Annotated in this window: 51 protein-coding genes and 1 pseudogene (2 of these 52 only partly in view); 20 read left to right on the forward strand and 32 right to left on the reverse strand. The window is 70.1% G+C overall.

The genetic code is table 11. The annotated features are described in order from the left end of the window. The 3 genes from cimA to ACGFMK_RS12240 all read right to left on the reverse strand — a co-directional run. A protein-coding gene (gene cimA, locus ACGFMK_RS12230) for a citramalate synthase (protein WP_392761126.1) crosses the window boundary here: on the reverse strand, window positions 1-895 show its 5' portion. It extends 710 nt beyond the left edge of the window; only the first 895 of its 1,605 coding nucleotides appear in the window; its start codon is at window positions 893-895; its stop codon lies beyond the left edge, outside the window. Between the two features lie 950 nt (window positions 896-1,845). Beyond that, entirely contained in the window at window positions 1,846-2,883 is a 1,038-nt protein-coding gene (locus ACGFMK_RS12235; RefSeq protein ID WP_323331923.1) for a 3-isopropylmalate dehydrogenase, read from the reverse strand. 228 nt (window positions 2,884-3,111) lie between these two features. Next, window positions 3,112-6,474 carry a S8 family serine peptidase gene (locus tag ACGFMK_RS12240; RefSeq protein WP_392761130.1) on the reverse strand — a complete coding sequence of 1,121 codons (3,363 nt, stop codon included), beginning with the start codon at window positions 6,472-6,474 and terminating at the stop codon, window positions 3,112-3,114. A gap of 200 nt (window positions 6,475-6,674) precedes the next feature. Here ACGFMK_RS12240 and ACGFMK_RS12245 point away from each other — a divergent pair, with 200 nt between their 5' ends. Beyond that, window positions 6,675-7,205 carry a barstar family protein gene (locus ACGFMK_RS12245; protein ID WP_392761133.1) on the forward strand — a complete coding sequence of 177 codons (531 nt, stop codon included), beginning with the start codon at window positions 6,675-6,677 and terminating at the stop codon, window positions 7,203-7,205. A gap of 47 nt (window positions 7,206-7,252) precedes the next feature. On the opposite strand, the gene serA is transcribed toward ACGFMK_RS12245, so the two are convergent. Next, a complete protein-coding gene (gene serA / locus ACGFMK_RS12250; protein WP_392761136.1) occupies window positions 7,253-8,851 on the reverse strand; it encodes a phosphoglycerate dehydrogenase in 1,599 nt (532 codons plus the stop codon). A 125-nt stretch (window positions 8,852-8,976) separates the two neighbouring features. Further along, the gene (locus tag ACGFMK_RS12255; protein ID WP_392761139.1) at window positions 8,977-9,540 is read right to left on the reverse strand and encodes a TetR/AcrR family transcriptional regulator; all 564 of its coding nucleotides are present in this window, start codon (window positions 9,538-9,540) and stop codon (window positions 8,977-8,979) included. Window positions 9,541-9,627: 87 nt separating this feature from the next. On the opposite strand from ACGFMK_RS12255, the gene ACGFMK_RS12260 reads away from it, so the two are divergent. The 4 genes from ACGFMK_RS12260 (at window position 9,628) to ACGFMK_RS12275 (ending at window position 13,849) form a co-directional block, all read left to right on the forward strand. Beyond that, complete coding sequence (locus tag ACGFMK_RS12260; RefSeq protein WP_392761142.1) at window positions 9,628-10,527, forward strand: TIGR03620 family F420-dependent LLM class oxidoreductase; 900 nt, start codon at window positions 9,628-9,630, stop codon at window positions 10,525-10,527. Continuing rightward, window positions 10,524-11,336 carry a TIGR03620 family F420-dependent LLM class oxidoreductase gene (locus ACGFMK_RS12265; RefSeq protein ID WP_392761145.1) on the forward strand — a complete coding sequence of 271 codons (813 nt, stop codon included), beginning with the start codon at window positions 10,524-10,526 and terminating at the stop codon, window positions 11,334-11,336. Before ACGFMK_RS12260 ends, ACGFMK_RS12265 begins: the two co-directional genes overlap by 4 nt. Window positions 11,337-11,573: 237 nt before the next feature. After that, on the forward strand, window positions 11,574-12,911 hold the full coding sequence (locus ACGFMK_RS12270) for an ankyrin repeat domain-containing protein (protein ID WP_392761148.1): 1,338 nt from the start codon (window positions 11,574-11,576) through the stop codon (window positions 12,909-12,911). A gap of 68 nt (window positions 12,912-12,979) precedes the next feature. Then, on the forward strand, window positions 12,980-13,849 hold the full coding sequence (locus tag ACGFMK_RS12275; protein ID WP_392761150.1) for a nuclear transport factor 2 family protein: 870 nt from the start codon (window positions 12,980-12,982) through the stop codon (window positions 13,847-13,849). Here the strand turns inward: ACGFMK_RS12275 and ACGFMK_RS12280 are convergent. The 4 genes from ACGFMK_RS12280 to ACGFMK_RS12295 all read right to left on the reverse strand — a co-directional run bounded on the left by ACGFMK_RS12280 (window position 13,846) and on the right by ACGFMK_RS12295 (window position 17,541). Further along, window positions 13,846-14,112: a DUF397 domain-containing protein gene (locus ACGFMK_RS12280; RefSeq protein ID WP_392761153.1), complete on the reverse strand. Its 267-nt coding sequence runs from the start codon at window positions 14,110-14,112 to the stop codon at window positions 13,846-13,848. The genes ACGFMK_RS12275 and ACGFMK_RS12280 overlap by 4 nt on opposite strands. 78 nt (window positions 14,113-14,190) lie before the next feature. After that, complete coding sequence (gene ilvC, locus ACGFMK_RS12285; protein WP_013223583.1) at window positions 14,191-15,204, reverse strand: ketol-acid reductoisomerase; 1,014 nt, start codon at window positions 15,202-15,204, stop codon at window positions 14,191-14,193. Window positions 15,205-15,236: 32 nt separating this feature from the next. Then, window positions 15,237-15,743, reverse strand: coding sequence for an acetolactate synthase small subunit (gene ilvN / locus ACGFMK_RS12290; protein WP_003080760.1), 507 nt, complete (start codon window positions 15,741-15,743; stop codon window positions 15,237-15,239). A 1-nt stretch (window position 15,744) separates the two neighbouring features. Further along, window positions 15,745-17,541, reverse strand: coding sequence for an acetolactate synthase large subunit (locus ACGFMK_RS12295; RefSeq protein ID WP_392761159.1), 1,797 nt, complete (start codon window positions 17,539-17,541; stop codon window positions 15,745-15,747). A 425-nt stretch (window positions 17,542-17,966) separates the two neighbouring features. Between ACGFMK_RS12295 and ACGFMK_RS12300 the strand changes: the two genes are divergently transcribed. Both ACGFMK_RS12300 and ilvD read left to right on the forward strand, forming a co-directional pair. Continuing rightward, window positions 17,967-18,416 (forward strand): PH domain-containing protein, encoded by a 450-nt coding sequence (locus ACGFMK_RS12300; protein WP_392761162.1) that lies wholly within the window; start codon window positions 17,967-17,969, stop codon window positions 18,414-18,416. A 104-nt stretch (window positions 18,417-18,520) separates the two neighbouring features. Then, a complete protein-coding gene (gene ilvD, locus ACGFMK_RS12305; protein WP_392761165.1) occupies window positions 18,521-20,365 on the forward strand; it encodes a dihydroxy-acid dehydratase in 1,845 nt (614 codons plus the stop codon). A 393-nt stretch (window positions 20,366-20,758) separates the two neighbouring features. Here the strand turns inward: ilvD and ACGFMK_RS12310 are convergent, their stop codons facing one another. Both ACGFMK_RS12310 and ACGFMK_RS12315 read right to left on the reverse strand, forming a co-directional pair. Further along, window positions 20,759-21,337 (reverse strand): DoxX family membrane protein, encoded by a 579-nt coding sequence (locus ACGFMK_RS12310; RefSeq protein WP_392761168.1) that lies wholly within the window; start codon window positions 21,335-21,337, stop codon window positions 20,759-20,761. Between the two features lie 50 nt (window positions 21,338-21,387). Then, a complete protein-coding gene (locus ACGFMK_RS12315; protein ID WP_392761171.1) occupies window positions 21,388-22,296 on the reverse strand; it encodes a 2-hydroxyacid dehydrogenase in 909 nt (302 codons plus the stop codon). Window positions 22,297-22,361: 65 nt separating this feature from the next. Here ACGFMK_RS12315 and ACGFMK_RS12320 point away from each other — a divergent pair, with 65 nt between their 5' ends. Both ACGFMK_RS12320 and ACGFMK_RS12325 read left to right on the forward strand, forming a co-directional pair. Then, window positions 22,362-23,570: a PQQ-dependent sugar dehydrogenase gene (locus ACGFMK_RS12320; protein ID WP_392761174.1), complete on the forward strand. Its 1,209-nt coding sequence runs from the start codon at window positions 22,362-22,364 to the stop codon at window positions 23,568-23,570. Between the two features lie 225 nt (window positions 23,571-23,795). Continuing rightward, window positions 23,796-23,867: pseudogene (locus ACGFMK_RS12325) on the forward strand (hypothetical protein); the annotation flags it as partial. 686 nt (window positions 23,868-24,553) lie between these two features. Here ACGFMK_RS12325 and ACGFMK_RS12330 read toward each other — a convergent pair. The 8 genes from ACGFMK_RS12330 to gatC form a co-directional block, all read right to left on the reverse strand. Further along, window positions 24,554-25,693 carry a Gfo/Idh/MocA family protein gene (locus ACGFMK_RS12330; RefSeq protein WP_392761176.1) on the reverse strand — a complete coding sequence of 380 codons (1,140 nt, stop codon included), beginning with the start codon at window positions 25,691-25,693 and terminating at the stop codon, window positions 24,554-24,556. After that, entirely contained in the window at window positions 25,693-26,445 is a 753-nt protein-coding gene (locus ACGFMK_RS12335) for a cupin domain-containing protein (RefSeq protein WP_392761179.1), read from the reverse strand. The genes ACGFMK_RS12330 and ACGFMK_RS12335 overlap by 1 nt, the downstream gene beginning before the upstream one ends. A 9-nt stretch (window positions 26,446-26,454) precedes the next feature. Next, window positions 26,455-27,372: a PmoA family protein gene (locus ACGFMK_RS12340; RefSeq protein WP_392761181.1), complete on the reverse strand. Its 918-nt coding sequence runs from the start codon at window positions 27,370-27,372 to the stop codon at window positions 26,455-26,457. Next, window positions 27,369-28,478: a Gfo/Idh/MocA family protein gene (locus ACGFMK_RS12345; RefSeq protein WP_392761184.1), complete on the reverse strand. Its 1,110-nt coding sequence runs from the start codon at window positions 28,476-28,478 to the stop codon at window positions 27,369-27,371. Before ACGFMK_RS12345 ends, ACGFMK_RS12340 begins: the two co-directional genes overlap by 4 nt. Window positions 28,479-28,890: 412 nt before the next feature. Next, a complete protein-coding gene (locus tag ACGFMK_RS12350) occupies window positions 28,891-29,427 on the reverse strand; it encodes a hypothetical protein (RefSeq protein WP_392761187.1) in 537 nt (178 codons plus the stop codon). 8 nt (window positions 29,428-29,435) lie between these two features. Then, the gene (gatB, locus tag ACGFMK_RS12355; protein ID WP_392761189.1) at window positions 29,436-30,941 is read right to left on the reverse strand and encodes an Asp-tRNA(Asn)/Glu-tRNA(Gln) amidotransferase subunit GatB; all 1,506 of its coding nucleotides are present in this window, start codon (window positions 30,939-30,941) and stop codon (window positions 29,436-29,438) included. Next, on the reverse strand, window positions 30,938-32,455 hold the full coding sequence (gene gatA, locus ACGFMK_RS12360) for an Asp-tRNA(Asn)/Glu-tRNA(Gln) amidotransferase subunit GatA (RefSeq protein ID WP_323331946.1): 1,518 nt from the start codon (window positions 32,453-32,455) through the stop codon (window positions 30,938-30,940). The genes gatB and gatA overlap by 4 nt, the downstream gene beginning before the upstream one ends. Further along, on the reverse strand, window positions 32,452-32,751 hold the full coding sequence (gene gatC, locus ACGFMK_RS12365) for an Asp-tRNA(Asn)/Glu-tRNA(Gln) amidotransferase subunit GatC (protein ID WP_392761193.1): 300 nt from the start codon (window positions 32,749-32,751) through the stop codon (window positions 32,452-32,454). Before gatC ends, gatA begins: the two co-directional genes overlap by 4 nt. Before the next feature lie 236 nt (window positions 32,752-32,987). On the opposite strand from gatC, the gene ACGFMK_RS12370 reads away from it, so the two are divergent. Then, a complete protein-coding gene (locus ACGFMK_RS12370) occupies window positions 32,988-33,641 on the forward strand; it encodes an amino acid-binding protein (protein ID WP_323331948.1) in 654 nt (217 codons plus the stop codon). 72 nt (window positions 33,642-33,713) lie between these two features. Here the strand turns inward: ACGFMK_RS12370 and ACGFMK_RS12375 are convergent, their stop codons facing one another. The 4 genes from ACGFMK_RS12375 to ACGFMK_RS12390 all read right to left on the reverse strand — a co-directional run bounded on the left by ACGFMK_RS12375 (window position 33,714) and on the right by ACGFMK_RS12390 (window position 38,213). Continuing rightward, window positions 33,714-34,208 (reverse strand): GNAT family N-acetyltransferase, encoded by a 495-nt coding sequence (locus ACGFMK_RS12375; RefSeq protein WP_392761196.1) that lies wholly within the window; start codon window positions 34,206-34,208, stop codon window positions 33,714-33,716. Next, on the reverse strand, window positions 34,201-36,381 hold the full coding sequence (gene ligA, locus ACGFMK_RS12380) for an NAD-dependent DNA ligase LigA (RefSeq protein WP_392761199.1): 2,181 nt from the start codon (window positions 36,379-36,381) through the stop codon (window positions 34,201-34,203). Before ligA ends, ACGFMK_RS12375 begins: the two co-directional genes overlap by 8 nt. A gap of 11 nt (window positions 36,382-36,392) precedes the next feature. Then, window positions 36,393-37,091, reverse strand: a complete 699-nt coding sequence (locus tag ACGFMK_RS12385; RefSeq protein ID WP_392761202.1) for a hypothetical protein — start codon at window positions 37,089-37,091, stop codon at window positions 36,393-36,395. 84 nt (window positions 37,092-37,175) lie between these two features. Then, on the reverse strand, window positions 37,176-38,213 hold the full coding sequence (locus tag ACGFMK_RS12390; protein WP_392761205.1) for a methionine synthase: 1,038 nt from the start codon (window positions 38,211-38,213) through the stop codon (window positions 37,176-37,178). A 133-nt stretch (window positions 38,214-38,346) separates the two neighbouring features. Here ACGFMK_RS12390 and ACGFMK_RS12395 point away from each other — a divergent pair, with 133 nt between their 5' ends. The 5 genes from ACGFMK_RS12395 (at window position 38,347) to ACGFMK_RS12415 (ending at window position 42,674) form a co-directional block, all read left to right on the forward strand. Continuing rightward, window positions 38,347-39,168 (forward strand): phospholipid scramblase-related protein, encoded by an 822-nt coding sequence (locus tag ACGFMK_RS12395; protein ID WP_392761207.1) that lies wholly within the window; start codon window positions 38,347-38,349, stop codon window positions 39,166-39,168. Window positions 39,169-39,273: 105 nt separating this feature from the next. Next, on the forward strand, window positions 39,274-40,317 hold the full coding sequence (locus ACGFMK_RS12400; protein WP_392761210.1) for an MBL fold metallo-hydrolase: 1,044 nt from the start codon (window positions 39,274-39,276) through the stop codon (window positions 40,315-40,317). A gap of 23 nt (window positions 40,318-40,340) precedes the next feature. After that, window positions 40,341-40,742 carry a GNAT family N-acetyltransferase gene (locus tag ACGFMK_RS12405; protein WP_392761213.1) on the forward strand — a complete coding sequence of 134 codons (402 nt, stop codon included), beginning with the start codon at window positions 40,341-40,343 and terminating at the stop codon, window positions 40,740-40,742. 10 nt (window positions 40,743-40,752) lie between these two features. Then, window positions 40,753-41,205, forward strand: a complete 453-nt coding sequence (locus ACGFMK_RS12410) for a GNAT family N-acetyltransferase (protein WP_392761216.1) — start codon at window positions 40,753-40,755, stop codon at window positions 41,203-41,205. A 188-nt stretch (window positions 41,206-41,393) separates the two neighbouring features. After that, window positions 41,394-42,674, forward strand: a complete 1,281-nt coding sequence (locus ACGFMK_RS12415) for a DUF222 domain-containing protein (protein ID WP_392761218.1) — start codon at window positions 41,394-41,396, stop codon at window positions 42,672-42,674. Between the two features lie 7 nt (window positions 42,675-42,681). On the opposite strand, the gene mnmA is transcribed toward ACGFMK_RS12415, so the two are convergent. From mnmA to ACGFMK_RS12435, 4 genes are all read right to left on the reverse strand, one after another. Then, a complete protein-coding gene (gene mnmA, locus ACGFMK_RS12420) occupies window positions 42,682-43,773 on the reverse strand; it encodes a tRNA 2-thiouridine(34) synthase MnmA (protein ID WP_392761220.1) in 1,092 nt (363 codons plus the stop codon). A gap of 4 nt (window positions 43,774-43,777) precedes the next feature. Further along, window positions 43,778-44,974 (reverse strand): cysteine desulfurase family protein, encoded by a 1,197-nt coding sequence (locus ACGFMK_RS12425; RefSeq protein WP_392761223.1) that lies wholly within the window; start codon window positions 44,972-44,974, stop codon window positions 43,778-43,780. A 64-nt stretch (window positions 44,975-45,038) separates the two neighbouring features. Next, window positions 45,039-46,406 carry an MFS transporter gene (locus tag ACGFMK_RS12430; RefSeq protein ID WP_392761226.1) on the reverse strand — a complete coding sequence of 456 codons (1,368 nt, stop codon included), beginning with the start codon at window positions 46,404-46,406 and terminating at the stop codon, window positions 45,039-45,041. A 45-nt stretch (window positions 46,407-46,451) separates the two neighbouring features. Continuing rightward, window positions 46,452-47,735: a LuxR C-terminal-related transcriptional regulator gene (locus ACGFMK_RS12435; protein WP_392761228.1), complete on the reverse strand. Its 1,284-nt coding sequence runs from the start codon at window positions 47,733-47,735 to the stop codon at window positions 46,452-46,454. A gap of 157 nt (window positions 47,736-47,892) precedes the next feature. Between ACGFMK_RS12435 and ACGFMK_RS12440 the strand changes: the two genes are divergently transcribed. Further along, on the forward strand, window positions 47,893-48,795 hold the full coding sequence (locus ACGFMK_RS12440; protein WP_392761231.1) for an NADP-dependent oxidoreductase: 903 nt from the start codon (window positions 47,893-47,895) through the stop codon (window positions 48,793-48,795). A 91-nt stretch (window positions 48,796-48,886) separates the two neighbouring features. On the opposite strand, the gene ACGFMK_RS12445 is transcribed toward ACGFMK_RS12440, so the two are convergent. From ACGFMK_RS12445 to ACGFMK_RS12460, 4 genes are all read right to left on the reverse strand, one after another. Further along, window positions 48,887-49,855, reverse strand: coding sequence for a lysophospholipid acyltransferase family protein (locus tag ACGFMK_RS12445; RefSeq protein ID WP_392761233.1), 969 nt, complete (start codon window positions 49,853-49,855; stop codon window positions 48,887-48,889). Then, a complete protein-coding gene (locus tag ACGFMK_RS12450; protein ID WP_392761235.1) occupies window positions 49,852-50,634 on the reverse strand; it encodes a GNAT family N-acetyltransferase in 783 nt (260 codons plus the stop codon). The genes ACGFMK_RS12445 and ACGFMK_RS12450 overlap by 4 nt, the downstream gene beginning before the upstream one ends. Window positions 50,635-50,792: 158 nt before the next feature. Next, the gene (locus tag ACGFMK_RS12455; RefSeq protein ID WP_392761238.1) at window positions 50,793-51,752 is read right to left on the reverse strand and encodes an electron transfer flavoprotein subunit alpha/FixB family protein; all 960 of its coding nucleotides are present in this window, start codon (window positions 51,750-51,752) and stop codon (window positions 50,793-50,795) included. 26 nt (window positions 51,753-51,778) lie between these two features. Next, window positions 51,779-52,564, reverse strand: coding sequence for an electron transfer flavoprotein subunit beta/FixA family protein (locus tag ACGFMK_RS12460; RefSeq protein WP_392761240.1), 786 nt, complete (start codon window positions 52,562-52,564; stop codon window positions 51,779-51,781). 244 nt (window positions 52,565-52,808) lie between these two features. Between ACGFMK_RS12460 and ACGFMK_RS12465 the strand changes: the two genes are divergently transcribed. After that, the gene (locus tag ACGFMK_RS12465) at window positions 52,809-53,654 is read left to right on the forward strand and encodes a DegV family protein (protein WP_392761243.1); all 846 of its coding nucleotides are present in this window, start codon (window positions 52,809-52,811) and stop codon (window positions 53,652-53,654) included. On the opposite strand, the gene ACGFMK_RS12470 is transcribed toward ACGFMK_RS12465, so the two are convergent. Next, a complete protein-coding gene (locus ACGFMK_RS12470; RefSeq protein WP_392761246.1) occupies window positions 53,632-54,057 on the reverse strand; it encodes a hypothetical protein in 426 nt (141 codons plus the stop codon). The genes ACGFMK_RS12465 and ACGFMK_RS12470 overlap by 23 nt on opposite strands. A gap of 52 nt (window positions 54,058-54,109) precedes the next feature. On the opposite strand from ACGFMK_RS12470, the gene ACGFMK_RS12475 reads away from it, so the two are divergent. The 3 genes in view from ACGFMK_RS12475 to ACGFMK_RS12485 are tightly spaced (at most 16 nt apart) and all read left to right on the forward strand, a layout consistent with a single transcriptional unit that may run on beyond the window. Then, window positions 54,110-54,883, forward strand: a complete 774-nt coding sequence (locus tag ACGFMK_RS12475) for a class I SAM-dependent methyltransferase (protein WP_392761248.1) — start codon at window positions 54,110-54,112, stop codon at window positions 54,881-54,883. Next, window positions 54,880-56,391: a 1,4-alpha-glucan branching protein domain-containing protein gene (locus tag ACGFMK_RS12480; RefSeq protein ID WP_392761251.1), complete on the forward strand. Its 1,512-nt coding sequence runs from the start codon at window positions 54,880-54,882 to the stop codon at window positions 56,389-56,391. The genes ACGFMK_RS12475 and ACGFMK_RS12480 overlap by 4 nt, the downstream gene beginning before the upstream one ends. 16 nt (window positions 56,392-56,407) lie before the next feature. Beyond that, window positions 56,408-56,890, forward strand: the 5' portion of a protein-coding gene (locus ACGFMK_RS12485) for a glutathione peroxidase (protein WP_392761253.1). 6 nt of this gene lie beyond the right edge of the window; 483 of the gene's 489 nt are visible here — the first part of the coding sequence; its start codon is at window positions 56,408-56,410; the stop codon falls past the right edge of the window.

The raw sequence follows: 56,890 nt of genomic DNA on the forward strand, positions 1-56,890 counted from the left end.
GGGAGTAGGGGGCGAGGTTCGCGATTTCGGCAAGGGCATGGGAGACCCGGGTGAGTTCGGCGGCGCCTCCGGTCGGGAGGACGTCCATGCCGAGCTTGGTCACCAGGTTTCCCGTCACGGCGAAGAGGTCGGCGTTGCCGGCCCGCTCCCCGTAACCGTTGGCGGTGCACTGGACGTGCGTCACGCCGGCCTGCACCGCGGCGACGGAGTTCGCCACGGCGCAGGAAGTGTCGTCCTGACAGTGGATCCCGAGCCGGAATCCGGTCTTTTCCTTGATGGTCTTGACCGTCTCCGCGAGGCCCAGCGGCAGCTGGCCACCGTTCGTGTCGCAGAGCACGAGAACGTCGGCGCCGGCGTTCGCGGCGGCGTCGAGGATCCTCAAGGAGGTTTCGGGTGAGTGCGCGTAGCCGTCGAAGAAGTGCTCGGCGTCGAGGAAGACCCTCCGGCCTTCGTTGACGAGGAATTCGACGGTGTCGCGCACCATCTCGCAGGCTTCGCCGACGTCGACCCGCAGGGCGCGCTCGATGTGGCGCAGGTCGGACTTCGCGACGAGGGTGATGACCGGCGCCTCGCTTTCGAGAAGCGCCCGCACCTGCGGATCGACGTCGGCGGTGGTGCCGGCCTTGCGGGTGGCGCCGAACGCGACGAGCGCCGCGTGCTTGAGCTTCAGTTCCCCTTTCGCGGCGCGGGCGAAGAACTCGGTGTCCTTGGGGAGCGCGCCCGGCCAGCCACCCTCGACGAACCCGACACCCAGCTCGTCCAGCAGCCGCGCGACGGCCAGCTTGTCCTGGACGGAGTAGGAGATGCCCTCGCGCTGCGCACCGTCGCGCAGGGTCGTGTCGTAGAGGTGGAAGGCGTCGCCGAGGGGGGTATCGGCGGGCTCCTTGCGGGTCACGGTGTTCTCCTCGGGCCGGTTCAAGTCGTTTCTGGGCAACAAAAAAACCTCCCGCAGGGGTGCGAGAGGTTGCGCGCCGGGAGAGCTCTTGTGGAGCTATCGTCCGGCGCGCTCGGCGATAATGATCGCGAAGTTGGTCACGGTCGCATCATGCCACAGGGTTTCGGTCGAAGTCCACAACCTGGGTCAAGCTCCCACCATCCGGGACAGGCGCCGCAAACGTCCCCCGCCACTCCCTGGGGGCCGGCCCCGCACCCAGTTTATCGGCACCCACGGACACAACCGCCCGGAAGACCGTTGCACGGCGGGGTTGTCCACATCACGGCGGTGCTGTGGACAACCCCGCGATCGGCCGGTGCTGTCGCGGCACGAGCACCGCACGAACGGACCGTTCGCGACGAAACCGATGCGAGTGGGCCAGTCGTGCGGCCGAGAGCGCCGACGGGCCGTTCGCACCCCGATCCGCACGAGCGGCCCTTTCGCGCCACAAACAGCACCAACGGACCGCTCCTGACGCCCAGCGCCGCACGAACGGCCCACCCACAACCAAACCCGCACGAGAGGACCACTCACGCACCCGAGGGCACCGGCGGACCGTTCGCACCCCCCACTCGCACCAGCGGCCCACTCGCACCCCAACCCGCACCGACGGCCCACTCACGCCACAAACAGCACCAACGGACCACTCGCGACCCCCAACACCCGGCACGAACGGGCCACCCACAACCAAACCCACACGAGAGGACCACTCGCGCACCCGAGAGCACCAACGGACCGCTCGCACCCCGGGCCCGCACCAATGGCCCTTTCGCACCACAACAGCACCACCGGCCCGTTCGCAACCAGACCGGTGAGGACTACTCACGCAATCAAGAACACGCCCCCAAAAAACAACGAAGAAGCCCCGCACCGAATCGGCGCGGGGCTCCCCGTCAAGCAGAAGGCAGCTATCAGCCGGTGCGCACGTTCGACGACACGAGCGCCGCCAACCGGTCACCGATCGCCGTGGTCGCGCCCGGGGACGCCTGGTCCCGGGTCGCCAGATCGAAGGCCACCGAAGCCTCGATGCGCCGCGCCGCTTCCTTCTGGCCCAGGTGGTCCAGCAGCAGCGAGACCGACAGCACCGCGGCCGTCGGGTCGGCCAGGCCCTGGCCCGCGATGTCCGGCGCCGAACCGTGCACCGGCTCGAACATGCTCGGGTTGCGGCGGGTCATGTCCAGGTTGCCGCTCGCCGCGAGGCCGATTCCGCCCGTCACCGCCGCCGCGAGGTCGGTGATGATGTCGCCGAACAGGTTGTCCGTCACGATGACGTCGAACCGGGACGGGTCGGTCACCAGGTGGATCGTCGCCGCGTCCACATGGGAGTAGGCGACCGTCACCTCCGGGTGCTCCAGCGAGACCTCTTCGACGATCCGCGACCACAGCGACCCGGCGAACGAGAGCACGTTGGTCTTGTGCACGAGCGTCAGGTGCTTGCGCGGCCGGGCCTCGGCGCGGTTGAACGCGTCCGCGACCACGCGACGCACGCCGAACGCCGTGTTGACGCTGACCTCCGTCGCGATCTCGTGCTCGGTGTCCTTGCGGATCAGGCCACCGGTTCCCGCGTACGGGCCTTCGGTGCCTTCGCGCACGACGACCATGTCGACGTCGCCGGCGTCGGCCAGCGGTCCCCGGACACCCGGGTACAGCCGCGCCGGGCGCAGGTTGACGTGGTGGTCCATTTCGAACCGCAGGCGCAGCAGCAGGCCGCGCTCCAGGATGCCGCTCGGCACCGTCGGATCGCCGACCGCGCCCAGCAGGATCGCGTCGTGCTGCCGCAGTTCGCCGAGCACCGACTCCGGGAGCAGCTCGCCCGTCGAGTGCCATCGGGCGGCGCCGAGGTCGTAGTTCGTGATCTCCGCAGTCGGTGCCACTTCACCGAGCACCTTCAACGCCTCGGAGACCACCTCGGGCCCGATCCCGTCTCCTGGGATCACAGCGAGCCGCATCCACACACCTCCGTCGACCAGGCCACCGGCCGCACCGATGGCCCACCGCAACAAAACGCCAGCAGCCGGAAGGTTACCGGCCGTAGACAAACGGCCGTAGCCGCACCACCCTTATGCCGCATCCTCCCGCAGGGTGAGACACCCGATTGGGTGAACAGCGGCGGGGCGCCCCCGGCGGAAACCCGCCGGAGACGCCCCTGAACCTGCACAGATCGATCTTGCGGTCCGCTACGAGCGGCCCGCCCCGATCGGCTGACGCTCGTTCCCCGGCCGGGCACCCTGGGCCGCGTCCACCTTGACCACGTTCGCGCGGTTCCCCGCGGCGTTGTGGTGTTCGATGGCGAGCAGCCCGAGCGCGCCGTCGGCCGCGGCCGAGGCCGCGTTCCGGGTGACGACGAGCGCCGTGCCCGGCTTGGCGACGTAGCCCAGCGCGGCGTCGCCGCCGCCCTGCACCGCGTAGCCCGGCGCGAGCGCGTCGAACGAAAGCGGCGTGCCGACGTAGTCGATCAGCCCGTTCGTCGTGCCCGGAGCGACGTAGAAGCCGCTGACGCCCACCGTGTAGGAGATCCGGTGGGTGTCGGCGTTCGCGTCGATGCCCAGCGCGGCCAGCGAAACCGGCAAGGTGATCACGTTCGTGTCGAACACGTTCGTGTCCACGTCGCCGAGCTGCCCGTTGACGGCCTGGACGTCGACCGTCGGGAAGCCCGGGGTCAGCGCGACCGTGACCGCGATCAGGACGTCGGTCGCCGTCGCCTTGGTCACGTAGGTCTCGAAGTCCGGCGTGCCGTCCCCGGTGGTGTCGATGTCGACGAACGGCGAGGTGTTGCTGCCGATGTTCGCCCAGTCGCCCCAGGTGGACAGGCCGAACGCGAGGATCGCGTTCTCCGGCTCACCCTGCGCCTTCGCCAGCGGCGCGGTGGACGCCGCGCCGACGTAGCGGAGGTCGCCGCCCTTGGCGGTCTTGTTCACCGTGCAGTCGGTGACCACGTCCGCGTCGCACTCGGGCAGCTGCGGGGACTCCGCCTGCAGCTCGAGCACGCTGATCAGCGAGCGGTAGCGCTGCGCGCCCGTCCCCTGGTCCACACCGCGACCGCTCAGGTTCAGCACGGCCTGGGTGGCGTCCGGGGCGAACTTGACCGACGACGGCGTCGAAATCGCCGACACCGGCTTCGGCGCCGCGTAAACCGAAACCCGCAGCGGTACCTTGGCCCCGCTCGTCGGGGTGAAGGCGACGCGGCCGGAGGCGTCCGCGACGAACTGGCGGGCGAGCCCGGCCTGGACGGCCTGCATGGTCGGGTCCATGACCTTGCGCAGGGCCTTCGGGTCGGTGATCTTCAGCGTCACCTTCACCTTGGCGGTGCCGCGCGGCGAGAGCTTCACCGACGGCGTGTCCACTGTGTACTCGACGCCCGGCAGCGCGTTGACCGCCTGGTAGGCCACCGAGTACTCGACCGGCGTGACACCCTTGTTGACCAGCTTGATCGTCTTCGACAGCGTGACCGGACCCCCGGCCTCGACCGCGCCGAAGCTGACGCTGACCGCGCCCGGGTCGTCCTGGACGTAGGCGAGCACCTGGTTGTCCAGCGCCGCCTTCGCGTCGATCCGGCCGCTGCCGACGCGCTGCGGCGCGAAGGTGCGGCCCGCGCCGTCGGTGACGTCGTGGCCGGCGGTGTCGATCACCGAGGCCTTGACCTCCTCGACCGACCAGTCCGGGTGGGACTGGCGGACCAGCGCCGTGATGCCCGTGGTGTGCGGGGCGGCCATCGACGTGCCGGACAGCACGGTCCGGCCGTTGCCGCTGCCGCGGAACGCCGAGGTGATCGTGTCACCGGGGGCGGCCACGTCCGGCTTGAGCGCCGGGCCGCGGGTACCGCGCGAGGTGAACGAGCTCGGGGTGTCGACGATCTTCTTGTCGTACGTCTGGATCGACGCGCGACCGGTGCCGTACAGGCGCACCTGCAGCGTGCCCGCGGTCAGCGACGCGCGCAGCGGCGCGGTCGCGGAGCCGGTGAACTGGAACATCGGGATCGCCGCGTTGCCCGCGATACCCGCGCTGAAGTGCTCCAAAGTGGACGACAGCAGCACGCCCTTGGCCCCGGCGGCCTGGGCGTTGTTGGCCCGGACGGCCGAACCGCACGCGCGGGTCGAGTCGTTGTCGTCCCACTCCAGCCAGACGAACTTGCCGGCCGCCTTCGCCTTGTCGGCCGCGGAGTACGCCGCGCAGCCCGCGTTGTTCGCGCCCGCCAGCGTGACGACCGGGGCGGTCAGGTTCAGCGTGTCGTAACCGGTGTAGTTCTGGCTGTACTGGCCGGTCTTCTGGCCCTTGGCCGCGGTGGGCGCGGTGACCTCGGCGGCGTCGCGCAGGACACCCGCGTCCCGCGTGCTGGCGACGGTGAGCGCCTCGGGCGTGTTGCCGGGCGAGCCGGCGATGTCGTTGATGTCGCCGCCGTTGCCCGCGGAGATCACCGGGAGCACGTTGTTCGCGGCGAGCTTGCGCACGAACAGCGAGTCCGGGTCGTCCGGCGCGCCGAAGTCGGAGCCCAGCGAGAGGTTGACGATGTCGAGGTGGTCGGTGAAGTCGCCGTCGCCGTCCGGGTCGAGCGCCCAGTCGAGGGCCTGCGAGGTGACGTTCGTGGAGCCCGTGCAGCCGAACACCTTGATGGCGTAGAGGAGCGACTTCGGCGCCGTGCCCGGGCCGATCTGCATCGCGTCGACCTTCTTGGCGTCCAGCTTCTTGTAGTCGCCCTTGAAGGTCTTGCCGTCGGCGGTGACGCCGTAGCCGCCGATGGTGCCGGCGACGTGCGTGCCGTGCTCACCGCAGGCCAGCGGGTTCGGGTCCGGGGCCGGGGTGGTCTTGCCGGGCGTCGCGGCGTCGTAGTCGTCGCCGACGAGGTCGGTGCCGCCGACCACCTTGGCGCTCGGGAACAGCGGGGTCGGCTTGGTGCTGTCGACGCTCTTGTAGGCCGCCTGCGTGCCGGGGCCGCCGAAGTCGGCGTGGGTGTAGTCGATGCCGTCGTCGATGACGCCGACGCGGACGCCGTCACCGAACTTGCCGGTCTGCTGCCACGCGGCGAGCGTGTTGGTCAGCTGCTCGGCGCTGGCGTTGGTGCGGGTCTTCGGCACGACCGTGCGCACCGAAACGACGTCCGCGCGCTTCGCGACCTCGCGCAGCTTCGCGGCGTCGGCGGTGACGACCACGCCGGGAACGGCGTTGGCGGTCTGGGTGACGACCTGCGGCTTGGCATCGGCCGAGCGCAGCTGGCCGAGCACGGAGGTCACCGCGGCGGCGGTGTCGTCCTTCGCGGCGCGAGCGGCCCGCTTCGCCTGGTCCTTGCCCTGCGGCTGGGCCGCGGTGAACGCGTCGACGGCGGGCTTCTTGGCCAGCTCGACGAACGCGGTGACGCGGCCCTGCGCGGCGGCCAGGCGCGGCGCGACCTTGCCCTGCAGCTTGGCGTCGTCGATCTTCGCCGGCGTGACGCCGTCGGCGAGCGGTGCCTCGGCCGCGGTCGCGACCGGCGCCCCGAGCGCGGCGACCAGCACGACGGCGAAGGCCGCCGTCATGGCGCGCGCGGGTAAGCGGGATCTGCTCATGAGTGGGCCCCTTACTCGAGGTCTGGACCCGAACCTGCCTGCCGCTCCTGGCACCCCCGACGGTGAAGCACGGCAACCGCGCCGTGCCCTCGACGACGCGTGGTTCAACCTCGCGGGGAGAACCTAATGCCCCAAAACACCTACTTAGGTAGGCAAATAAGTCCGTTATGTGAATGTGATTGCCGATAGGCTCGGCAGCCATGCACCGCTACGAGCCCCGCAACGACCTCGCGTTCACTCTGCTGCGCGACGGCCCCGTGACGCTGTTCTGGCGGCCGCAGCTCCTGACCGAGACGACGGAATGGCTGGCGGAGCACGACTACCAGGTCACCCGGCTGAGCGCGCGCGAGTGGACGTCCGATCTCGACATGCACACCGCCGTCGCCGCGGCGCTCGACTTCCCGGATTACTACGGGCAGAACCTCGACGCGCTCAACGACTGCCTGCGTGACGTCGTCGCCCACGACTACGGGTGGTCGCCGGACTCGGCCGGGCTCGCGATCGTCTTCACCGGCTACGACGCGTACGCCGCGCGCAGTCCGCGCTCGGCCCAGATCGTGCTGGACCTCCTGGCGAGCCACTCACGCGTGGCGATGCTCTTCGGCCGTCCGCTCGTCGTCCTGGTGCAGAGCGACGATCCGGACGTCCTCTTCGAACCGGTCGGCGCTTCGCCGGTGCTCTGGAACCGCGCCGAGTGGCTGAACGCGAACCGAAGGCCCGAAAACGCCTGAAGGCCCCCTCGCCGGACGCGGCGAGAGAGCCTTCAGGACCGGAGACGTCAGCCGAGGTCGACGGCGCGGATCGTGTGCGCGCCTACCGAGGCGCCGATCGGCTCCAGCAGGTGCGCGTCGATGTGGCGGTCGACGCGCAGCAGCATCACGGCGTCGGAGCCGTCGGTCGTCTGGCTGATCTGCGCGGCCTCGATGTTGATGCCGGCTTCCCCGAGCAGCGTGCCGACGCGGCCCATCACGCCCGGGCGGTCCGGGTACTCGACCAGGAGCACGGTGCCCTCGGCGCGCAGGTCGAAGCCGCGGCCGTTGACCTCGACGAGCTTCTCGACCTCGTCCAGGCCGGTGACCGAACCAGACACGGTCAGCGCCGTGCCGTCGGCGTACGCCGCGCGGACGGTGACCAGGCTGCGGAACTTGGGGCTCTCCGGCTCGGTCGTCAACTGCACCTGGACGCCGAGCTTCTCGGCGAGCTGCGGCGCGTTGACGAACGTGACCTGGTCCTCGACCACGCCGGTGAACACCCCGCGCAGCGCGGCGAGCTGCAGCACCCCGGTGTCCTCGTTGGAGATCTCGCCCTTGACCACGACGTCGACCGTGCTCGGCGCCTTCGGGTTCAGCGCGGTGAGCAGCATGCCGAGCTTCTGCACGAGCGACAGGTACGGGCGGACGTGCTCGCCGACCGCGCCGCCGCCGGAGACGTTCACCGCGTCCGGCACGAAGTCGCCGCGCAGGGCCAGCAGCACCGACTTGGCGACGTCGGTGCCCGCGCGGTCCTGCGCCTCGGCGGTGGAGGCGCCCAGGTGCGGGGTGACAACGACGTTCTCCAGCTCGAACAGCGGGCTGGACGTGGTCGGCTCGGTGACGAAGACGTCGACGCCGGCGCCGCCGACGTGGCCCGAGCGCAGCGCGTCGGCCAGGTCCTGCTCGACGATCAGGCCGCCGCGGGCGGCGTTCACGATGATGACGCCCGGCTTGGTCTTCTTCAGCGCCTCGGCGTCGATGAGGCCCTTGGTCTCCGGGGTCTTCGGCAGGTGGATGGAGATCGCGTCGGCGCGGGTCAGCAGCTCGTCGAGGGTGACGAGCTCGATGCCCAGCTGCGCGGCGCGCGCGGCCGAGACGTAGGGGTCGTACGCGATGAGCTTGGTGTCGAACGCGGCGAGGCGCTGCGCGAACAGCTGGCCGATCTTGCCGAGGCCGACCACGCCGACGGTCTTGCCCTGCAGCTCGACGCCGGAGAACGAGCTGCGCTTCCACTCGCCGCCGCGCAGGCTCTGGTCGGCGGCCGGGATGCGGCGCGCGACGGAGAGCAGCAGGGCCACGGCGTGCTCGGCGGCGGAGACGATGTTCGACGTCGGGGCGTTCACGACGAGGACACCGCGCTCGGTGCCCGCGGGCACCTCGACGTTGTCCAGCCCGACGCCGGCGCGGGCGACGACCTTGAGCTGGGTCGTGGCGGCGAAGACCTCGGCGTCGACCTTGGTCGCGGACCGGACCAGGAGCGCGTCGGCGCTCTTCACCGCCTCCAGCAGCGCGGATCGGTCCGTGCCGTCGACGTGCCGGACCTCCACCTCGTCACCGAACACACTCAGCACGGAGGGGGCGAGCTTCTCCGCGATGAGGACGACGGGTTTGCTGGGCTTGCTCACGATGCGGCTCCCACTATCTGGTCATTTCCAGGACGCTCTGTGGTGACAGACGGTCTCAGCACGTCGTTGTGCCCCGGTCGAGCGGGAGTTTAACGCGCAGGACCGCGTCCTGGCTTCCCATGGTGTTAACTCGCCCGTAATCCCTCGAAAACAAGAGCCAGGAGGCGCTGCATGCCCGCGTCGCCGGGCAGGTGCGGTCCCGCCCAGGATGCCGCGTGCAGCAACAGAAGCAGCTCGTGCGTGGTGACGTCCGCGCGCAGCTCCCCCGCCGCCTTCGCGCGTTCCACCAGCTGGGACGCCGCGTCCCGCATGGCGTGGCACGAAGCGTACAAGCGGGACGTCTCGTCGTTGAGCGCGTCGGCGGTCAGCTCGGCCAGGCCGCGGAAGGTGCCGGTGGTGTCGCCGAGCCCGAGCAGCCACGCCCGCAGCGCCTCGAGCGGCGCCGGGTCGGTGAGCAGCTCGCGCGCCCGCTCGGCCTGACCGTCGAACCGGGCCCGCAGGAGGGTCTCGAGCAGGGCGTCCCGGGTCGGGAAGTGCCGGTAGAGCGTGCCGATGCCGACGCCGGCCCGGCGGGCGATGTCTTCCAGCGACGCCTCGACGCCGTGTTCGGCGAAGGCTCGCTGCGCCTCCTCAAGGAGGCGCTCGTAGTTGCGGCGGGCGTCCGCGCGCATCGGCTTGACTTCGGTCATCGCCCTTCCGAGCCTACCGGGTAGCCAATCGGAGGCTGCCTCCGTATATTAACCGGAGGCAGCCTCACATTACTGGAGGGAACGAGGATGACCCTGATCGAAGACACCCGGGCACGGCTCGGCGCCATCGGCGCCTGGCTGCCGAGTGCCCCGCTCGCCCCGCCGCCGGACGTCGAGCGCGCGGCCACCGGCCGGCTCGCCGAGCTCGGCTACCGCTCGGTCTGGAGCGGCGAAGGCCCCGGCACTCGCGAGGTGTTCGCCCACTTCGGCGACCTGCTCGCGTCGGTGCCGGACGTCGTGCTCGGCACCGGCATCGCCAACCTCTGGGCCCGGCCCGGGGTGACCGCCGAGAAGGGCGGCGCCACGCTCGCCCAGGCCCACCCCGGCCGGTTCGTGCTCGGCGTCGGCGTCGGGCACCGGTTCCAGGCGACGAAGCTCGGCGAGGCGTACCGGCCGCTCGACCGGATGCGCGCCTACCTGTTCGAAATGGACGCCGCCGCCGCGGAAAACCCTGCCCCGGTGGCGTTTCCGCGGGTGCTGGCCGCCGTCGGGCCGAAGATGCTGGAGCTGTCCCGCGACCACGCCGACGGCGCGCACCCGTTCGCCCAGCCCGTCGGCCACACGCCGTACGCCCGGGAGATCCTCGGGCCGGACAAGCTGCTGATCCCGCAGCAGACGGTGCTGCTCGGCACCCGCGAGGACGCCCGCGAAAGCGTCCGGAAGCGGGTGGCGCTCTCGCGCGAGCACCACATCGAGGCCTACCTCGCGGGCTGGAAACGGCTCGGGTACACCGATGCCGACATCAACGGCCCGAGTGACCGGTTCGTCGACGACCTCGTCCTGTGGGGTGATGCGGGAACCATCGCGAAACGCCTGGACGAGCTGCTCGACGCCGGCGCGGACCACGTGCTGCTGACGCCGTCCGCGGCCACCTTCGAGTCGACCGTGGACGTCCTGGCCGAGCTGGCGCCGGCGGTGGTCCGGTGAGCGTCGGGATCTGGCAGTTCTTCGAGGACACCCCGATCGGCGAGCTGCGGGAGACCGCCACCGAGGTCGAAGAGCTGGGCTTCGACGCGCTCTGGTTCGGCGAGTACGCCGGGCGGGAGGCGTTCACCCAGGCCGCGCTGATCCTGGCGGCGACCTCGCGCCTCAGGGTGGCCACCGGGATCGCCCGGTTCGACCGCCGCGCGCCGATCACGGCGGAAGCGGCGACGCGCGCGCTGGGCGAGGCCTACCCGGGCCGGTTCACCGTCGGGCTCGGCGGTCACTTCCCCGGTACACGCCCGATTTCGGCGATGCGGGAGTACCTGGGCGGGATGGACGAAGCCGACCTGCCCGCGCTGCCGGTGCCGTCCCCGCGGCCCCGGCGGCTGATCGCCGCCCTCGGCCCGCAGGCCCTGGACCTGGCGGCCGAGCGGGCCGACGGCGCCCACCCGTACTTCGTCCCGCCCGAGCACACCGCCCTGGCCCGGGAACGGCTCGGCGCGGGCAAGTACCTCGCCGTCGAGCAGGCCGTGGTCCTGGACGGCTCGTGGGAGGTGGCCCGGGAGCACGTCGGCACGTACGTGAAGCTCGCCCCGCACCACCGGTCGAACCTCCGCCGGCTCGGCTTCACCGACGAAGACCTGGCCGACGGCGGCAGCGACCGGCTGGTCGGCGCGCTCGTCGCGGTCGGCGAACAGCAGGCGGCCGACCGGATCCGGGCCCACCTCGACGCCGGCGCCGACCACGTCTGCGTCCAGGTCCTGGCCCGCACCAAGGACTCCTACCGCAGACTGGCCGACCTCCTCCCGTAACCGGAATGGACGACACAGCGCCCGGCGGGCCATCGGCCGTGTCGTCCGCCCGAGTACGCGTGTCGTCCATCGGGGTGCGCGTGTCGTCCGGCCGGGTACGCTGGCGGGACGCGGTGAGGGCCGCGTCCCGTCCGCGGAAAGGGCCGAGCCCACCCCCGCAGCACCGCACCACCAGCTCCGCACCTTCTTTCCTGCCCGGTGCCGGCGGACCACGGGCGACGAGGGAAGGAAGGCGTCATGGGCACGTTGCCCGCCAAACCCAGCCTGGATCAGCTGCGCAAACGCGCGAAGGACCTCGCACGCGCCGAAGCCGTGAAGCTGTCCGAAGCGCAGTTCCGGATCGCGCGCGAGCACGGCTTCCCGAGCTGGCCGAAGCTGCAGGCGTACGTCCGGCGCGTCACCGAGCACGGCGAAACGCTGCAACACCCCTACCACCAGGACGTCGAGTACTACGCCGAGCGCGCGCTCGGCCTGCTCGCGTCCGCCGAAGACGAGACGCCCGGCGCGCGTGAGCCGTTCGACCGCTGGGATCAGCCTTTGACCCGGGACGGCGCCCGCGTGGTCGTCGCCCGCGAACACGGTTTCGGTTCCTGGAAGGCACTTCGCGAGCACGTCAAGTCGCTTGTGGACAGCGGGGAGCCGTTCGCGCGGGCGTACCGGGCGGTCGAGGCACGAGATCCCGAGGCTCTCGAAACGCTCCTCGGCGCGTTCCCCGGCCTCGTCACCGCGCGCGGCACCAACGGCAACGACCTGCTCGGCATGGCCGGCGCGACCTGCGACGAGCGGCTCAGCCGCGTCCTGCTGAAGCACGGCGCGGACCCGTCGCGCGGGAACGTCCACGGCTGGACGCCGGTGCACCAGGCCGCGTACAGCAACCTCCCGCACCTGCTCGACCTGCTGCTCGACGCGGGCGCGCCGGTCGACGTCCCGGCTCGCGGCGACGGCGGCACTCCCCTGGTCGTCGCCCTGTTCTGGGGCCACCGCGAAGCCGCCGAGAAGCTGGCCGCGCACAGCCAGGCGCCCGGCAACCTGCGCGTCGCGGCCGGCCTCGGCGACGCGGACCTCCTGGACGAACTCCTGAAACCGGACGGCACGCTCAGCCCCGCCGCGGGTGAACACCGCGGCTTCTACCGGCCGCACAGCGGGTTCCCGGCCTGGTCGCCGACCGACGACCCGGCCGAGATCCGCGACGAGGCCCTGGCCTGGGCGGCCCGCAACGACCGCGTCGACACGCTCAGGACGCTCGCGGCGCGCGGCGCCCGTCTCGACGCCGACGTCTACCGCGGCACGGCCCTGACCTGGGCGGCGGCAACAGGGCGCGTCGCCGCGGTGCGGACGCTGCTCGACCTCGGCGCCGACGTGAACCACGCGGGGACGTTCGGTGGCCCGAACCACGGCGAGGGCGTCACGGCCCTGCACCTGGCCACCCAGTCCGGGCACCTGGACGTCATCCGCGTACTCGCCGAAAGCGGCGCCGACCTCGGCGCCCGGGATGGGATCTGGAGCAGTACGCCGGAAACCTGGGCGGAGGTCTGCGACCAGCCGGCCGCGAAGGCGCTGCTGCGATCCCTGTAGACAACCGGAGTCTGTAGTCCGTATCGTCGAGACGGACTACAGACTCCGTTTTGCCACTGGGAGGATTCATGACCACACCTCGCGACGTGTTCGCGGCGCTGTCCGACGGCATCAGCGAAGGACGGTTCAGCGAGCTTTCCGCGCTCTACGCCGAGGACACCGTCGTCGAACACCCCCAGGCCGTGCCACGGCCGACGCGCCTCACCGGCCGCGCGGCCGTCCACGAGCGGTTCACCGGCGCCCTCGCCGGGATGGTCCGGCTCAAGCGCAAGAACGTCGTCGTCCACGAGACCACGGACCCCGAGGTGATCGTCGCCGAATACGACTACGACGCCGAGTCGACCGAAACCGGCAAGACCGACGTCACGGCCAACATCCAGGTCCTGCGGATCCGCGACGGCCTGATCGTCCACTCCCGCGACTACCACGACTACCTGCGGCTCGCCGCGATCCGCGACGGCGTCGACCAGCTGCCGAAGGCCTACGAGCAGGCGCCGCCGCGCGAGCTCTCCCCGGTCACCCCGGAGAGCGCGGACACCGTGTTCGAAAGGCTCGTCTTCGGCGTCGCGGGCGCGCGGTGGGACGAGCTGCCGGAGCTCTACGCCGCGGAAACCCACGTGACGCACCCGTTCCTGCCGGGCTCGGGCGTGGTGCGGACGCGCGACGAGCTGCGCGAGCACTTCGAGGCGGGCAAGAAGCTCAACCCCGGCTTCTCGGTGTCGGACCTGGTCACCTACCGGACCACGGACCCGGAGGTGCTGATCGGCGAGTTCGCCTACCAGGGTGAGCACACGGGCGCCCCGGTGCGGATCGCGAACATCTTCGTCCTGCGGATCCGTGACGGCCTGATCGTCGAATCCCGCGACTACGGCGACCACCTCGGCATCGCCGGCGACACCGGCGGGATCCCCGCGCTGGCCGCGCGCCTGGGCGCCTAGGCGTCCGGAAGGTCGAACTCCCCGTCGCGGACGCCGAGCACGAACGCCTCCCACTCCGAAGGGGTGAAGACGAGGACCGTGCCGTCCGGTTCCGTCGACTTCCGCATCGCGACATAGGTGACGCCGTCGGTGTGCGGAATGAACGTGTACTCGACGACCTCGTCGAGAGTGACGCCCTCGGGCTCGGCGCGGGTCCACTCGGCCTTGGTGAAGTCCAGGTGGTGCCGGATGTGCGCCTTGTCGTCGGCCGGCTGCTCACTCATGCCACCAGCGTAACCACCCGGGCACCGAACGCAGTGAAGGGGACGCCCGACCCGGGCGTCCCCTTCACGCGGTGAAGATCAGGCGGTCTCGGTGATCGGCCGGTCCACCCACGACATCAGGTCGCGCAGCTTCTTGCCGGTCGCCTCGATCGGGTGCTGGTTGCCCTGCTCCTCGAGCTTGGTGAAGTTCGGCCGGCCGGCCTCGTCCTCGGCGACCCATTCGCGGGCGAACGTGCCGTCCTGGATCTCGCCGAGGATCTTCTTCATCTCTTCCTTGACCGCCGGCGAGATGACGCGCGGGCCGCGGGTCAGGTCGCCGTACTCGGCGGTGTCGGAGATCGAGTAGCGCTGGCGCGCGATGCCGCCCTCGTACATCAGGTCGACGATCAGCTTCAGCTCGTGCAGCACCTCGAAGTAGGCGATCTCCGGGGCGTAACCGGCCTCGGTGAGCACCTCGAAACCGGTCTGCACCAGCGCGGACGCGCCACCGCAGAGCACGGCCTGCTCGCCGAAGAGGTCGGTCTCGGTCTCCTCGGTGAAGGTCGTCTTGATGACGCCCGCACGCGCACCACCGATGGCTGCGGCGTAGGACAGGGCGAGCGCCTGGGCGTTGCCGGAGGCGTCCTGCTCGACGGCGATGAGCGCCGGGACGCCCTTGCCGTCGACGAACTGGCGGCGGACCAGGTGGCCCGGGCCCTTCGGGGCGACCATGGCGACGTCGACGTTGGCCGGCGGCTTGATCAGGTCGTAGCGGATGTTGAAGCCGTGCCCGAAGAAGATCGCGTCACCGTCCTTGAGGTTCGGCGCGATGTCCTGCTCGTAGATGAAGCGCTGCTTCGTGTCCGGCGCCAGGATCATGATCAGGTCGGCTTCGGCCGACGCCTCGGCCGGGGTGAGCACGCGCAGGCCCTGCTCCTCGGCCTTAGCCCGCGACTTGGACCCCTCGGGCAGGCCGATGCGGACGTCGACGCCGGAGTCGCGCAGGCTCAGCGAGTGGGCGTGGCCCTGGCTGCCGTAGCCGATGACAGCGACCTTGCGCCCCTGGATGATCGAGAGGTCGGCGTCGTCGTCGTAGAAGATTTCCACTGCCATGGGGGTACTGCTTCCTTTCCTGACTTACTTCGTTAACGCGGTGAAGTGGCGGTGATGGAACGGGCGCCCCGCCCCACCGCGACCATGCCTGACTGCACCAGCTCGCGAATGCCATACGGCTCCAGCATCCGCAGCAGCGCACCGATCTTGTCGGACGTCCCGGTGGCTTCGACGGTGAGTGCCTCCGGGGAGACGTCGACCACCTTGGCCCGGAAGAGCTGGACGGTTTCGAGGACCTGGCTGCGCACGGTGTTGTCGGCGCGCACCTTGACCAGCAGCAGTTCGCGCTGCACGGCGGTCGACTGCTCCAGCTCGACTATTTTGATCACATTGACCAGTTTGTTGAGCTGCTTGGTCACCTGCTCGAGCGGTAGCTCTTCGACGGCGACCACGATCGTCATGCGGGACACCTCGGGGTTCTCCGTGGGCCCGACGGCGAGGGACTCGATGTTGAACCCGCGGCGCGAGAACAGGCCCGAGACGCGCGCGAGCACACCCGGCTTGTTCTCGACCAGGACACTCAGCGTGTGGACGCTCATCTCAGCGCTCACCTTCCCCAGCAGCTTCCGCGGCAGCCTCGGTCGTCTCGACCGAAACCTCGTCGTCGTCGAACAGCGGCCGGATGCCCCGGACCGCCATGATCTCGTCGTTGCCGGTGCCGGCGGCGACCATCGGCCACACCTGGGCATCCTTCCCCACGACGAAGTCGATCACGACGGGGCGGTCGTTGATCTCCATCGCGCGGCGGATGGTGGCGTCGACGTCTTCCTTCGTCTCGCAGCGCAGGCCGGCGCAGCCCAGCGCCTCGGCCAGCAGCACGAAGTCCGGGATGCGGTGCTTGTGCGTGCCGAGGTCGGTGTTGGAGTACCGCTCCGAGTAGAAGAGGTTCTGCCACTGCCGGACCATGCCCAGGTTGCCGTTGTTGATGACGGCGACCTTGATCGGCGCGCCCTCGATGGCGCAGGTGGCCAGCTCCTGGTTGGTCATCTGGAAGCAGCCGTCGCCGTCGATCGCCCACACCGGGGTGCCGGGGACGCCGAACTGCGCGCCCATCGCCGCGGGCACCGCGTAGCCCATGGTGCCGAGGCCGCCGGAGTTGATCCAGGTGCGCGGGTTCTCGTACTTGACGAACTGCGCGGCCCACATCTGGTGCTGCCCGACGCCGGCGGCGTACACCGCGTCCGGGCCGACGAGCTGCCCGATCCGCTCGATGACGTACTGCGGCGACAGCGAACCGTCGTCGGGCCACTCGTAGCCGGCCGGGTAGTTGGTGCGCCAGTCCTCGGCCTGGGTCCACCAGTCGGCGAGGTCGGGCTTGCCGCCGTGGTCGAATTCCGACTGCACGGCGGTGATCAGCTCGCCGATGATCTCCTTGCAGTCGCCCACGATCGGGACGTCCGCCTTGCGGTTCTTCGAGATCTCGGCCGGGTCGATGTCGGCGTGCACGATCGCGGCGTCCGGCGCGAAGGAGGACAACTGGCCGGTGACGCGGTCGTCGAACCGGGCCCCGAGCGCGATCAGCAGGTCGGCCCGCTGCATCGCGGCGACGGCGGCGACCGAGCCGTGCATGCCCGGCATGCCGAGGTGCTGCGGGTGCGAGTCGGGGAACGCGCCGCGCGCCATCAGCGTGGTGACGACCGGGATGCCGGTCAGCTCGGCGAGCTCCTTCAGCTGCTGGTGCGCCTCGGCCTTGATCACGCCGCCACCGACGTACAGCACCGGGCGGCGCGACTTCGCGATCAGCTTCGCGGCTTCGCGGACCTGCTTGCCGTGCGGGCGCAGCGTCGGGCGGTAGCCCGGCAGCCGCAGCTCGGTCGGCCAGGAGAACGAGGTCATCTCCTGCAGCACGTCCTTGGGGATGTCCACCAGGACCGGGCCGGGCCGGCCCGTGGACGCCAGGTGGAACGCCTCGGCGATGGTCCGCGGGATGTCCGCGGGGTCCGTGACGAGGAAGTTGTGCTTGGTGATCGGCATGGTGATGCCGCAGATGTCGGCTTCCTGGAACGCGTCGGTGCCGATCAGCGCCCGGCTCTGCTGGCCGGTGATGGCCACGACCGGGACGGAGTCCATGTTCGCGTCGGCCAGCGGGGTGACCAGGTTGGTCGCGCCGGGGCCGGAGGTCGCCATGCAGACGCCGACCTTGCCGGTGGCCTGCGCGTAGCCGGTGGCCGCGTGGCCGGCGCCCTGCTCGTGGCGGACCAGGATGTGGCGGACCTTCGTCGAGTCCAAGAGCGGGTCGTAGGCCGGCAGGATGGTGCCGCCCGGAATGCCGAAGACCACCTCGGCGCCGACCGCCTCGAGCGAGCGCACGAGGGACTGCGCGCCGGTGACGCGCACCGGGGTTCCCGCCGGTGGCGCCGGCTTCGGACGTGCTCCGGGCGCGCCGGGCGTGGGGCCCGGCTTCGTCGGATTTGTGGCACTGGTCATCGGGTCTGCCTCGTGGGTCTCGGTGTCACTCGTTCGGGTCGGTTTTGTGCGGTGGGGCCAGGAATCTCTTGCCTCGGGCAACAAAAAACCCTCGCCGACCGTAAGGTCGCACGAGGGTCGCGCGTCGACGCAGCGGAAAGTCTTCCCTAAGCGTCGACGCGCTTGGGAAGTACGAGGCCGGTCAGCGGTGTCACGCTGGTGACGCTAGTCCGAAGGTCTCTCAGGTGTCAACTCTGCGGGACGGTGAGTCCGCATGGTGGACACGGGCGCGGTGCGTGTCACGTCCGCGCCGACCCGGTTTCCGGTGCTCGCGCCGGGCGGTGCACCATTTCGGCGTGGCCGAAAAAGAGCAGGACGAAGGCCGGAAGGCCGTCTTCCGCATCCCCCGCACGTCGTTCATGGCGATCGCGCTCCTCACCATCTGCGTGACGCCGATCGCGCTCGGGGAGATCCCGTACCTGCAGTGGCTCTACGTCTTCCCGATCGCGCTGGCGGTGTTCGTGATCCGCACCCGCACGGTCGCGACCCGCAAGGGCCTGGCGACGCGCACGATGTTCGGCCACCGCGACGTGCCGTGGTCGGCGTTGAAGGGCCTGGCGATCACGAAGCGGGCGCGGGTCCAGGCCGTGCTGACGGATGACACGAAGGTGCCGCTGCCGACGGTCCGCACCCGGCACCTGCCGGTGTTGTCGCTGGTGAGCGAGGGCCTGGTCGCCGACCCGAGCGGCCTGCTGGACGCCCAGGACGTCAAGCCGGCCAAGCCCGAGACGTCGCCGAGCGAGTAACCCCACGGCGGGTCAGGCTCGCTTGAAGGTCTAAATTGGTAGGACCAGTTTCTGCGGAGCGTCCCGACCTCCGCCTGGCCCACCATCCGACCTGGGAGTTCGCCGTGCCGCCTCTCCGTTCCCGGACCACCACCCACGGCCGCAACGCGGCGGGCGCGCGCTCGCTCTGGCGCGCCACCGGCATGACCGACAGCGACTTCGGCAAGCCGATCGTGGCGATCGCCAACTCCTACACGCAGTTCGTGCCCGGCCACGTGCACCTCAAGGACCTCGGCGAGATCGTCGCCGGCGCGGTCAAGGAAGCCGGCGGCGTCGCGCGCGAGTTCCACACGATCGCCGTCGACGACGGCATCGCCATGGGCCACTCCGGCATGCTCTACTCGCTGCCCTCGCGCGAGATCATCGCCGACTCCGTCGAGTACATGGTCAACGCGCACCAGGCCGACGCGCTCGTCTGCATCTCCAACTGCGACAAGATCACCCCGGGGATGCTCAACGCCGCGATGCGGCTGAACATCCCGGTCGTGTTCGTCTCCGGCGGCCCGATGGAGGCCGGCAAGGCCGTCGTCGTGGGCGGCGTCGCGCAGGCCCCGACCGACCTGATCACCGCGATCGCGGCGTCGGCAAGCACCGAGGTCGACGACGACGGGCTCGACATCGTCGAGCGTTCCGCCTGCCCGACGTGCGGCTCGTGCTCCGGCATGTTCACCGCGAACTCGATGAACTGCCTGACCGAGGCCCTGGGCCTGTCGCTGCCGGGCAACGGCTCGACGCTGGCCACGCACGCCGCGCGCCGCGCGCTGTTCGAGGAAGCCGGCCGGACGGTCGTCGAGCTGTGCCGCAGCTGGTACGAAAACGACGACGACTCGGTGCTGCCGCGCTCGATCGCGTCGAAGGCGGCGTTCGAGAACGCGATGGCCCTCGACATGGCGATGGGCGGCTCGACCAACACGGTGCTGCACATCCTCGCCGCCGCCCAGGAGGGCGAGGTCGACTTCACGATCGACGACATCGACGCGATCGGCCGCCGTGTCCCCTGCCTCTCGAAGGTGGCGCCGAACTCCGACTACCACATGGAAGACGTCCACCGCGCCGGCGGAATCCCGGCGATCCTGGGCGAGCTGTACCGCGGCGGCCTGCTCAACACGGACGTCCGTTCGGTGCACTCCCCCGACCTCGAATCCTGGCTGGGTTCGTGGGACATCCGGGCTTCGTCACCTTCCGACGTTGCCGTGGAGCTGTTCCACGCAGCACCGGGCGGGGTTCGCACGACGCAGGCGTTCTCGACGGAGAACCGCTGGTCGTCCCTCGACACGGACGCGACGGGCGGCTGCATCCGCGACGTCGAGCACGCGTACACGAAGGACGGCGGCCTGGCCATCCTGCGCGGCAACCTCGCCGAGAACGGCGCGGTGATCAAGTCCGCGGGCATCGACGAAGAGCTGTGGCACTTCGAAGGCCCAGCGCGGGTGCTGGAGAGCCAGGAGGAAGCCGTGTCGGCGATCCTCAAGAAGGAGATCCAGCCGGGCGAGGTCCTGGTCATCCGCTACGAAGGCCCTGCGGGCGGCCCGGGCATGCAGGAAATGCTGCACCCGACGGCGTTCCTCAAGGGCTCGGGCCTGGGCAAGAAGTGCGCCCTGATCACGGACGGCCGCTTCTCGGGCGGCTCGTCGGGCATCTCGGTGGGCCACATCTCCCCGGAAGCGGCGGCGGGCGGCCTGATCGCGTTGGTCGAAAACGGCGACAGGATCGTCCTGGACGTCCACGAGCGTCGCTTGGAACTGCTGGTGGACCCGGAAATCCTGGCGGAGCGCCGCTCGAAGATGGAGACGTCCGAGCGCCCCTGGCAGCCGAAGGAGCGCGAACGCCCGATCACGGCGGCCCTGCGCGCGTACGCCCGCATGGCCACCTCGGCCGACACGGGCGCGGTCCGCGACCCGAACAAGTAAGCACTCACCAACCCGCCGAAGGCCGTCCCGGTTCCTGGGGCGGCCTTCGCGCTTTCCGGACCACTCCGGAGCCGCGCAGCCAGCCGTCCTTGGTCAACGGGGACGGCCTGCGCGGGCTTGTTCCTCGGCCAAGTCGACGTCGCGGCCACCGACCCTCCGCGACATCCCCCGGCATCACCGCCCACGACCACCGGCTGACCGACTACTCACCCGCCGAGGTTCGCGCGTTCCCTACGCGGCCACCCCTTACGCCCGGCCACCCTCCCCGGCGAATTCCCAGCCCAGCGCGGGGGGACCCCCCGTTTTCCACGCTACCGGCAGCCACCGACGAATCCGCGCCCGGCAGCCGAGTTGTCCACAGCCCGCGATCGCGACGAGGACTTGTCCACAGGGCTACCGGGTCAGCACGATGACCACGACCGAAGCCGCGGCGGCCAGCAACAGGCTCACCAGTCCCAGCGGCAGCGGCCGTCGGCGCCACGGCGTGTTGCGCTCCAGCGAGATCGGCCCGGCCCCGGTGAACAGCAGGCTCAACGCGCTGAGACCGAGCACCAGCTCGAGCTCGAAGCCCTGGCCCTGACCTTCGAAGAACCCGCCGTGGAACTTCGCGTACACCGCGTTCGCGGCCACCCCCAGCAGGCCCGCCGCCGCCAGCGGTGTGAACAGCCCGACGACCACGAGCACCCCGCCACCCAGCTCGGTGACGCCGGTGATCCACGACAGCAGCGTCGTCTGCTTGTGGTAGCCGAACGTCTCCAGCATCCGCGCGAACCCGCCGATGCCCGGCCCGCCGAACAGGCCGAACAGGTGCTGCAGACCGTGCGCGCCCATGGTCACGCCGAGCGCCAGGCGCAGGATCAGCAGGCCGAGCCCCAGCCCGCCCTGCCGGGGACCGTCGTCGGCCGGCCGGTTGTCCTCGACGTCCGACAGAAGGCTGGTGGGCTGCTGCGAGAAGTCGTCTGCACTGGTCACGCGCGAAGGGTAGGGGATGCGCGCCGGCCTGGCGAGGCAGCGCGCCGCGCTCAGTACTCCCCGTGCACGAGGTTGTCCGGCAGCTCACCACCGGCGTACCGCGCGATCTCGGCCGCGGCGACGGCGTACGACCGCCCCCGCACACCGCGCACGGTCCCGCCGATGTGCGGGGTCAGCAGCAGCCCCGGAACGGTCCACAACAGGTGCCCCGCGGGCGGCGGCTCCGGATCCGTGACGTCGAGCGCGGCCCGCAACCGGCCCGTGGTCAGTTCGGCGACCAGGGCGTCGGTGACCACGACGCTGCCGCGCGCGACGTTGACCAGCACCGCGCCGTCCCGCATCTCGGCCAGGAACCCGGCGTCCACCATCCCGCGGGTGCGCGAGGTCAGCGGCACCATCAGCACGACGGCGTCGTGGAGCCCGAGCAGCCCGGGCAGTTCCTGGACGCCGTGCACGCCTTCCCGGGCGGTCAGCCCGACCATGGTGCACCGCGCGTCGAACGGCTCCAGCCGGCGACGCAGGTGCTGCCCGAGGTCGCCCGCCCCGATGACGAGTACGCGTTTGCCCTGCAGGGTGTCGGCGGTCTGCCGCGCCCAGCGTCCCTCGCGGCGGGCGTCGGCGAAGACGTCGAACTTGCGATAAATCGACAACAGCGCGGCGACGACCCATTCGGCGGTGCTGCCGCCGTGCGCGCCCCGGCAGGTGGAGAGCAGGACGCCGTCGGGCACGTTGCCGACCCAGTCCTCGGCGCCGGCGGAGAGCAGCTGGATCAGCTTCAGGTTCGGCAGCGTGCGCCACAGCTCGTCGCCGGCGCGGTGCTTGCCGGGGATGAGCACCTCGGCCTTCGCGGCCTCCGGCGGCACCGGCTCGCCCCACTGGTAGCGAACCGGGAGCACGCGCGGCACCTCGGCCAGCACGGACAGCCCTTCGTCGTCGGGCACCAGCACGGTCAGCGTCATGATCGCCACGGTAATCGAGGAGTACTCACCCATGGTTCACGCACCGGCCCCTAGGCTGGGGGATCATGCGAACCCGGTACCGGTCGGCCCTGCTGGCGATCCTGGCTTGTGGCGCCCTGCTGCCCGCCGGTTGTGCGCGGTTCGACGACACCGCGGCGGGCCAGACGTTCAGCCCCGCCCCCGTGGCCAGCCCCGAATCACCCCCCGAGGTCCAGGGCCCGGGCGCGGACTCCGGCGGCGACGGCAGGCAGAACCGCCCGGGCCAGCCGTCCGCGACGATCCCGCCGCCGCAGGGTTGCAAGGATTTCGACGAGACGGTGATCGCGACCTGCCTGGACACGGTGGCCGCGGTGGCCGGCCTGCCGGGTGACGGTTCCACGCCGAGCGCCCTCGCGGGCGAGCGCAAGAGCGGCCGCGTCATGCTGGCCACCGCCGGCAAGGACGCCACGGAGTTCGCGAAGCTCGACGTCCAGGCGGCCGGCGACGGCGGCCTGACGGGCCTCGCCCTTTCGCCGTCGTACGTCGAGGACCAGCTCGTGTTCGCTTACGTGACGACGGCGACGGACAACCGCGTCGTCCGCTTCGCGAAGGGCCAGGCGCCGAAGCCGGTGCTCACGGGCATCCCGAAGGGCGCGACCGGCAACCGAGGCACTCTGGCGACGGACAACCGCGGTGCTCTCCTGGTCGCGACGGGCGACGCGGGCAACCCGAACGCGGCGGCCGACCCGGCGTCACTGGCGGGCAAGGTCCTGCGGATCGACACGTCCGGCAAGGCCGCCGCGGGCAACCCCGGCGGCGCTTTGGCGGTGGCCGCGGGCCTCCACGCCCCCGGCGGCCTCTGCGCCTCGGCCGACGGCGGCCGTGTCTGGGTCACCGACCGGCTCGCCGACAAGGACGCCCTGTACCGGGTCCAGGCCGGCCGGCCGCTCACGGCCCCGGCGTGGACGTGGACGGACAAGCCGGGCGTGGCGGGTTGTGCGGATTTCGTCGACGCCAACGGCTCGGTCTCGGTGGGCACGTCCCTGGCCGGCAACCTCCAGAACCTCCCGATGACGGCCGACGGCGCGGTCAGCGGCAAGCCGACGATCAGCCTCGACGGCAAGACGGGCAAACCGCCGGTCACGTACGGCCGCCTCGCGGGGATCAGCATGATCAACCCGCAGATGGCCGTGGCCGGAACGGTCAATAAGGACGGCGGAACCCCGGTCTCGAGCGACGACCGGGTGGTGCTGATCACGCCGTCCACCTCCGGCGGCGGCAACGGCAAAGACTGACCGGCCGGACCAGACCACTGCTCCGGCAGCGCTTTCTCACCTCGCAATGTGACGCCGATCACCCCCCTTTGCTCCCTGGTTCGGCGAAATTCGCGTCTTTTTGGGCTGCCCGAATGACGGCTAGCGTTCGCGCCCGCGGGCTGACCTTTCCGGTCCCTTTCGACCCATCCCGGGCGCCGGAGGAGTTGTGGCACCGGCGGCCGCTGAGCCTCCCCGCGCGCCAAGGTGCTCACGATCTGGCGCAGCGCCGGTTCGCAGGTCAAGGCCGAAGCCGAAAAGGCCCTGACCGGTTCCGACACCGACGTCACGACGTGCCTGAACGACAAGCTGGACGCATCATCGACTCGTTGCGGAAAAGGGCTTCGACACGAAGACGATCGAGCGCCCGTGCACCGAGCGGACCCCGTGCCCGGACCGGTGTTCGCCGTTGCTCGGCGAGGCACTGACGAACGGGACCACAGTGGACTTCGCGGTCCACTGACGGTCGCGGCGCCGGATACCGCTGACGAATCGACTGCCGGTGGTGGCCCGCTGTCAAGGTGCCTCGGTGAACGACCCGTTCCAGTTCGAGAAGGCCGCACTCCCCGCCGACGACCCGACGTTCCGCACGCCGGACGAGGCGGTGTCCGCTTGACGGGAACTGGCCGAGGCGGCTCGCCAGGATGGGGTTCGCGACCACCGTCCTCGACCGGTTCAGCGCGGCCCGGCCGCCGGCCGGCGCAGATCCTCGTCAACGACATACAGCCGTTCGGCGTCACGCTGGATTGGCACGCTCCGGTCGAAGACGAAGAGTCCTCTCGCACCTCCTCCGGCAGGACTCCGAGGATCCGATCGCCGGCTACGTGATCACGGCAGGCGAGCTGATCGTCCGCTCGCCGCTGGAAGTCGTGCGGGCGGCCGGCTTTCGGACGCTCGTCGACCAAGAAGAGCGCCAGAGCTACCACTACCGCGTCCTCGAAGCACCGCGGCTCCCCTGCGCTGACCTACGCCAGCGGCTTCAGCTCCACGCGCCGTCCCTCCGCCGACGACGTCAACCCGGCTTCGGCGAGCTGCAACCCACGCGCGGCCGAGAAGAAGTCGTACCGGTGCGGCCGCCCGGCGACGACGTCCCGGACGAACTCCTCCCACTGCACCTTGAACCCGTTGTCGAACTCCACGTTGTCCGGCACCTCCTGCCACTGCTCGCGGAACGTCTCGGTCGCCGGCAGGTCTGGGTTCCACACCGGCTTCGGCGTAGCCGACCGGTGCTGCACCCGGCACCGCCGCAGCCCGGCGACCGCGCTGCCCTCGGTGCCGTCGACCTGGAACTCGACCAGTTCGTCGCGGAAGACCCGCGTGGACCACGACGAGTTGATCTGCGCGATCGCCCCCGACTCGAGCTCGAAGATGCCGTACGCGGCGTCGTCCGCGGTCGCCGCGTACTCCTCGCCCTGCTCGTCCCACCGACGCGGGATGTGCGTGACCGCCTTCGCCGTCACCGCGCGGACCGCGCCGAAGAGGTTCTCCAGCACGTAGTTCCAGTGGCAGAACATGTCGAGAACGATCCCGCCGCCGTCTTCGGCGCGATAGTTCCAGCTGGGCCTCTGTGCATCCTGCCAGTCCCCCTCGAACACCCAGTAGCCGAATTCGCCGCGAACGGAAAGAATGCGCCCGAAAAAGCCGCCATCCACCAGTCGCCGCAACTTCCGCAGCCCGGGCAGGAACAGTTTGTCGTGTACGACGCCGTGACAGATCCCGGCGTCCCGCGCCAGCCCCGCCAGTTCCAGCGCCGCCGGCAACGTCTCGGCCAACGGCTTCTCGGCGTAGACGTGCTTGCCCGCGGCGATGGCCGCGCGAACCGACGGCTCGCGCGCCGACGTCAGCTGAGCGTCGAAGTAGATCTGCACGTCGCCGAGGGCCGAGGCGACGTCGGTGGTCCACGCGGTCAGGCCGTGCCGGTCGGCGAGCTCCTTGACCTTGGCGGCGGTGCGCCCGGCGAGGATCGGCTCGAGCTGCACCCGGGTGCCGTCCGGCAGCGCCACGCCGCCCTGTTCGCGGATCGCCAGCACGGATCGCAGCAGGTGCTGGCGGTACCCCATCCGGCCGGTGACCCCGTTGAGCAGCACTCCGATGGTCTGGTTCATCAACTACCGGCCTTCCACGTCGATGGCTGATCCCCGCCGTACGGCGCGGTCACACCGGGTATGTCGTATTCGGCGCGCCGTCCGCACATGCCGTAGCCGTCAGGATTGGACGGCCTCGCGACTCGGACCCCCGACTGTTCGAGGTGGCTCCCGTCGCCGTCGGCGAGGGCTTTGAGGTGCGCGCCGGTCAGCTCGGCGGCCTTCAGCGCCCCGGCCTGCCACCGCGGCACCCACTCCCCGATCTTCGGCGCGACGAGCGCCACCGCCGCCCGGTGGAACGCCCGCAACGGCTCCGAGTCGCCGTCCAGCAGCGCCTCGCGCAGCGGCAGATAGCCACGAATCGCCAGGTCACGGCGTTGCTGAGCGGCGTCGTCGGTTTTCGGCAACGCCGCGGCCTCGGCGTAGGCGGTCGGGTCGGCGAGCACCGTGGGCGGAAACGTGAACACGGCGTCGCCGGCCTCGGGCAGGCCGCTGTTCTGCATGAGCACGGTGACGCGCAGGTCCCCGCCCTGCACCATCCGGTGCACGGTGCCGGGCGCGAACCACGCGATGACCCCGGGCTCCAGTGCCGTCTCCTCGTAGCCGCCGACGCCGAGCGTCTGCACGGCGCCACGCCCACCCGTGACAACGTACGCCTCGGTGCACGCGAGGTGCAGGTGCGGACTGCCACCGCAGACGCCGTCTTCGGCCGCCCAGTCGTAGGCCCGCAGGTGGGAGAGGCCGATACCACCCGGAAGGGGGAATTCGTCCATGACTGCCTTTCAGAACCCGTGGGTGTCGAGGTACCCGGTGACGCGGTCGCGATCCCAGGCGCCGTCGGCGACGACGACCCGGTATCGGTAGGCGAAGCTCTCCCCTGGAGACAGGGCGAACTCCTCGAAGAACGCCCACGAGATCGCCACGGTCGGCGTGTCACGGGAACGGACGAACCAGTGCGACTCGTGGATGGCGGCGTCGTTCTCGGGCGCGTGCGCGAACACGAGTGTCGAATGCGCGTCGACGTCGTCGTGTTCGCCGACAAACGCCAGCCAGGGCGCCTGCCGGCCCATCATCTCCTCGCCGCCCAGGTCGCCCGGCCCGAGGACGCGGCCGCCGCTGAACTCGCGAGGCCCGCGCCAGTGCAGCCCGGTGTACCCGGCCATCTCGCGACCGGCGGTCGTCGGGCTGCCGAACTCGAGCGGGGTGTCACGGATGTTGGTCAGCTCGATCGCCCAGTCGATCGCCCAGGCACCCTCGTCCGGCTCGACCGAGTGGACGGCGATGTCGCGCCGCTCCCGAGCCCACTCCTCGCCGCTGTTGGCGATCCAGGTGAGCTGCTCGGTGAAGGTCAGCCGATCGCCGTCGACGGTGAACCCGGCGAACCCGTCGTGCCGCATCGAGCCGACCCGTTCCGGCAGGTTCTGGTACCAATCGCCGGGCACGTAGGTGTGGCCACCCCAGAAGTTCTGGCCGGACAGGTGACTCGACGTCATCTGCAGGCCCTTGTGCCAGCGGTGGTCGGCCGGGCGGTACCCGCTGACGCGCCGTCCGCCGAGGGTGCGCAGCGGGTGGGTGTAGGGCTTGCGGGACTCGTAGGCCACGGGGTCGGGCTTGTACACATAGGACATCAGCTGGACCCCGCCGGCTTCGACGGCGACGTGGTCGCCGTGCCGATGGGTGACGGTGATCGCCGCACTCACACGCGCGCTCCTTCCCTTTCCGCTCCCTGACCGACACCGGCTATCGACCGGTAAAATGGATCATGAGGAACAATTTCGCCCCGGCGCACCCCGGCTCCGGTGAAGGCCGACTTGTAGAGCGCCGCGACCAGCTCCAGCACCTGCCGACCATCAGCCCCGCTACAGGGCGGCCGCTGCCCGGCCCGGTAGGCGGCCAGGACCGGCGCGAAGGCGGCGGTGTGTGAGCTGGCGACGTCGTCAGGCGCGCTGGACCAGCGCGTCGTCCGATCGGCGACCACGTGCGGTGCCGGGGTGTAGTGCCAGTCTTTACCGCGGTAGCCGTAGAGGTGGGTGAGCTCGACGGTCGCGTTTTCGCAGTCGATCCGGATCCGGCTGACCTCGTCCGGAGACAGGACGCTGTTGACCACGGTCGCCAGCGCGCCCGACTCGAACCGGACGAGCGCGGTGGAGACGTCCTCGGTCTCGACTTCGTGAACCAGCCGCGCAGTCATCGCCCGCACCTCGGCCCAGTCGCCAAGCAGGTGCACCAGCAGATCCATCTGGTGGATCCCGTGCCCCATCGCCGGACCGCCACCCTCGGTCGCCCACTTCCCCCGCCACGGCACGGCGTAGTAAGCGGCATCGCGGTACCAGGTCGTCTGGCAGTGCGCGACGAGCGGCCGGCCAAGCTCCCCGTCTGCGAGCAACGTCCGGAAGCGCCCAGCGGCGGACCCGAACCGGTGTTGGAACACGAAAGCGGCGTACGGCCCACCTTCCCGTTCGGCGGCGACGATCTCGTCGTACTCGGCGAGCGACCGGCAAGGCGGTTTCTCACACCACGCCCAGGCGCCGCTCACGAGAACCTTCTTGACCTGCTCGACGTGCAATCCGGGCGGAGTGCAGACGGAGACGAGGTCGGGCTCCTGCTCGGCAAGCAGGGTGTCGAGGTCTTGATAAGGCACGGCGCCCACGGCCTCAGTACAGAAAGCGGCGGCGCGCGTTTCGTCGACATCCGCGACGGCCACCATATCGACGTCGTCACGATGGGCTTCGTAAGCAGCCCAGTGACTTTTCGCAATCCCACCAGCGCCGACGACGGCGATGCGTAAGCGCTTTCCGTTCGACACCCCAGACCTCCTCCCCAACGGCGACGACGTCCAGCAGACGACCTCCACGCCCCGAGATCCCCCGGAGCACGGCCCTTCGACCGTCGCAGAAAGCGCTTTCTCACGCAACAGCTCTTCGCACTGTCAACGTTGTCACCGCCTGCCGCACAACCGGAACGGACGAGAACCGCTCGAGCACACTCCAACGGCCACGGCCGCCAAGGCCCTTACCGCAGAGGCTTTTCCCGGGGACCATCGCTGGCAACGCACGGTGTTTTCGCGGGTAACAACGACGTCCACCGGGGACCGGGTCGCCAACCCTTGTCGTGCTGCCTGAACTCCGGCTCGTGCGTCCAGCCACACTCACGGTTTCCCACGGGCCGTCTCACCAAGAGTCAGCGGCGGTTACCCCGCGAGACAGTAACTCCGCCGTTCAGCGGCTCTTGTCGCGAAGAGTACGTTTCCGCGGCTGCCGACTTTCGGCGCGCATTGCCCGCATGTCCAGGAAGGCGACCACGCCGGACGCGACCGCGGCGAACATGCCGAGGAACCGGCCGAAGCCAGGGCCGATGGCGATGCCGGCGGCGTCGAAGATGCCACGCTGGTCGGCGTCGAACTCCCAGCCCAGCGTGAGCCAGCCGATCACCATCAGCAGCACGGACGCCGCGGCGACGACCAACCACAGGTGCGGCAGGCCGCTGACCCGTACTCTCCGGACTCGCCCGAAAACGACCACGACCAACCCGGCCAGCAGCAACGGCAGCGGCGGGCACCAGGCGAAGAAGCTCGATGTCCACGCATCGCGGACGACCTCGTTGTGCGGCAGCGTCGAGAGAATGTCCTCGATGTCCGGCTTGTTGGTGCTGAGCGTGGTCCACGGCAGGAACGTCGAACCCAGCGCGAGCAGCCCGGCCGCCAGGCCGAGCCACTCGCGCCAGGTGACGCTTTTGACGGAAAACGGCTGTGTCATGAAAGCGGTCAGGAACCGACGCGCTCGATGATCAGCTCACGGACCCGCTTGGCGTCGGCCTGCCCCTTGGTCGCCTTCATGACCGCGCCGACGATCGCACCCGCCGCGGCCACCTTGCCGCCGCGGATCTTCTCCGCGACGTCCGGCTGCCCGGCCAGGGCCTCGTCGATCGCCGCGAGCAGCGCCGAGTCGTCCGAGACGACCTTCAGCCCGCGCTTCTCGACGACCTCGCGCGGCGAACCCTCGCCGGCGAGCACGCCCTGGACGACCTCCTTGGCGAGCTTGTTCGTCAGCTCGCCGGACGTCACCAGCCCGATGACCTCGGCCACCTGCGCCGGGCTGATGGCCAGATCGGCCAGCTCGACCTCGCGGGCGTTGGCCTCCTGGGCGAGCGTGTTGACCCACCAGCCACGGGCCTCGTCCGGCGTCGCACCGGCCTCGACCGTGGCCGCGACGAGGTCCACCGCGCCGACGTTCAGCAGGTCACGCAAGGCTTCGTCGGAAAGCGACCACTCCTGCTGGATCCGCTTGCGACGCTCGGACGGCATCTCCGGCAGCGTCCCGCGCAGCTCCTCGACCCACTCACGCGACGGCGCGATCGGGACCAGGTCGGGCTCCGGGAAGTACCGGTAGTCCTCCGCGGTCTCCTTGGTGCGGCCGGGCGACGTCGAGCCGTCGGCCTCCTGGAAGTGCCGCGTCTCCTGCTTGATCGACCCGCCGTCGGCGAGGATCGCCGCCTGCCGCGTCATCTCGTACCGCACCGCGCGCTCGACGCTGCGCAGCGAGTTGACGTTCTTCGTCTCGGTGCGAGTGCCGAACTCGGTCGCGCCCTTCGCCATCAGCGAGACGTTCGCGTCGCAGCGCAGCGAACCCTGGTCCATCCGGACGTCGGACACATCGAGCGCGCTCAGCAGGTCCCGCAGCGCGGACACGTACGCCCGCGCGACCTCGGGAGCCCGCGCGCCGGTGCCCTCGATCGTCTTGGTGACGATCTCGATCAGCGGCACGCCGGCCCGGTTGTAATCGAGCAGCGAGTGCTCAGCACCGTGGATCCGCCCGGTGGCGCCGCCGACGTGCAGCGACTTGCCGGTGTCCTCCTCCATGTGCGCGCGCTCGATCTCGACGCGCACGATCTCGCCGTCGTCGAGCGTGACGTCGAGGTAGCCGTTGAACGCGATCGGCTCGTCGTACTGCGAAGTCTGGAAGTTCTTCGGCATGTCCGGGTAGAAGTAGTTCTTCCGGGCGAACCGGCACCACTCGGCGATCTCGCAATTCAGCGCGAGGCCGATCCGGATCGCACCCTCGACGGCCTTGCCGTTCACCACCGGCAGCGCACCCGGCATGCCGAGGCAGGTCGGGCACACCTTCGTGTTCGGCTCGCCACCGAACTCGTTGGCGCAGCCGCAGAACATCTTGGTGTTGGTGTTCAGCTCGACGTGCACTTCGAGCCCGAGCACCGGGTCGAAGCGTTCGATGACGTCGGCGTAGTCCATCAACTCGGCCACGGCAGTCACTTCGTTCCTCCCAGCTCCGGGACCTTGTGGACCAGCGAACCACCGGCGGCGGCGTCGCGGGCGGCCTCGTAGGCGGCGCCGACCCGGTAGAGCCGGTCGTCGGCGAGCGCCGGGGCCATGATCTGCAGGCCGACCGGCAGCCCGTCCTCGTCGGACAGGCCGCTCGGCACGCTCATCGCGGCGTTGCCGGCCAGGTTCGACGGGATGGTGCACAGGTCGGCGAGGTACATCGCCATCGGGTCATCGACGCGCTCACCGATCTTGAACGCCGTGGTCGGCGTCGTGGGCGAAACGAGGACGTCGACCTTTTCGAACGCCGAGGCGAAGTCACGCGTGATCAGCGTGCGGACCTTCTGCGCCGAGCCGTAGTACGCGTCGTAGTAGCCCGACGACAACGCGTACGTGCCGAGCATGATCCGGCGCTTGACCTCGGCGCCGAAGCCCTTCTCGCGCGTCAGCGACATGACCTCTTCGGCGCTGTGCGTGCCGTCGTCGGCGACGCGCAGGCCGTAGCGCATGGCGTCGAACCGGGCGAGGTTCGAGGAGCACTCGCTCGGCGCGATCAGGTAGTACGCCGGCAGCGCGTAGGTGAAATGCGGGCAGGACACCTCGACGACCTCGGCACCGAGAGCACGCAGCTGCTCGACCGCGGCTTCGAAGGACCGGAGGACGCCCGGCTGGTACCCGTCGCCACCGAACTCCTTCACCACGCCGACGCGGACGCCGGACAGGTCGCCGTTCGCACCCTGACGGGCCGCGGCGACGACCGGCGGGACCGGCGCGTCGATGGACGTCGAGTCCATCGGGTCGTGCCCGGCGATGACCTCGTGCAGCAGCGCGGCGTCGAGCACCGTGCGGGCGCACGGGCCGGCCTGGTCGAGCGACGACGAAAAAGCGACGAGGCCGTAGCGCGACACGCCACCGTAGGTCGGCTTGACGCCGACGGTGCCGGTGACCGAGCCGGGCTGCCGGATCGAGCCACCGGTGTCGGTGCCGATGGCGAGGGCCGCTTCGAAGGCCGCGATCGACGCCGACGAACCACCGCCGGAGCCGCCCGGGATCCGGGCGTGGTCCCACGGGTTGTGCGTCGGGCCGTACGCCGAGTTCTCCGTCGACGACCCCATGGCGAACTCGTCCATGTTGGTCTTGCCGAGGATGACGACACCGGCCTCGCGCAGCTTGCGCGTCACGGTCGCGTCGTACGGCGGGATCCAGCCCTCGAGGGTCTTGGACCCGCAGGTCGTCGGGATGCCCTCGGTGGTGAGGACGTCCTTCAGCGCGAGCGGCACACCGGCCAGCGGCGACGCGGGCGCCTGGCCCCCGGCGATGCCCTCGTCGACGGCCTTGGCCGCGGCCAGCGCGCCCTCGGTGTCGACGTGCAGGAACGCGTGGACGTGGTCGTCCACCTCGGCGATCCGGTCCAGGTGGGCCTGCGTGACCTCGACCGCGGACACCTCACGCGTGTGGATCTTCTCCGCCAGCTCCGCGGCGGTCAGCTTGATCAGCTCGGTCACTGCTCTTCCCCCAGAATCCGCGGCACCCGGAACCGGCCCTCTTCGGCGGCCGGCGCGCCGGCCAGGGCCTGCTGCTGCGTGAGCCCGGGACGGACGACGTCCTGCCGGAAGACGTTCGTCAGCGGCACGGCGTGCGACGTCGGCGGCACGTCGTCGGCGGCGACCTCGCTCACCTTGGCCACCGAGTCCAGGATCTGGTCGAGCTGGCCGGCGAAGACGTCGATCTCGTCGTCGGTCACGGCCAGCCTGGCCAGCTTCGCGAGGTGCGCGACCTCGTCTCGGGAAATGTTGGGCACGCGGGTGACTCCCGGGTTGTGCTGTGCGGGTTGTCTCGGAAGCTGCAAGTCTATGGTGGCGGCGTGGGCGTACTCGACTGGGTTACGCCCGGCGCAAACCGAGTGCCGTCCGGCGACACCGACGTCCCGCCCGGCGGACAGTGGGTCCCGCGGGCCGGGTGGGTCTGTCACAATCGGCGACCGGCATCGAGCGTCCCACGGCAAGGCTGGGACGCCAGAGGTGAGAGGGGCGCGTGGTGTCGTTCCTGATCCGGGTCCTCCTTCCGGACAGCCCGGGGACCCTCGGCGCGGTCGCCACGGCCCTCGGCACGGTAGGCGCCGACATTCTCAGCGTGGACGTCGTCGAACGCGGCACCGGTCTGGCCGTGGACGACCTGGTCGTCGAGCTCCCGTCGGGCCGTCTCCCCGACGCGCTGATCACGGCGGCGGAGAGCGTGGAAGGCGTCGAGGTGGACGCCGTCCGCCCGTACGCGGGTGTGCTCGACACCCATCGTGAGCTCGAACTCGTCGAAGAGATCGCCGCGCGGCCGAAGACCGGCCTCGACATCCTCGCCGAGGGCGTGCCCCGCATCGTGCGCGCCGGCTGGGCGATGGTCGTCGAACACGCCGAGACCGGCGCGGTCCGGCTGGCGTCGTCGAGCGCGGCTCCCGAGACGCCGATCACCGACCTGCCCTGGCTGCCGCTCGAGCGCGCGACGGTGCTCGACAGCGAGGAGGCCTGGATCCCGGAGACCTGGAAGGAACTCGGCACCGAGCTTGCCGCGACCCCCCTCGGCAAGCCGGGCAAGGCGCTGCTGGTGGCCCGCCCCGGCGGCCCGAACTTCCGCGCCGCCGAGGTCGCCCGGCTCGCTCACCTGGCGGGAATCGTCGCGGTCGTCCTCGACGGCTGAGCGCCATAGCCCGAAACCGACGACACGCCGAGTCTCGGCACGTCCGCGGTCGGTTTTCGGCGACAGGCCTGCTCAGACGTCGATCTGGTACGCAATCAGCGTGATGTGCGGAAACGGCCGCCAGTCGCGCTCGGGCAGGCGCGTGAACCCCAGGCGCTCGTAGAGCCGGTGCGCGGTGTGCATGCCGTCGAGGCTGCTCAGCACCACCTTCCGAAGTCCCGACGCTCGCGCGCGGTCGAATACGGCTTTCGTCAGCGCCTCCCCGATACCGCGGCCACGCGCGGACGGCGCCACCGCGAGCATCCGGAACTCCAGCTCACCAGCGCGTGAGATCTCGGCGTACGCCGACCCCGGCTGCACGATCGTCACGCAGCCGAGCACCTCCCCCGCCCCGCCGACGGCGACGAGCACCTCGGCCAGCTCGACCCGGCGCGCAATGTCCCGCAGCTCCGCGTCGTAGCCGACGTCTCCGGCCAAGTGGCCGTCGACGTCGTAGGCCTGAACCGTGACCTCGCCCGCCGCGCCGTACTCCTCCGGCCGCGGCGGCCGGATCTCGAAATCACTCATCCGTCTCCCCAGACTCGTCTTCAGCGGTCTCGTCACCGGTGGGCAGCGCCACCTCCTGCGCCGCCTCGGGCCCGCGCTCCAGCAGGACGCGGAAACCGGACTCGTCGAGCACCGGCACCTTCAGCTGGACCGCCTTGTCGTATTTCGAACCAGGCGCGTCCCCGACGACGACGAAAGCCGTCTTCTTCGAGACAGACCCGGCCGCCTTGCCCCCGCGGGCCATGATGAATTCCTTGGCCTCGTCGCGGGAGAACCCGTCGAGCGAGCCCGTCACCACGATCGACAAGCCTTCGAGGTTGCGCGGGATAGACTCGTCGCGCTCCTCCTCCATCCGCACGCCGGAGCGTCGCCACTTTTCGACGATCTCGCGGTGCCAGTCGACTTCGAACCACTCCAGGGTCGCGCGCGCGATGGTCGGGCCGACACCGTCGACGTCCGCGAGCTCCTCCTCGGTGGCCTGCTCGATCCGCTCGACCGAACCGAACTCGCGGGCCAGCGCCTGCGCCGCCGTCGGCCCGACGTGCCGGATGGACAGCGCGACCAGCACCTTCCACAGCGGCCGGTCCTTCGCCACGTCGAGGTTGGCGAGCAGCTTTCGCGCGTTGGCGGACAACTCCCCGGCCTTGGTGCGAAACAGCTCGACCTCGGACAGGCTGTCCTCGTTCAGGTCGAAGACGTCACCCTCGTCGGCGACCACCCTCGCGTCCAGAAGCGCGACAGCCGCCTCGTAACCGAGGACCTCGATGTCGAAAGCGCCACGGCCGGCCAGGTGGAAGAGCCGCTCCCGCAGCTGCGCCGGGCAGAACCGGGTGTTCGGGCAGCGGATGTCCTTGTCGCCTTCCTTCTGGTAGGCGAGCTCCGTGCCGCATTCCGGGCAGTGGGTGGGCATGACGAACTCCCGCTCGTCGCCCTTGCGCGCGTCCACCACCGGCCCGAGGACCTCGGGGATGACGTCGCCCGCCTTGCGGATGACGATCCGGTCGCCGATCAGCACGCCCTTGCGCTTGACCTCCTCCCCGTTGTGCAGGGTGGCCCTGGCGACGGTCGACCCCGCGACCTTGACCGGCTCGGTGACCGCGAACGGCGTCACGCGCCCGGTCCGGCCGACGCCGACCTGGATGTCCAGCAGCGTCGTGATCGCCTCTTCCGGCGGGTACTTGTACGCGATCGCCCACCGCGGCGCGCGCGATGTCGTGCCCAGCCGCCGCTGCAACGTCACCTGGTCGACCTTGATGACGACGCCGTCGATCTCGTGCTCGGCGTCGTGCCGGTGCTCGCCCCAGTAGGCGATGTGTTCGGTCAGCTCGTCAGCTGTCGTCAGGACCTTGCTGTGCGGCGACACCGGCAGACCCCACGCGGCCAGCGCGTCATACGCCTCCGACTGGCGCTGCGGCTCGAAACCCGCGCGCTTGCCGAGCCCGTGGCAGATCAGCCGCAGCCGGCGCTCCCTCGTGATCTTGGGGTCCTTCTGCCGCAGCGACCCGGCCGCGGTGTTGCGCGGGTTCGCGTATGGCGGCTTGCCGGCTTCGACCATCTTCGCGTTCAGCTCGAGGAAGTCCTCGACGCGGAAGTAGACCTCTCCGCGCACCTCGACCAGGGCGGGCACCGGGAACTGGTCGGTGGCTGTGAGCGTCTCCGGCACCTGCTCCAGCGTGCGCATGTTCAGCGTCACGTCTTCGCCGGTACGGCCGTCACCCCGGGTGAGCGCCCGGGTGAGGTGGCCGTTTTCGTACAGGAGGTTGATCGCCAGGCCGTCGATCTTCAGCTCCGCGAGGAACTCGGTGCGGCCGACCTCCTTCTCGACGCGTTCCACCCAAGCCAGGAACTCGTCCTGGTCGAAGACGTTGTCCAGGCTGAGCATGCGTTCGAGGTGGTCGTGCGCGGTGAACTCGGTCGAGAACGTGCCGCCGACGGTCTGGGTCGGCGAATCCGGTGTGACCAGCGCGGGGTGCGCGTCTTCGATCGCCTGCAGTTCGCCGAGCAGCTCGTCGAACTGCCCGTCGGAGACGATCGGCGAGTCCAGGACGTAGTAGCGGAACTGGTGGTTGCGCAGTTCCTCCGCGAGCGCGCTGTGGCGCTCACGCACGTCGGCCGGGACGTCGGTGACGTCCTCGGCGGCCTCCGGGGCGTCCACCGCCGCGATCTGGTCCTGGGGGAGGTCTGTGCTGCTCACGGGTGGTAAGCCTAGTCGGCGGCACCGACATTTCCGGACGTCCCGCCGCCGAGCCCGCGAACCAGTTCACGGAACTCCAAAAGGGTGATCGCGCCCGTCGGCTCGGTCTCGGCGGTTTCGACACGCCGTAGTCGTTCGGCGGCCAGCCGTTCACCCAATGTGGCGTCGAGGGGCAGGAACGTCATGGTCTGGCGGGCGGCTTCGTCGAGGTCCCGGAAGCCGGGGTGGAAGACGGCGACGTCGACGACGTCGTCCTCCACCTGCGCGACGACTCGGACATCGGCCAGCGAGATCCGATGCTCACCGAGGTTGACGGTCACCTCGGTCGGATCGGGCACCGGTGGAACCGAGTCGTGGTACTCCCAGATGGCGTCGTCCGGCGGCGCGGTGGCGCGCCACGCGTCGGTGAACGGCCGCAGTTCCGGGTCCTCCTGGCCGGTCACGACCAGGGCGTAGATCGACCGGCGACCACGTTCGAGTGAGAAGTGCAGCCGGGGGTGCAGCGCCTCGACCAGCTGGCAGAGCTCGTGCTCGACCCGGTGCGGCTCGCCCTCGCCAAGCGCCGCGCTGACCATCGGGAGCAGGTCGTACCAGCCCTGCCAGAACGTCTCCGCGGCGACTGCCGCGTCTTCCGGCACGTGCTGCTCCGGCCACGCGGTGCGCGGGTCGGGCGGATCGGCGGCGGTGCTCTTGCGGCGGAACAGGCGCATGGCTATCGGTGGTCCTCGTTCGGTCGGCTTCCCCGCCACGCTACTTGGCGTGCCGCGCCGACGTCGGCGAGTTGCCGGATTCCGTCACCACCCTTCCGGTGGCTCCACGAAGGCCTTGCCGAGGTCGCGGGACAGCGCGAGAGCCCGGCGCATCCAGACCGGCGTCGCACCGGCGAGACCGCAGGCGGGGGTCGGCACGGCGCGCTCGGCCAGGACGCTGCGGTTGAAGCCGAGCCGGCTCGCCAGCCGGAACGGCGCTTCGCCGACGTCCTTCAAGCTCAGCGGAATCGACGGCTCCGTCGCCGGAATCGCGCCCATGAACAGCGTCGCGCCGCTGTCCCACACCTCTCCGATCTCGTCGAGGAACGCGGGGGACGCGCCGTCGAGTGCCCTGAGGTCGAACGCCAGGGCGTCCGCACCGGCCTCTCGCAGCAGACCGAGGGGCGGTTCCGCGGCGCAGCAGTGCACGATCACCGGCTGGCCGGTGATCGTGCGTGCGCCTTCGATGACGGTCGCGAGCAGGTCACGGGCCTCGGGTGCCGGCACCGCCGCGACGTTCCCGTAACCGGACGGCGTCGACAGCCCCCCGGCCAGCACCGTGGGCAGCGACGGCTCGTCGAACTGGACGACCACGGGTGCGCCGGTCCTGGACCGGACCTCGTCGACGTGCTCGGCGAGGCCGTCGAGGAGGGATGCTGTGAAGTCGCGCAGCGCGCCGCGGTCGGTGAGAACCCGGTGGCCGCGGGGCAGCTCGATCCCCGCGCCGAGCGTCCACGGCCCGGCGAGCTGGACCTTGAAGACCGGCGGCGTGACCCCAGCCTTCTCGCGGGCTTCCTGCACCGCGTCCAGATCCCAGCGAAGCAGGTCGACGGCCCGGCGGTGGTCGTGCCCCGGCCGCGCCGCGACGCGGTAGCCGCTCGGCACGACCTCGACGGCCAAGTCCACCAGCATCGCCGCCGTCCGCCCGAGCATGTCCGCGCCGACGCCACGGGCGGGCAGCTCTGGCACGTGCGGGAAGTCCGGCAGCTCGCCGAACACGACCGCCGCCGCCTCCGCGGGGTCCGTGCCGGGCATCGAGCCGATCGCCGTCGCGGCCCCGCTGGGCCAAAGTCGTTCGCTCACCACCCGGATTGTGGTCGACCACCGGCCGCCCACGCCGACCGGGCCACCGCACCGGACCCGGCGGAGGTGGACATTCGCCGCATTTCTCTTTCCCCGGCCCGCGAGCGCGCCCACGCGGATAGGCTGCCCGGTCATGACGAGTTCGCCACCGCAACCGGGCTGGTACCCCGACTCGCGGGACCCGCGGCTGCATCGCTGGTGGGACGGCCGGGCCTGGACCGCCAACACACGTCCGGCCCAGCAGGCGCCGCCGAGCGACTCCGAGCCGATCGAGCTGGACATCGAGCGAGCTCACGACCCGTCGCGCATCCAAAACCAGGTCGGCCGCGCCACCCGCGGCCGCGGTAGCGCGCGGACCGGCGGCGGGACGCTGTTCACCGAGCCAGTCCTGGTGGTGAACCAGCGCGCCAAGCTGATCGAGATGGCCAACGAGTTCGGCGTCTTCGACCAGAACGGCACCCGCATCGGCGGAGTCGTCGAGGTCGGCCAGAGCACGCTGAAGAAGGCGATCCGGCTCCTGACCAACTACGACCAATTCCTGACCCACAAGTTCGAGGTCCGCGACGCCAACCACAGCACGGTGCTGAAGGTGACCCGGCCGGCCAAGGTGTTCAAGTCCCGGTTCCTCGTCACCCGAGCCGATGAGACCCCGATCGGCGAGATCGTCCAGGAGAACGTGTTCGGGAAGATCCGCTTCGGCTTCGTCGTCGACGGCCGTCCGGTCGGCGGAATCTTCGCCGAGAACTGGCGAGCCTGGAACTTCTCCATCCGGGACCACACCGACACCGAAGTCGCCCGGGTGACCAAGACCTGGGGCGGGTTCATCAAGGCCGCCTTCACCACCGCCGACAACTACGTCGTCGAGATCCCGCACCCCCTGCCCGATCCGCTGGCCAGCATGGTGGTCGCCGCGGCCCTCACGATCGACACCGCTCTGAAGCAGGATACCGACTGACCTAGTGACCGGCGTCTCATCTCCTCCCGGTGGACAGCGGGCCCGGCACGGCTCAGGGTGAAGAAAAGGCCGGGACGCCGGAGTCTCGCCGGGACGGAGGTCACCGTGGAACCGTTGCCGGAGAGCAGCGACCGGATCTGGACCGAACCCGGGATCTACGAGGTGTCGGCGGGCGTTTACCGGATCCCGTTGCCGCTGCCCAACGACGGCCTTCGTGCGGTGAACGTCTACGCGGTCACGGACGGCAAGAAGCTGGTCCTGGTCGACTCCGGCTGGGCGCTGGACGTGGCCCGTCAACAGCTGACGAATGCCCTCGGCGGGATCGGTGCCGAGCTCGCCGACGTCAGCGAGTTCCTCGTGACTCACGTCCACCGCGACCACTACTCGCAGGCGGTCGTGCTCCGCCGTGAGTTCGGTTCGAAGATCGCGCTCGGCCAGGACGAAGAACCGTCGCTGAAGGTTTCGGGCAACCCCGACCGGCTGCCGATGGAAGCCCAGGTCGACCTTCTGTTCAAGGCCGGCGCCGCCGGCGTCGTCGAAGCCCTCGGCCGCGAGTTCGGCACGGATCGGCGCCACAGGGAAGCCGATCTGTGGGAAGCACCCGACGAGTGGCTGACACCTGGCCGTCGATCGATCATGCCTGGGCGCGAGTTCGACATCGTCGCCACCCCGGGACACACGAGCGGACACGTCGTCTTCGTCGACGACACGGCCGATCTGTTGTTCTCCGGCGACCACGTGCTGCCGCACATCACCCCGTCCATCGGGTTCCAGCCGGTACCGGCCGAGTTGCCCCTGAACGACTTCATGGATTCGCTGCGCCTGGTGCGCTCCATGCCTGACCGTCGCATGCTTCCCGCCCACGGTCCGGTGTCGGAGAGCGTGCACACACGTGTCGACGAACTGCTGGAACACCACCGTGAACGCCTCGAGACCATGGGCGGGCAGATCGCTGCCGGCGCGAGCACCGCGTTCGAGGCCGCCGACCGGACGGGATGGACCCGCCGCAACCGCAAACTGTCCGAAATGGACTCGTTCAACCAGACGCTCGCCGTCCTGGAAACCGCGGCACACCTCGACCTGCTGGTTTCGCAGGGCAAACTGAACGCGCAGACGGTCGACGGAGTCCGGCACTACACGGTGCCCTGAGGACTTCCTGCATACTGGGCGCAATGGATGTCATCAGACGCGCGAGGGCGACGGACATCGAGGCGCTTGTGCGCCTGTTCGACGCACCAGGCGGGCCGCTGGCAGCCGCACTTCACGAGCTCACGAGCACCCCGCACGTCACGCTCGTCGTAGCGGAGGACGACAACGGCGTCGTCGGCACCGCGCAACTGACGGTGACGCGCGGGCTGGCCTGGGAAGGTGCGACCCGTGGCCACCTGGAAGGCATCCGTGCCGCCCGCCGGGGAGTGACGAGCGCCCTTCTGAGCTGGGGCATCGACGAAGCCCGCCGACGCGGCTGCACCCGCCTCCACCTGGACTCGGGCCTCGCCCGCGTCGACCTGCGAGACTTCTACGCGCGCTTCGGGTTCGAGCACAGCTATCAAGGGTTTACCCGCACACTGTGATACTGGCGCCGTGACCGACCACATCATCCGCAAAGCACGACGCGACGACGTCGAGGCGATAGTGCACATGCTGGCGGACGACCAGCTCGGCGCGACCCGCGACGATCCGGCCGACCTTGTCCCGTACCTGCAAGCATTCGACGACATCGACGCAGACCCGAACCAGCTCCTGGTCGTCGTCGCGTTTGATGACCAAGCCGTCGGAACACTGCAACTCACCATCATTCCCGGCTTGGCGAGGCGTGGTGCCCTTCGCGGCCAGATCGAGGCGGTGCGGATCCGCGCGGATCATCGGGGATCCGGCCTCGGCGCCGACCTCATCCAGTGGGCGATCGGCGAATCGCGGCGTCGCGGGTGCGCGCTTGTTCAGCTCACGTCGGACACCTCCAGGACGCAGGCACACCGGTTCTACGAGCGCCTCGGTTTCGAACCGACCCACACCGGCTTCAAGCTGAAGCTCTGAACGACCATCAGCTTGATTATCCAAATAGGACAATAGGCAGTCATTGCGCTCCCAATGCGGGACGGAACAGATCCACACACGCCGACCATTCCCGAACTGGTCCCGGCATGTCAAGCCGCGGAGGGCACGAAAGGACCATTCGTGCCCTCCGCGGTAATTTGCTGGAAAATTGCCGTACGGTCGCACTCATGTCACCTTCGCAGCCACTTCGCAAGCTCAACTCCGCGACCGATTCCCAGAACTCTGACGACAGCCTTCCGTTGGTACTGAGGTCAGTTCGCGCGAACCCGGACACGTTGCAGCACATGAAGGACGACCAAGTTGTCGACCTGATTCGCAACACCGACGCCGAGATCTCCAAGCTTCAAGCACTGCAGCTAAGAGCCATCGCCGACCTCAGCGTGCGTCGGAGACGGGCGCCCAGCACAGCTTCGGAGGTGGCCTTGGCCTTGTCCATAACGGAACACCGGGCCGGCGCCATCGTTTCCGCGGCCAACGCACTGATCGCCCGGCTTCCCCGCATGCTCAACCTGATGGACGACGGCAGGCTGGACCTCTACCGCGCCATGAAGGTCACGGACGCCACGGCTTGGCTTTCCGGCGACTACGCGCGCGTCGTCGACGAAGCGCTCGAAGACCGGGTTCCTGGACGGAACGCCACCCAAGTCCGCCGGGCTGCGGCCTACGCCGCCGCGAAAGCCGACCCGCAAGGAGCCGCGAGCCGCACCGAGCAGAAACTCATGGAACGACGGTTCAGCCTGCACCACCAAGACGCCGCGGTGACTCACCTGTCGATCAACAATGCTCCGACCGAGAAGGCGACCGCCGTCTACGCCCGCATCGACCAGGCTGCCCGAGCACTGAAGACGCCCGGGGAGACGCGAACGCTGGACCAGCTCCGAGCCGATGTCGCCATGGACCTGTTGCTCAGCGGCACGGGTGGGCCGACCGCACGGACCGAGGTGTTCTTGCATGTCGATCTGGCCACCTACCTGAGCCTGAACGACCTACCGGCAACGTTGGCCGGCCGCGGCCCGATCGCGGCATCGGTCGCCCGTCGCATCATCAGCGGGCCCGGCACGACGCTGAGACGGGTTCTCACCGACCCGCGTACCGGTCAGGTGGTCGAGCTGTCACCGACCCGCTACCCGCTCGAGCCGGCTCACGACGAGTTCATCCGCGTTCGAGACCAGGAGTGCCGGCAGCCCGGGTGCACACGCCCAGCCCAGAGTTGCGGGATCGAACCGACTCAAGCATCAGGTGAGGCTGAGGTAGTCGCGTACCAGCCGGTCACCTTCTGCTCCCGCCATCGCAAGCTGAAAGATCAGCCCGGTTGGAACTACGAGGTCGCCGCCGACGGCAAAGTGAAGGTTGCGACACCGACCGGCCGCGTTCGCTCGACAACGCCACCGTCGATGCATCCGACCCACCGGCGAGCGAACCGGTCTCACAAGAAGCCGAGGACGTGACGAGAGGTCAGCGCGTACCTGAGATCTTCGCGCTGCCCAGGACAATGTCGCCGCCTTCGACATCCGGCCGGTAGAGCACGGCAACCTGGCCGGGAGCGACCCCGCGCAAAGGTTCACGGAGCTGCAGGGTCATGGTGTCCGAGTCAACGTCGGCGACGGCATCGACGATTCCACCGTGAGCCCGGACCTGGACCACGCACTCAGTCGGCTCTGTCAGCGGACGACCGCTGGGCCAGATCGCCCGGTCCGCCTCGATCACCTTGATCCCGAGGCCGGCGGCGGAACCTACTTTGACTGAACCGGACACCGGCTCCAGGGACAAGACGTAGCGAGGGCGACCGTCAGGCGCCGGGGCCTCGATACCAAGCCCCTTACGCTGACCAACGGTGAACCCGTGCACGCCGGTGTGCTGGCCAAGCACTGCGCCGGTCTCCGCGTCGACGAGCTCGCCGGGTCGCTGTCCCAGCCGGTTCTCCAGGAACTTCTTGGTGTCGCCGTCCGGGATGAAGCAGATGTCGTGACTGTCGGGCTTGTTCGCGACGGACAGGCCCCGCCGCTCCGCCTCGGCCCGCACGTCGGTTTTCCACGAGTCGCCGAGGGGGAACATCGCGTGGCTGAGCTGCTCCGGAGTAAGAGACGCGAGAACGTAGGACTGATCCTTGCCACTGTCCGCGCTGCGACGCAGCTCAGGCACGCCGTCGACCACGGACAGGCGTGCGTAGTGACCGGTCGCGACCGCGTCGAAGCCGAGCGCCATCGCCTTTTCGAGGAGAGCTTCGAACTTGATCTTCTCGTTGCAGGTGACGCAGGGATTCGGCGTACGGCCGGCGGCATATTCGCCGACGAAAGTCTCCACGACCTCCTCGGTGAACCGCTCCGCGAAATCCCAGATGTAAAAGGGAATCCCGAGGATGTCCGCGGCCCGCCTGGCGTCGTGCGAATCCTCGATTGTGCAACACCCGCGCGAACCGGTTCGCAGAGTGCCGGGCTTGGCCGACAACGCCAGGTGCACGCCAACGACGTCGTGCCCGGCGTCGACTGCGCGCGCCGCGGCAACCGCCGAATCCACTCCTCCGCTCATAGCGGCCAAAACCCGCATTGCCTTACACCTCTTGCTTCTGGGTCTGCTTACGCATTCCGGCGAGTCCAGCTTGCCGTGCGCGTGTGACGACACCGCCGATCTCGGCCGCAACCACCGCGATGTCGGCGGCGGTGGACGTGTGCCCGAGAGAGAATCTGAGCGAACCGCGGGCGGCTGCTGGGTCGGCGCCCATGGCGAGCAACACGTGGCTCGGCTGCGCCACGCCGGCCGTGCACGCAGATCCCGTCGAGCACTCGATGCCCTTGGCGTCGAGAAGCATCAGCAGGCTGTCGCCAGCACATCCGGGGAAGGTGAAATGGACGTGGCTGGGAAGCCGTTCGCCTTCTCCCCCGTTGAGGACGGCGTCAGGTACCTCGCGGTGGATCGCCTCGATCAGGCCGTCACGCAGTTCCTCGACACGCTTAGCGTATTCGGTCCGGGAACTGCTGCTGGACCGGACCGCGGCTGCGAAACCGACGATCGCGGGGACGTCCAAGGTGCCAGAGCGGACGCTGCGTTCCTGGCCGCCACCGTGCAGCAGGGGCACGCAGGTCACATCGCGGCCGAGCAGAAGGGCTCCGACGCCGAAGGGACCGCCGAGCTTGTGGCCGGTCAACGTGAGCGCGGCAGCACCGCTGGCGGTGAAATCGACCGGCACCGCACCGACCGCCTGGACAGCGTCGGTGTGCAGTGGGATGTCGAACTCGGCGCAGATCGCGGCCAACTCGGAGATCGGGTTGATCGTGCCGACCTCGTTGTTGGCCCACATCACGGTCGCCAGGGCCACGCTTTCGGGATCCGTGGCGATAGCGGCGCGGAGCACGTCGGGCGACACACGCCCCTGGCTGTCCACGTCCAGCAGAGTGATCTCGGCGCCGCAGCGAGCTTCGAGCCACTCCACGGTGTCGAGCACCGCGTGGTGCTCGGCGGCACCGCACAGGATGCGGCGGCGCTGCTCCTGCTCGTCGTGCCGGGCCCAATAGATGCCCTTTAGGGCGAGATTGTCGCTCTCGGTGCCGCCACCGGTGAAGATCACCTCGGAGGGACGCGCACCCAAAGCGTCGGCGATCGTCTCGCGGGCTTCTTCGACCATCCGGCGAGCACGGCGGCCCGAGGAGTGCAGCGCTGAGGCGTTGCCCACGGTGGACAGCGCCTCGGTCATCGCCGCTATGGCTTCGGGCAACATCGGAGTGGTCGCCGCGTGGTCGAGATAGGTCATCGCTCCTTCAGGGTAGTCCGCTCCAGCGCGTGACGATGCCCACCCTGGACCCTGAAGTGGGCTGTCACACCTTCGACGGCCAGCGCCCGGTCAGCCGGACGCCCACCAGAGCGAGCCCCACCAAGGCGACCGTGAGCAGGGCCATTGCCGGCGATGGGTTGACGACCGACCCCACCAGGCCGAGCAGGACGCCACCCAAGCCGATGAGCAGGGCGCAACCGACCCAGTCCGCGAGCTGCATCGCCGAGGTGTTGAATCCGCGCTCACCCTCGGGCGAGTAGCGGAGCAGAAGTACCGAGATGGCGGGCATCGCGGTTCCCATGCCCGCACCGCCGACTGCACAGGCCACGAACGCCGTCCAGCCGGGGAACCAGGGCTGTGAGACCAGGCCGAAGCAGACCAGGCCGGCAGCAACGAGCCAGAAGCCGGTGCGCAGTGACGCCTCCCTCGACCAGTTGAGGTACCGGCCTTGGGCCGCCGATGCCGCGGACCAGCCCAGCGCCGTGATCGTCAGGGGCAGGCCGGCCAGGGCGGGGCTGTAGCTGTGGACCGCGCTCATCGTCAGCGGCAGATATGCCTCCATCCCGGCGTACGCGCCGGCGATCAACGCCCGGGAGGCGACGACCGTCGGGAGGCCTCGGCGGGCGGTCAGCGTCCCCTTCGGGAGCAGGTTGCGGAGGGCGTAGCCGAGGGCGATCAGCCCGGCCGTGCCGTAGCCGAGCGCGAGGAGTGACTGGTGCTGAGCGGCCCACGTCAGGGCGGTGACGCCGAGGGCGGCGATTATCGCCTGGACCACGCCTGCGCGTGGGCCGCCCGTGGCAGGGACGTGCGCGGGCAGGCGGCGGACGACCACCATCAGCATGGTCACGCCGATGACCACGAGCGGGACGAGGCCGAGGAACACCCAGCGCCAGCCGACGCTGACCGTCAGGAACCCGGCTACCGACGGGCCGATGACCGCGGGCAAGACCCAGGCGGCGGCGTTCGCGGCGTAGATCACCGGACGCTCGCGATCGGTGAACGTCAGCGCGATCAGGAGCGAAACCGAGACCAGGAGCAGCCCTGCGCCGAAGCCCTGGAGGGCGCGGCCGAGCAGCAGCGTCGGCATGCCGGTCGCCGTCCCCGCGACGAGCAAGCCGGCCGCGAACAGAGCTGGACCTGCGAGCAGGGCCGGTGCCGGGCCGCGGCGATCGCCGAGCCGGCCCGACAGGACCGTGGCGACCACGCTCGAGATCAGAAAGATCGTGAACGGCCACGAGTACAGCGACTGCCCGTGCAGGTCGGCGACCAGGGTCGGCATCGCCGTCGCGACGCCCATGTTCTCGAACGCGACCAGGGTGACCACGAGCAGCAGCGCGATGGTGGTCAGCCGGTGGTCGGCGCTCCAGAGCACACTGCGGCGAACGGGTGCGGGGTCGACGGTCGAGGTCATGATCAGCAGCCTGCAACCTCCAGCCCGCTCGAGGTCAAGCCGATTTCAGGCGGAGTGCCGCGTCGCCGGCTCCAAACGCAGGTCGCGTGCGAGGGCGGCGGCCTCGCCGCGGGAGGTCACGTCCAGCTTGTCGAGGATGTTGCGGACGTGGAACTTCACCGTGTGCTCGCTGAGCTGCAGCTGTTCGGCGATCTGCCGGTTGCGCAGGCCCTGGGAGATTCCCGACAGGACCTCGAGCTCGCGCGGGTTGAGCCGGTCGAGCGGACGCAGTTCCGGCGGTTCGGCCACGCCGAGGGGCAGCACCGCGGTGACCGTCGTGCCCCAGCCCGGGACCGCGTCGACCTCCCAGTGGCCGCCCAGCGTCGTGAGGCGTTCCGTCAGGCCGCCGGCCGGGACCGCGGTGGCGACTTCGGGGTTGTCGTCGCGGACCGTGATGCGGACGACCGAGCCGTCCAGGCGCCAGGACGCTCGCAGGCGCGTGGTCGCCGGACGGTCCAGGGCGGCGAGGACCAGGCCGCGGGTCAACGTCCTCGCCGTGTGGGCGATGTCCTGGGCGAGCGAGCCGTCACCGACCGGGCTGACCAGGTCGATGTCGACGTCCGTGTGCCGGACCAGGTCGGCGAGCTGATCCTTGAGCACGGCGAACGCCGTGTCCGCCGGCTCCGCGGACCGGGCTTGGTCGCGGTCGACGACGCCCTTCAGTTCGAGCAGCGCGTCGGCGGCGACGTCGACCGCGGTCCGCCGGGCGGCGGCGTCGGGCAGGCGGCCGGACCGGAGCACCGCCAGAAGGGTCGTCAGGGTCGTCGCGTGGGTTTGGCCGAGATCGGTGATCGCCTGCGCCCGCGCGCTGGCCGCGGCCAGGTTGCTGGCCAGGACCTCCGGACCCGGATCGGTGGCGCGCTGGCCCGCGTCCGTGCTGAGGATGTGCCACAGCCGGGCGGCCAGCTCCAGCTCGGCGGCCGGCTGTTCCGGGGACGACGGCACCACGACCAGCACCGCGCCCTGGCCGACCGGCGGCGACGACGCGAACAGGACGAGACGGCGTTCGACACCGCCAAGGACGCCGTCGACCACCAGGGCCGCGCCCGGCTCGGCGCGGTCGACCAGCCGTTGCAGCTCGACGCTCGTCACCGCCTGGGCGATCGCCGGGTCGCCGACGACCTTGAGCGGGCTGCGCGGGCAGTCCCCCGTCTGCATCGCCGCGGCCCGGTGCGGGACCAGCCTTCCCAGTTCGATGGAGAACTGGGTGAGCAGCTGGGGGCGCCGCGCCGACAACAGCCGTTCGACGACGTCGAGCACGTGTCGCGGGTCCGACCAGGAAGCGTCCATGGCTCCAACGTAGGCGCGCTCGCGCGCCGGCTGCCTGCTCGTCCGGCTAGTGAACACTGCTCGTCCGAGTGGTTCGGTGCGAACGCCGGGCGAGTTGACTCTGCGGAGAGGACATTCGAGCATCGAAGTCCCGAAATCGAGGAGCGCAGACGACACCATGCGAGCGATCACCTTCGCCGAGTACGGCGGACCGGACGTCCTGAAGCTGTCCGAGGTTCCGGTGCCGGAGCCCGGCCCTGGGCAGGTGCGGCTGGCCGTGCGGGCCGCCGGGATCAACCCGATCGACTGGAAGATCCGCGCCGGCGGGATGGCGCAGAACTTCCCGATCGCCTTCCCCCACACGCCCGGGCTCGAGGTCGCTGGAGTCGTCGACGCCGTCGGTGAGGAAGCCGGCCTCTCCGTGGGCGACGAGGTCTTCGGCTGGTCCGAGACCGGCGCCTACGCCGAGTACGCCGTGGGGAAAACGCTTGCGCCGAAGCCCGCGGGCCTCTCGTGGGCCGACGCCGCGGCCCTGCCGGTCGCCGGTGAGACGTCCCTTCGTGTGCTGAACCTGCTCGATGTCCGCGAGGGCGAGACGCTGTTGATCCACGGGGCCAGCGGCACCGTCGGCCGGTTCGCGGCGCAGGTCGCCATCGCAAAGGGGCTGACCGTCCTCGGCACCGGTGGCAGCCGGAGCCTCGACGACCTGAAGTCCCTCGGCGTCATCCCGGTCCTCTACGGCGACGGCTGGCTGGAGCGGGTCCGTGAAGCCGCGCCGGGGTCGGTCGACGCCGTTTTCGACACCTCCGGGCACGGCGTCCTGCCGGGCTCGGTCGAGCTGCGGGGCTCGAAGGATCGGATCATCACGATCGCCGACGCCGCGGCGTTCGAGCTGGGGCTGACGTTCTCCAGCGGTGGTGAGCAGTCGCGTGCGGTCCTGGAGGAGATCGCCGGCTGGGTGACCGATCGCGGGGTCACCATCGCGCACGGCAAGAGCTACCCGCTCGCCGACGCGGCCGCCGCCCAGACGGAGAGCGAAGGCGGGCACCCCGGCGGGAAGCTGACGCTGGCTGTCAGCTGAACGCGAGACGGGCCTGTCGCCGGATATCGGCAACAGGCCCGTCCGCAAGCCGGCCAGGGTCTGCCGCCGGATCGCGGCGGCAGACCCCGGATCACTTCGCGGGAGGCGAAGCCAGGGAGGGTGCGGCTTGAGTGGCCGCAGCCCGGGGAAGCACCACGTCGGACGACGCGGCCGGAGCTGACACCGTCGCAGAAGGCACGGCCTGCGGACGCTGGGTGCGCCGGCGCTGCTGACCTGGGATCTTGACCGTTCCCAGCGCGGAATGAACGGCCGCCTCCGCCAGCGCGGCCAGTTCGTGGCGGGTCTCCGCGCGACCCGGCGCGATCTCCGGGCAGATGTGGACCTCGAGCACCAGCCCGCGCAGCGCCGCGACCCGGCGCAGGGACGCGATCAGCGACTCCGGCCCGATGAACGCGGGGCGGCTGGTCTCGCGGCCGTCGGCGAGGCGGTAGCGCAGGGCGATCGGGCGTACCGGGACACCTCCGTCGATGGCCGCCTGGAACGTCGCGGTCGTGAACCGGCCGGACGCGAGGCCGCACCACGTGGTGCCTTCGGGGGTCACGCTCACCAGCGAGCCCGAACGCAGTGCGTCGGCCAGCTCGGCCATCGTGGCGGGCAGCGTCTTCAGCCGCTCGCGGTCGAGGAAGATGCTGCCGCCGCGGCGGACCAGGCCGCCCAGCACCGGCCAGCCCGCGATCTCCTTCTTGGCCAGCGCGCGCATCGGCCGCAGGGCGTTGATCGCGACGATGTCCAGCCAGGAGATGTGGTTGTTGACCACCAGCGCGCCACGGCCGGCGGCCGCGGTGCGGAAGTCGTCGCCGCCTCGGATGTCCAGCCGGACGCCGAAGGCGCGCAGTACGCCGTGGAAGATCAGCCGGACCAGCTGCTCGCGGCCCCGGCCGCGAGCGACGATGAGCAGCGGCGAAGCCAGCATCGCCGAAAAGACGACCACGATCGCCGAGACGAACCGCAGCACCCGTCGCGGGAAAGCGACCACCGGGTCGCCGCCGGTGAGGCAGTCGTCGCCACAGGGCGACGTCGGCATCCAGGAGTGGCTCATACCTGGACCCCGAGGAAGAACTTCAGGTAGCGCTCGTCGACGTTGTGCAGGTCGAGCACGACGAAGAAGTCCGCGACACCGAAGTCCGCGTCGAGGGCGGGCGGGCCGTAGACCTTGGCGCCGAGCCGGATGTAGCCCTTGATCAGCGGCGGCAGCGTGGCCCGCGCCGGGCGGTCGATCCCGGAGGTGTCCCACGGGATCAGCGGCGAGACGCGCGTCGCCTCGTCCGAGTAGTGCTTGGTGCGCAGGACGTCCCAGACGCCCGCGGCGAAGGAACCGCCGTCCACCAGCGGGACGGACGCGCAGCCGGCGAGGTAGCGGTGGCCCGACAGCAGCATGTACCGGGCGATCCCGGCCCAGACCAGGCTGACGACGGCGCCGCTGCGGTGGTCGGGGTGCACGCACGAACGGCCGGTTTCGACCAGGGAGGGCCGCAGGGCGTCGAGCGCGCCCAGGTCGAACTCGCTGTCGGCGTAGAGCTTCCCGGCCTGGACGGCGCGGTCCGGCGGCAGCATCCGGTAGCAGCCGACGATGTCGCCCGTGTTGTCGTCGCGGACGACGAGGTGGTCGCAGAACTCGTCGAACTCGTCGACGTCGAGACCGGGACGCGGAGAATGGAGCCTCGCGCCCATCTCCTCCGCGAAAACCTGGTGACGCAGCCGCTGCGCCGCGACCACTTCGTCGTTCGCGTGGGCGACGAGAAGGGAGTAGCGGGGGGCGTCCGCGGGAAGCTCGGAACCCGCCTGATCAGTGCTGACGAGGAGCTGTGACGTCGTCATGGTCAAGGTGTACCCGGGCGTAGGAAACCGCGGAGAGTGCCATCCGATGACCGATTAGTGCACGTTCAGTTAATTGCGGGTTCTCAGGCTCTTCTCAGGTCCTGGAGACGCGCGAAGGGCCTTCCGGGGCGTCCCGGAAGGCCCTTCAGGACCGAGGATCAGCCCTTGCGCTTCTCGACCGCTTCGGTCAGCTGCGGCGCGACGTTGAACAGGTCGCCGACGATGCCGAAGTCGGCGATCTCGAAGATCGGCGCTTCGGCGTCCTTATTGACGGCGATGATCGTCTTCGACGTCTGCATGCCGGCCCGGTGCTGGATCGCGCCGGAGATACCGAGCGCGATGTACAGCTGCGGCGACACGGTCTTGCCGGTCTGGCCCACCTGGAACTGCGCCGGGTAGTAGCCGGAGTCGACGGCGGCACGGGAGGCGCCGACGGCCGCGCCGAGCGAGTCGGCCAGCTTCTCGACGACGTCGAACTTCTCCGCCGAGCCGACACCGCGGCCACCGGAGACCACGATCGAGGCCTCGGTCAGCTCCGGACGGTCACCGCCGGTCACCGGCTCGATGCCGGTGATCTTGGTGGCCTTCGCGGCGTCGGTTGCTGGAATCTCGACGGTCTCCTCGGCCGCCGCGCCCTCGGCGGGCTCGGCCTCCACGGCACCCGGGCGGATCGAGACGACCGGGACGCCCTTCGACGCCTTGGACTTCACCGAGAACGCGCCACCGAAGATCGACTGGTCGATCACGCCGTCGCCGTTGACACCGACGGCGTCGTAGATCAGGCCGGAGCCGAGCCGGACGGCCAGGCGCGCGGCCACCTCCTTGCCCTCACCGCTGGCGGTGACGAGCACGGCGGCCGGGGACGCCTGCTGCGCCAGCGCGGCGAGCACGTCCACCTTCGGCGTGACCAGGTAGTTCGAGGCGTCGCCGCCTTCGGCGACATACACCTTGGCGGCGCCGTGCGCGGCCAGCGACTCCTTGGCCTTGGCCGCGGTGCCGGTCGGGCCGACGACGACGGCCGACGGCTCACCGAGCGCGCGGGCCGCGGTCAGCAGCTCCAGCGTGACCTTCTTGACCTCACCGTCGACGTGGTCGACGAGGACGAGTACTTCAGCCATTGTTCTACTTCCTCCTCGAACCCTTGTCAGATGAGCTTCTGGCCGACCAGGTACTCGGCGACCTTGGTACCGCCGTCACCCTCGTCCTCGACCTTCTCGCCGGCGGTGCGCGGCGGCTTCGGCGAGGCTTCGGTGACCGTGGACCAGGCGTTGGCCAGGCCGACCTCGCCCGCGTCGACACCCAGGTCGGCGATGGTGAAGGTCTCGACCGGCTTCTTCTTCGCGGCCATGATGCCCTTGAAGGACGGGTAGCGCGGCTCGTTGATCTTCTCGCCGACGCTGACCACCGCGGGCAGGTTCGCCTCGAGGTGGGTGAGGCCGTCCTCGGTCTCGCGGACGGCCTTGATGGTCGTGCCGTCGACGGTGACCTCACGCGCGTAGGTGACCTGCGGCAGGCCGAGCAGCTCGGCGAGGATCGCCGGGACGGCGCCGCCGCGACCGTCGGAGGACTCGTTGCCGGCGATGATCAGGTCGTAGCCCTCGACCTTGCCGATCGCGGCGGCGATGACCTTCGCGGTGGCGATGGCGTCGGAGCCGTGCAGCGCCTCGTCGGAGACGTGGATGGCCTTGTCGGCGCCCATGGACAGCGCCTTGCGGATCGCGTCGGTCGCGCGGTCGGGGCCCACCGAGATCACGGTGACCTCGCCCTCGCCGGCTTCCTTGATCTTCAGGGCTTCTTCGACGGCCTTCTCGTTGATCTCATCGAGCACGGCGTCGGCGGATTCACGGTCAAGGGTGTGGTCGGCCCCGCTGAGCTTGCGCTCCGAGTAGGTGTCCGGTACCTGCTTGACCAGGACAACGATGTTGGTCATGGGTCTTCTTCGACCTCCCGGTTGTGGCCCGCGGACGCACCACGGGTCAGTGCTCTACTGGCCGGTAGATTAGGGCCATTCCGCCGTCAGGACCCGCCGAGGTGACGCCATTCACCTGGATGCGCAATCTAGTGGGACTATCGTCCCGGTAGTCGGCCGGTTGCCCCACCTGAACCGCCGTTCGTCCGATCGGACCAACCTCGGCCTACTGCCAGTAGGCCGTTAGGGGTTAACCTCCGGCACCATGCCAGCGCGCATCGCCGTCATCACCGACTCCAGCTCGTGCCTTCCCGACCTCGTCGCCGCCCGCTGGGCCATCGGCGTCGTGCAGATCCAGCTCAACATGGGAAGCCACTTCGACGACGAAAACCGCTTCGACCGCGGCAAGGTCATCGACACGATGAGAGCCGGCCAGGTGATCACCACGTCGCCCCCGGACCCGGGGGCGTTCTTCTGGACCTACCAGGAGGCCGCCGCCTCGGGTGCCACCGCCATCGTCAGCATCCACCTCTCCGGCCGGATGTCCGACACCGTCCGCGCGGCCCGGGAGGCCGCCCAGCAGGTCCGGATCCCCGTGCACGTCCTCGACAGCCGCACCACCGGGATGAGTCTCGGCTTCGCCGCCATCGCCGCGGCCCGGGCGGCCGCCCTCGGCGGGGACGCCGCCCGGGTCATCGAGGCCGCCGAACGCCGGTGCTTCACGAGTACCGAGTTCATCTACGTCGACACGCTGGAGTACCTCCGGCGAGGCGGGCGGATCGGCGCCGCGCAGGCGACGGTCGGCACCGCCTTCTCCATCAAGCCGCTGCTCACGGTCAAGGATGGCGAGGTCTCCCCCCTCGCCCGCGTCCCCGGCACGCGGCGGGCGCTGGCCAAGATGGTCGACCTCGCGGTGCGGAAGTCGGGCGGCTTCCGCGTCGACATCGCCGTGACCCGGTTCGGCGCCAGCGATCACGAACTCGAGATCGGCCGCCAGATCGAGCGCCGCGTGTCCGGGATGGCCGAAAGCATGGTCGTCGAAGCGAGCACGGTCATCGGCGCGCACCTCGGCCCGGGCGCGCTCGGCATCACGGTGTCGCCGGTGGACTGACCCGGCGCGCGGGGATCAGCAGCAGCACGATCGGCACCACGGCGCCGAGACCTGTCGTCGTGATGATGAGAACCTGATCAATTTGATCGAAATGCGATACGTGGCCGAGGTGGTAAAGGAAGTGCGGCAGGCCGAACAGCAACGCCGCCACGCCGGCCAGCCGCGCCACGGCTGTGGTGCCGATCACGGCGGCGCCGATCAGCAGGGCCGCGAGGGCCAGGTTGAGGCCGCCGAAGTCGCGCAGGAGGTGCTCGTTGAAGGGCCCGTCCATCGAGACCCAGCCGGTGCGGAAGCCGGGAAAGTGCTGGTAGAAGCCGGTCGGGCTGACCAGTGGCCAGATTCCGGTCACGGCCTCGACTACGCCGAAGAACACAAGGAGTACGCGGGTGATGGTCCGTTGCATGACCACGGAACGAGACGGCCGCGCCGGACGTGACACCGCTAGGGTCGCGGACGTGACCACCCCAGCCACCCGGGCCGAGGCGCTGCATCTGACCGGCGAACGGACCGTGCCCGGCATCGCCGTCGAGAATTACTGGTTCAGGCGCCACGAGGCCGCGTACGTCGCGCTGCTCCCCCACTGCGCGGACGCGACGGTGCTCGAAGCCGGCTGCGGCGAGGGCTACGGCGCGGGGCTCGTCGCGACCACGGCCCGCCGGGTGCTCGCCTTGGACTACGACGTGCCGACCACCGAGCACGTCGCGCGCCGGTACCCCGAGGTTGCCGTCGCGCGGGCGAACCTGGCGTACTTGCCGCTGCGGGACGCCTCGGTGGACGTCGTGGCCAATTTCCAGGTCATCGAACACCTCTGGGACCAGGCCGGGTTCCTCGCCGAGTGCCGGCGGGTGTTGTCGCCGGGCGGCAAACTGCTGGTCACGACCCCGAACCGGCTCACCTTCACCCCGGACAGCGACACGCCGCTGAATCCGTACCACACACGCGAGCTGGCGCCCTCCGAGCTGGCCGGGCTGCTCTCGGACGCCGGTTTCGAGGTCGAGACGCTGCACGGCCTGCACCACGGCGAGGCCGTCCGCGCGCTCGACGAGCGGTACGGCGGCTCGATCATCGACGCGCAGCTGGACGTCGTCATGGGTGAGCTGCCCGGGCAGGCCGTCTGGCCGGAGGCGCTGCTCGCCGACGTCGCCGCGATCGAGACAACCGGATTCGACATCCACGGCGACGACCTCGACGCGAGCCTCGACCTGATCGCCGTGGCGGTGCGCCGATGACGGACACCTACGAGGGCTCGTTCTGCCTCGTCCTGCACAGCCACCTGCCGTGGCTGCCGCACCACGGGACCTGGCCGGTCGGTGAGGAATGGCTGTACCAGGCGTGGGCGCATTCCTACCTGCCGATGGTCGACCTGCTCGAACGCTTCGCCGCCGAAGGCCGCCGTGATGTGCTGACACTCGGCATGACGCCGGTGCTCGCCGCGCAGCTCGACGACCCGTACAGCATCCGCGCGTGCCACGACTGGCTCGGCCACTGGCAGCTGCGCGCCCAGCACGCGTCGACGCTGTGGCGCGACGACCCGATCCTGCGCGAGCTGGCCGCGGCCGAACACCGGACCGCCGTACGCGCGGCCGAGGAGCTCGGGACGCGCTGGCGGCACGGCTTCTCCCCGATCCTGCGGTCCCTGGTCGACAACTCGACCATCGAGGTGCTGGGCGGGCCGCTGGCCCACCCGTTCCAGCCGCTGCTGGACCCACGAGTGCGGGAGTTCGCGCTGAACGCCGGCCTCACCGACACGGCGTTGCGGCTCGGTTCGCGGCCCGAGGGAATTTGGGCGCCAGAATGCGGCTACGCGCCTGGTCTGGAAAACGACTACGCGGCCGTCGGCGTGCGGCGGTTCATGGTCGACGGCCCGTCGCTGCGCGGCGAGACCTGGGCCGCCCGGCCGGTCGGCGACAGCGACGTCCTCGCCTTCGGCCGCGACCTCGAAGTCACTTACCGCGTCTGGTCACCGAAAGCCGGCTACCCCGGCCACGCCGCTTATCGCGACTTCCACACCTGGGCGCACGAGGTCGGCCTCAAAGCATCACGCGTCACCGGCAAGACGATCGAGCCGCAGGACAAGGCGCCGTACGACCCGGCACTCGCCGCGGACGTGCTGGGCCTGCACGTCAAGGACTTCGTCGACACCGTCGTCACGCGGCTGCGGTCGCTGAAGCGGCAACACGGGCGCGAGTCGCTCGTGGTCGCCGCGTACGACACGGAGCTGTTCGGGCACTGGTGGCACGAAGGACCGGCCTGGCTGGAGGGCGTACTGCGCGCCCTGCCCGAGGCCGGGGTGCGGGTGACGACGCTCAAGGGCGCGCTCGAAGCCGGGCACGTCGGCCCGCCGATCGACCTGCCCGCGTCGTCGTGGGGGTCGGGCAAGGACTGGCGCGTCTGGGACGGCGAGCAGGTCCAGGACATGGTCGAGGCCAACACGGCGTTGCAGAAACGGCTGCTGGACCTCGTCGCCGATTTACCGACCACGGCTCGTGACGCCGTCGCCGACCAAGCCGTCGCCGAGGCGATGCTGGCATTGCAAAGCGACTGGGCGTTCATGGTCACCAAGGACTCCGCCGCCGACTACGCGCGGCGACGGGCCGCGGTGCACACCGAACGCTTCGACGCGCTGGCCGGGGCGTTGCGCCGCGGCGACCGCGCGCGGGGTGAAGAACTGGCCGCGGCCTACCGCGTCGAAGACGGACCGTTCGGGCACCTCGACGCCCGGGCGCTCAAGTACTAGAGAGAGGACCCATCGGATGGGGATCCACGAAATTCCGGTCAAGACGCTCGACGGGCAGGACAGCTCGCTGGGTGCGCTGGCCGGCAAGGCGCTGCTGGTGGTCAACGTGGCGTCGAAGTGCGGCCTGACGCCGCAGTACTCCGGCCTTGAGCGGCTGCAGGAGCGCTTCGGCGCCCAGGGCTTCTCCGTGGTCGGTTTTCCGTGCAACCAGTTCGCCGGGCAGGAACCGGGCAGCGCGGAGGAGATCCAGACGTTCTGCTCCACGACCTACGGCGTCACCTTCCCGCTTTTCGAGAAGATCGACGTCAACGGCGACGAGCGGCACCCGCTGTACTCGGAGCTGACCAAGACGGAGGACGCCGAGGGCGCGTCCGGCGACGTCCAGTGGAACTTCGAGAAGTTCCTCGTCAGCGCCGACGGCGAGGTCCTGGCGCGGTTCCGGCCGCGCACCGAGCCCGAGGACGAGACGGTCGTCAAGGCCATCGAGGCAGCCCTTCCC

Source organism: Amycolatopsis sp. NPDC049252, from assembly GCF_043197175.1.
In the GTDB taxonomy this organism is placed as follows: domain Bacteria; phylum Actinomycetota; class Actinomycetes; order Mycobacteriales; family Pseudonocardiaceae; genus Amycolatopsis.

Coding starts and splice junctions, on each gene's coding strand:
- ACGFMK_RS12235 (WP_323331923.1), bottom strand. CDS start 2,883: ATGCGGCTCGCTGTGATCCCAGGAGACGGGATCGGGCCCGAGGTGGTC.
- ACGFMK_RS12240 (WP_392761130.1), bottom strand. CDS start 6,474: ATGAGCAGATCCCGCTTACCCGCGCGCGCCATGACGGCGGCCTTCGCC.
- ACGFMK_RS12245 (WP_392761133.1), top strand. CDS start 6,675: ATGCACCGCTACGAGCCCCGCAACGACCTCGCGTTCACTCTGCTGCGC.
- ACGFMK_RS12255 (WP_392761139.1), bottom strand. CDS start 9,540: ATGACCGAAGTCAAGCCGATGCGCGCGGACGCCCGCCGCAACTACGAG.
- ACGFMK_RS12260 (WP_392761142.1), top strand. CDS start 9,628: ATGACCCTGATCGAAGACACCCGGGCACGGCTCGGCGCCATCGGCGCC.
- ACGFMK_RS12270 (WP_392761148.1), top strand. CDS start 11,574: ATGGGCACGTTGCCCGCCAAACCCAGCCTGGATCAGCTGCGCAAACGC.
- ACGFMK_RS12275 (WP_392761150.1), top strand. CDS start 12,980: ATGACCACACCTCGCGACGTGTTCGCGGCGCTGTCCGACGGCATCAGC.
- ACGFMK_RS12280 (WP_392761153.1), bottom strand. CDS start 14,112: ATGAGTGAGCAGCCGGCCGACGACAAGGCGCACATCCGGCACCACCTG.
- ilvC (WP_013223583.1), bottom strand. CDS start 15,204: ATGGCAGTGGAAATCTTCTACGACGACGACGCCGACCTCTCGATCATC.
- ilvN (WP_003080760.1), bottom strand. CDS start 15,743: ATGAGCGTCCACACGCTGAGTGTCCTGGTCGAGAACAAGCCGGGTGTG.
- ACGFMK_RS12315 (WP_392761171.1), bottom strand. CDS start 22,296: ATGACGCTGACCGTGCTGGTGCCCGACGACGAAGGGCTGTCCGTGCTG.
- ACGFMK_RS12320 (WP_392761174.1), top strand. CDS start 22,362: ATGCGAACCCGGTACCGGTCGGCCCTGCTGGCGATCCTGGCTTGTGGC.
- ACGFMK_RS12330 (WP_392761176.1), bottom strand. CDS start 25,693: ATGAACCAGACCATCGGAGTGCTGCTCAACGGGGTCACCGGCCGGATG.
- ACGFMK_RS12335 (WP_392761179.1), bottom strand. CDS start 26,445: ATGGACGAATTCCCCCTTCCGGGTGGTATCGGCCTCTCCCACCTGCGG.
- ACGFMK_RS12350 (WP_392761187.1), bottom strand. CDS start 29,427: ATGACACAGCCGTTTTCCGTCAAAAGCGTCACCTGGCGCGAGTGGCTC.
- ACGFMK_RS12375 (WP_392761196.1), bottom strand. CDS start 34,208: ATGAGTGATTTCGAGATCCGGCCGCCGCGGCCGGAGGAGTACGGCGCG.
- ACGFMK_RS12385 (WP_392761202.1), bottom strand. CDS start 37,091: ATGCGCCTGTTCCGCCGCAAGAGCACCGCCGCCGATCCGCCCGACCCG.
- ACGFMK_RS12395 (WP_392761207.1), top strand. CDS start 38,347: ATGACGAGTTCGCCACCGCAACCGGGCTGGTACCCCGACTCGCGGGAC.
- ACGFMK_RS12405 (WP_392761213.1), top strand. CDS start 40,341: ATGGATGTCATCAGACGCGCGAGGGCGACGGACATCGAGGCGCTTGTG.
- ACGFMK_RS12415 (WP_392761218.1), top strand. CDS start 41,394: ATGTCACCTTCGCAGCCACTTCGCAAGCTCAACTCCGCGACCGATTCC.
- mnmA (WP_392761220.1), bottom strand. CDS start 43,773: ATGCGGGTTTTGGCCGCTATGAGCGGAGGAGTGGATTCGGCGGTTGCC.
- ACGFMK_RS12425 (WP_392761223.1), bottom strand. CDS start 44,974: ATGACCTATCTCGACCACGCGGCGACCACTCCGATGTTGCCCGAAGCC.
- ACGFMK_RS12430 (WP_392761226.1), bottom strand. CDS start 46,406: ATGACCTCGACCGTCGACCCCGCACCCGTTCGCCGCAGTGTGCTCTGG.
- ACGFMK_RS12435 (WP_392761228.1), bottom strand. CDS start 47,735: ATGGACGCTTCCTGGTCGGACCCGCGACACGTGCTCGACGTCGTCGAA.
- ACGFMK_RS12440 (WP_392761231.1), top strand. CDS start 47,893: ATGCGAGCGATCACCTTCGCCGAGTACGGCGGACCGGACGTCCTGAAG.
- ACGFMK_RS12445 (WP_392761233.1), bottom strand. CDS start 49,855: ATGAGCCACTCCTGGATGCCGACGTCGCCCTGTGGCGACGACTGCCTC.
- ACGFMK_RS12450 (WP_392761235.1), bottom strand. CDS start 50,634: ATGACGACGTCACAGCTCCTCGTCAGCACTGATCAGGCGGGTTCCGAG.
- ACGFMK_RS12455 (WP_392761238.1), bottom strand. CDS start 51,752: ATGGCTGAAGTACTCGTCCTCGTCGACCACGTCGACGGTGAGGTCAAG.
- ACGFMK_RS12460 (WP_392761240.1), bottom strand. CDS start 52,564: ATGACCAACATCGTTGTCCTGGTCAAGCAGGTACCGGACACCTACTCG.
- ACGFMK_RS12465 (WP_392761243.1), top strand. CDS start 52,809: ATGCCAGCGCGCATCGCCGTCATCACCGACTCCAGCTCGTGCCTTCCC.
- ACGFMK_RS12470 (WP_392761246.1), bottom strand. CDS start 54,057: ATGCAACGGACCATCACCCGCGTACTCCTTGTGTTCTTCGGCGTAGTC.
- ACGFMK_RS12480 (WP_392761251.1), top strand. CDS start 54,880: ATGACGGACACCTACGAGGGCTCGTTCTGCCTCGTCCTGCACAGCCAC.